The 56,691-nt window shown below is 73.6% G+C and carries 48 protein-coding genes, 1 pseudogene and 1 riboswitch (1 of these 50 running past the window's edge); of the genes and pseudogenes, 7 read left to right on the top strand and 42 right to left on the bottom strand.

Going from position 1 to position 56,691, the window contains the following annotated elements; translation table 11 throughout:
* Positions 1-1,492, bottom strand: the 5' portion of a protein-coding gene (locus ACY1JF_RS05360; protein ID WP_462703780.1) for an amidohydrolase. 113 nt of this gene lie to the left of the window's left edge; only the first 1,492 of its 1,605 coding nucleotides appear in the window; it begins with the start codon at positions 1,490-1,492; its stop codon lies beyond the left edge, outside the window.
* A gap of 47 nt (positions 1,493-1,539) precedes the next feature.
* Positions 1,540-1,980: an Lrp/AsnC family transcriptional regulator gene (locus ACY1JF_RS05355; RefSeq protein WP_462703816.1), complete on the bottom strand. Its 441-nt coding sequence runs from the start codon at positions 1,978-1,980 to the stop codon at positions 1,540-1,542.
* A 225-nt stretch (positions 1,981-2,205) separates the two neighbouring features.
* On the opposite strand from ACY1JF_RS05355, the gene ACY1JF_RS05350 reads away from it, so the two are divergent.
* Positions 2,206-2,643 carry a hypothetical protein gene (locus ACY1JF_RS05350; protein ID WP_462703779.1) on the top strand — a complete coding sequence of 146 codons (438 nt, stop codon included), beginning with the start codon at positions 2,206-2,208 and terminating at the stop codon, positions 2,641-2,643.
* Positions 2,644-3,025: 382 nt separating this feature from the next.
* Here the strand turns inward: ACY1JF_RS05350 and ACY1JF_RS05345 are convergent, their stop codons facing one another.
* The 3 genes from ACY1JF_RS05345 to ACY1JF_RS05335 all read right to left on the bottom strand — a co-directional run bounded on the left by ACY1JF_RS05345 (position 3,026) and on the right by ACY1JF_RS05335 (position 6,698).
* Positions 3,026-4,198 carry an acyl-CoA dehydrogenase family protein gene (locus ACY1JF_RS05345; protein ID WP_462703778.1) on the bottom strand — a complete coding sequence of 391 codons (1,173 nt, stop codon included), beginning with the start codon at positions 4,196-4,198 and terminating at the stop codon, positions 3,026-3,028.
* A gap of 837 nt (positions 4,199-5,035) precedes the next feature.
* Positions 5,036-5,176 (bottom strand): SCO1431 family membrane protein, encoded by a 141-nt coding sequence (locus tag ACY1JF_RS05340; protein ID WP_462703777.1) that lies wholly within the window; start codon positions 5,174-5,176, stop codon positions 5,036-5,038.
* A 145-nt stretch (positions 5,177-5,321) separates the two neighbouring features.
* The gene (locus ACY1JF_RS05335) at positions 5,322-6,698 is read right to left on the bottom strand and encodes a peptidase C39 family protein (protein ID WP_462703776.1); all 1,377 of its coding nucleotides are present in this window, start codon (positions 6,696-6,698) and stop codon (positions 5,322-5,324) included.
* Between the two features lie 164 nt (positions 6,699-6,862).
* On the opposite strand from ACY1JF_RS05335, the pseudogene ACY1JF_RS05330 reads away from it, so the two are divergent.
* Together ACY1JF_RS05330 and ACY1JF_RS05325 are read left to right on the top strand one after the other, a co-directional pair.
* Positions 6,863-7,532 (top strand): annotated as a pseudogene (locus ACY1JF_RS05330) (uridine kinase family protein); the annotation flags it as partial.
* A 438-nt stretch (positions 7,533-7,970) separates the two neighbouring features.
* Entirely contained in the window at positions 7,971-9,842 is a 1,872-nt protein-coding gene (locus ACY1JF_RS05325) for an AAA family ATPase (protein ID WP_462703815.1), read from the top strand.
* Positions 9,843-9,963: 121 nt separating this feature from the next.
* On the opposite strand, the gene ACY1JF_RS05320 is transcribed toward ACY1JF_RS05325, so the two are convergent.
* From ACY1JF_RS05320 to ACY1JF_RS05275, 10 genes are all read right to left on the bottom strand, one after another.
* On the bottom strand, positions 9,964-11,055 hold the full coding sequence (locus tag ACY1JF_RS05320; RefSeq protein WP_462703775.1) for a hemolysin family protein: 1,092 nt from the start codon (positions 11,053-11,055) through the stop codon (positions 9,964-9,966).
* Positions 11,052-12,407: a hemolysin family protein gene (locus tag ACY1JF_RS05315; RefSeq protein ID WP_462703774.1), complete on the bottom strand. Its 1,356-nt coding sequence runs from the start codon at positions 12,405-12,407 to the stop codon at positions 11,052-11,054. The genes ACY1JF_RS05320 and ACY1JF_RS05315 overlap by 4 nt, the downstream gene beginning before the upstream one ends.
* A gap of 268 nt (positions 12,408-12,675) precedes the next feature.
* A complete protein-coding gene (locus ACY1JF_RS05310; protein ID WP_462703773.1) occupies positions 12,676-13,158 on the bottom strand; it encodes a PH domain-containing protein in 483 nt (160 codons plus the stop codon).
* Between the two features lie 19 nt (positions 13,159-13,177).
* The gene (hisG, locus tag ACY1JF_RS05305) at positions 13,178-14,026 is read right to left on the bottom strand and encodes an ATP phosphoribosyltransferase (RefSeq protein WP_462703772.1); all 849 of its coding nucleotides are present in this window, start codon (positions 14,024-14,026) and stop codon (positions 13,178-13,180) included.
* A 41-nt stretch (positions 14,027-14,067) separates the two neighbouring features.
* Entirely contained in the window at positions 14,068-14,340 is a 273-nt protein-coding gene (locus tag ACY1JF_RS05300) for a phosphoribosyl-ATP diphosphatase (protein ID WP_103543716.1), read from the bottom strand.
* Positions 14,341-14,374: 34 nt separating this feature from the next.
* Positions 14,375-14,860 (bottom strand): 6,7-dimethyl-8-ribityllumazine synthase, encoded by a 486-nt coding sequence (gene ribH / locus ACY1JF_RS05295; RefSeq protein ID WP_462703771.1) that lies wholly within the window; start codon positions 14,858-14,860, stop codon positions 14,375-14,377.
* A 53-nt stretch (positions 14,861-14,913) separates the two neighbouring features.
* The gene (locus ACY1JF_RS05290; RefSeq protein WP_462703770.1) at positions 14,914-16,203 is read right to left on the bottom strand and encodes a bifunctional 3,4-dihydroxy-2-butanone-4-phosphate synthase/GTP cyclohydrolase II; all 1,290 of its coding nucleotides are present in this window, start codon (positions 16,201-16,203) and stop codon (positions 14,914-14,916) included.
* Positions 16,200-16,844, bottom strand: a complete 645-nt coding sequence (locus ACY1JF_RS05285; RefSeq protein ID WP_462703769.1) for a nicotinamide mononucleotide transporter family protein — start codon at positions 16,842-16,844, stop codon at positions 16,200-16,202. The genes ACY1JF_RS05290 and ACY1JF_RS05285 overlap by 4 nt, the downstream gene beginning before the upstream one ends.
* Entirely contained in the window at positions 16,841-17,443 is a 603-nt protein-coding gene (locus ACY1JF_RS05280) for a riboflavin synthase (RefSeq protein ID WP_462703768.1), read from the bottom strand. The genes ACY1JF_RS05285 and ACY1JF_RS05280 overlap by 4 nt, the downstream gene beginning before the upstream one ends.
* A 157-nt stretch (positions 17,444-17,600) precedes the next feature.
* A riboswitch (FMN riboswitch) is annotated at positions 17,601-17,731 on the bottom strand.
* A gap of 832 nt (positions 17,732-18,563) precedes the next feature.
* A complete protein-coding gene (locus tag ACY1JF_RS05275; RefSeq protein WP_462703767.1) occupies positions 18,564-19,799 on the bottom strand; it encodes an ROK family transcriptional regulator in 1,236 nt (411 codons plus the stop codon).
* 167 nt (positions 19,800-19,966) lie between these two features.
* Between ACY1JF_RS05275 and ACY1JF_RS05270 the strand changes: the two genes are divergently transcribed.
* Positions 19,967-21,178, top strand: coding sequence for an MFS transporter (locus tag ACY1JF_RS05270; protein ID WP_462703766.1), 1,212 nt, complete (start codon positions 19,967-19,969; stop codon positions 21,176-21,178).
* Here ACY1JF_RS05270 and ACY1JF_RS05265 read toward each other — a convergent pair.
* From ACY1JF_RS05265 to ACY1JF_RS05240, 6 genes are all read right to left on the bottom strand, one after another.
* Positions 21,138-21,602: an acyl-CoA thioesterase gene (locus ACY1JF_RS05265; protein WP_462703765.1), complete on the bottom strand. Its 465-nt coding sequence runs from the start codon at positions 21,600-21,602 to the stop codon at positions 21,138-21,140. The genes ACY1JF_RS05270 and ACY1JF_RS05265 overlap by 41 nt on opposite strands.
* Before the next feature lie 143 nt (positions 21,603-21,745).
* Positions 21,746-22,687 carry an AraC family transcriptional regulator gene (locus ACY1JF_RS05260; RefSeq protein WP_462703764.1) on the bottom strand — a complete coding sequence of 314 codons (942 nt, stop codon included), beginning with the start codon at positions 22,685-22,687 and terminating at the stop codon, positions 21,746-21,748.
* A 115-nt stretch (positions 22,688-22,802) separates the two neighbouring features.
* Positions 22,803-23,729, bottom strand: coding sequence for an MBL fold metallo-hydrolase (locus ACY1JF_RS05255; RefSeq protein ID WP_462703763.1), 927 nt, complete (start codon positions 23,727-23,729; stop codon positions 22,803-22,805).
* A 162-nt stretch (positions 23,730-23,891) separates the two neighbouring features.
* Positions 23,892-25,499 (bottom strand): alpha/beta hydrolase, encoded by a 1,608-nt coding sequence (locus ACY1JF_RS05250; protein WP_462703762.1) that lies wholly within the window; start codon positions 25,497-25,499, stop codon positions 23,892-23,894.
* 305 nt (positions 25,500-25,804) lie between these two features.
* Positions 25,805-27,199, bottom strand: a complete 1,395-nt coding sequence (locus tag ACY1JF_RS05245; RefSeq protein WP_462703761.1) for a uracil-xanthine permease family protein — start codon at positions 27,197-27,199, stop codon at positions 25,805-25,807.
* 437 nt (positions 27,200-27,636) lie between these two features.
* The gene (locus ACY1JF_RS05240; protein WP_462703814.1) at positions 27,637-28,797 is read right to left on the bottom strand and encodes a glycoside hydrolase family 6 protein; all 1,161 of its coding nucleotides are present in this window, start codon (positions 28,795-28,797) and stop codon (positions 27,637-27,639) included.
* A 174-nt stretch (positions 28,798-28,971) separates the two neighbouring features.
* Between ACY1JF_RS05240 and ACY1JF_RS05235 the strand changes: the two genes are divergently transcribed.
* On the top strand, positions 28,972-29,667 hold the full coding sequence (locus ACY1JF_RS05235) for a DUF5995 family protein (RefSeq protein WP_462703760.1): 696 nt from the start codon (positions 28,972-28,974) through the stop codon (positions 29,665-29,667).
* Positions 29,668-29,826: 159 nt separating this feature from the next.
* Here the strand turns inward: ACY1JF_RS05235 and ACY1JF_RS05230 are convergent, their stop codons facing one another.
* From ACY1JF_RS05230 to fmt, 7 genes are all read right to left on the bottom strand, one after another.
* On the bottom strand, positions 29,827-31,092 hold the full coding sequence (locus ACY1JF_RS05230; protein ID WP_462703759.1) for an MFS transporter: 1,266 nt from the start codon (positions 31,090-31,092) through the stop codon (positions 29,827-29,829).
* A gap of 488 nt (positions 31,093-31,580) precedes the next feature.
* Entirely contained in the window at positions 31,581-33,023 is a 1,443-nt protein-coding gene (locus ACY1JF_RS05225; protein ID WP_462703813.1) for a GuaB1 family IMP dehydrogenase-related protein, read from the bottom strand.
* A 132-nt stretch (positions 33,024-33,155) separates the two neighbouring features.
* Positions 33,156-33,542 (bottom strand): barstar family protein, encoded by a 387-nt coding sequence (locus ACY1JF_RS05220; protein WP_462703758.1) that lies wholly within the window; start codon positions 33,540-33,542, stop codon positions 33,156-33,158.
* Between the two features lie 47 nt (positions 33,543-33,589).
* The gene (locus tag ACY1JF_RS05215) at positions 33,590-34,633 is read right to left on the bottom strand and encodes a sugar-binding transcriptional regulator (protein WP_462703757.1); all 1,044 of its coding nucleotides are present in this window, start codon (positions 34,631-34,633) and stop codon (positions 33,590-33,592) included.
* A gap of 145 nt (positions 34,634-34,778) precedes the next feature.
* Positions 34,779-35,465, bottom strand: coding sequence for a ribulose-phosphate 3-epimerase (rpe, locus tag ACY1JF_RS05210; RefSeq protein WP_462703756.1), 687 nt, complete (start codon positions 35,463-35,465; stop codon positions 34,779-34,781).
* A 297-nt stretch (positions 35,466-35,762) separates the two neighbouring features.
* Positions 35,763-37,181 carry an RsmB/NOP family class I SAM-dependent RNA methyltransferase gene (locus tag ACY1JF_RS05205; protein ID WP_462703755.1) on the bottom strand — a complete coding sequence of 473 codons (1,419 nt, stop codon included), beginning with the start codon at positions 37,179-37,181 and terminating at the stop codon, positions 35,763-35,765.
* A 78-nt stretch (positions 37,182-37,259) separates the two neighbouring features.
* Positions 37,260-38,192 carry a methionyl-tRNA formyltransferase gene (gene fmt, locus ACY1JF_RS05200; protein WP_462703754.1) on the bottom strand — a complete coding sequence of 311 codons (933 nt, stop codon included), beginning with the start codon at positions 38,190-38,192 and terminating at the stop codon, positions 37,260-37,262.
* 307 nt (positions 38,193-38,499) lie between these two features.
* Between fmt and ACY1JF_RS05195 the strand changes: the two genes are divergently transcribed.
* A complete protein-coding gene (locus tag ACY1JF_RS05195) occupies positions 38,500-39,045 on the top strand; it encodes a hypothetical protein (RefSeq protein ID WP_462703753.1) in 546 nt (181 codons plus the stop codon).
* Between the two features lie 135 nt (positions 39,046-39,180).
* Here the strand turns inward: ACY1JF_RS05195 and ACY1JF_RS05190 are convergent, their stop codons facing one another.
* From ACY1JF_RS05190 to pyrR, 14 genes are all read right to left on the bottom strand, one after another.
* On the bottom strand, positions 39,181-41,340 hold the full coding sequence (locus ACY1JF_RS05190; protein ID WP_462703752.1) for a primosomal protein N': 2,160 nt from the start codon (positions 41,338-41,340) through the stop codon (positions 39,181-39,183).
* A gap of 154 nt (positions 41,341-41,494) precedes the next feature.
* The gene (gene metK / locus ACY1JF_RS05185) at positions 41,495-42,703 is read right to left on the bottom strand and encodes a methionine adenosyltransferase (RefSeq protein ID WP_462703751.1); all 1,209 of its coding nucleotides are present in this window, start codon (positions 42,701-42,703) and stop codon (positions 41,495-41,497) included.
* A 242-nt stretch (positions 42,704-42,945) separates the two neighbouring features.
* A complete protein-coding gene (gene coaBC, locus ACY1JF_RS05180; protein WP_462703750.1) occupies positions 42,946-44,148 on the bottom strand; it encodes a bifunctional phosphopantothenoylcysteine decarboxylase/phosphopantothenate--cysteine ligase CoaBC in 1,203 nt (400 codons plus the stop codon).
* 114 nt (positions 44,149-44,262) lie between these two features.
* Positions 44,263-44,535 carry a DNA-directed RNA polymerase subunit omega gene (gene rpoZ / locus ACY1JF_RS05175; protein ID WP_003988945.1) on the bottom strand — a complete coding sequence of 91 codons (273 nt, stop codon included), beginning with the start codon at positions 44,533-44,535 and terminating at the stop codon, positions 44,263-44,265.
* 51 nt (positions 44,536-44,586) lie between these two features.
* Entirely contained in the window at positions 44,587-45,180 is a 594-nt protein-coding gene (gene gmk, locus ACY1JF_RS05170; protein WP_462703749.1) for a guanylate kinase, read from the bottom strand.
* 37 nt (positions 45,181-45,217) lie between these two features.
* Positions 45,218-45,541, bottom strand: a complete 324-nt coding sequence (locus ACY1JF_RS05165) for an integration host factor (RefSeq protein ID WP_190206445.1) — start codon at positions 45,539-45,541, stop codon at positions 45,218-45,220.
* 285 nt (positions 45,542-45,826) lie between these two features.
* Entirely contained in the window at positions 45,827-46,675 is an 849-nt protein-coding gene (pyrF, locus tag ACY1JF_RS05160) for an orotidine-5'-phosphate decarboxylase (protein WP_462703748.1), read from the bottom strand.
* Positions 46,672-47,778, bottom strand: a complete 1,107-nt coding sequence (locus tag ACY1JF_RS05155) for a quinone-dependent dihydroorotate dehydrogenase (RefSeq protein ID WP_462703747.1) — start codon at positions 47,776-47,778, stop codon at positions 46,672-46,674. The genes pyrF and ACY1JF_RS05155 overlap by 4 nt, the downstream gene beginning before the upstream one ends.
* 51 nt (positions 47,779-47,829) lie before the next feature.
* Positions 47,830-51,138, bottom strand: a complete 3,309-nt coding sequence (gene carB, locus ACY1JF_RS05150; protein ID WP_462703746.1) for a carbamoyl-phosphate synthase large subunit — start codon at positions 51,136-51,138, stop codon at positions 47,830-47,832.
* On the bottom strand, positions 51,131-52,273 hold the full coding sequence (gene carA, locus ACY1JF_RS05145; RefSeq protein WP_462703745.1) for a glutamine-hydrolyzing carbamoyl-phosphate synthase small subunit: 1,143 nt from the start codon (positions 52,271-52,273) through the stop codon (positions 51,131-51,133). Before carA ends, carB begins: the two co-directional genes overlap by 8 nt.
* Complete coding sequence (locus tag ACY1JF_RS05140; protein WP_462703744.1) at positions 52,270-52,845, bottom strand: PH-like domain-containing protein; 576 nt, start codon at positions 52,843-52,845, stop codon at positions 52,270-52,272. Before ACY1JF_RS05140 ends, carA begins: the two co-directional genes overlap by 4 nt.
* Complete coding sequence (locus ACY1JF_RS05135) at positions 52,842-54,128, bottom strand: dihydroorotase (RefSeq protein WP_462703743.1); 1,287 nt, start codon at positions 54,126-54,128, stop codon at positions 52,842-52,844. Before ACY1JF_RS05135 ends, ACY1JF_RS05140 begins: the two co-directional genes overlap by 4 nt.
* 5 nt (positions 54,129-54,133) lie before the next feature.
* Positions 54,134-55,114, bottom strand: a complete 981-nt coding sequence (locus ACY1JF_RS05130) for an aspartate carbamoyltransferase catalytic subunit (RefSeq protein WP_462703742.1) — start codon at positions 55,112-55,114, stop codon at positions 54,134-54,136.
* 90 nt (positions 55,115-55,204) lie between these two features.
* Positions 55,205-55,780, bottom strand: a complete 576-nt coding sequence (pyrR, locus tag ACY1JF_RS05125; protein WP_462703741.1) for a bifunctional pyr operon transcriptional regulator/uracil phosphoribosyltransferase PyrR — start codon at positions 55,778-55,780, stop codon at positions 55,205-55,207.
* Positions 55,781-56,066: 286 nt separating this feature from the next.
* Here pyrR and bldD point away from each other — a divergent pair, with 286 nt between their 5' ends.
* Positions 56,067-56,570 (top strand): transcriptional regulator BldD, encoded by a 504-nt coding sequence (gene bldD, locus ACY1JF_RS05120; RefSeq protein ID WP_462703740.1) that lies wholly within the window; start codon positions 56,067-56,069, stop codon positions 56,568-56,570.
* The last annotated feature ends 121 nt before the right edge of the window (positions 56,571-56,691 follow it).

Genomic DNA, 56,691 nt, shown 5'->3' with positions numbered 1-56,691 from the left:
CGGTCGACCAGCGGGCGACCCGGTCGTCGGGGGCCTGGACCACCAGGTCACCGGTGCGCCAGACCGCGTAGTCGGCGGGTGCGCCGGGGGCCAGGACGCCCGCGTCGTCCCGGCCGACCGCCCGCCAGCCGCCGCGCGTGTGGGCAGTGAACGCGGCGCGCACCGAGACGCGGTGCTCCGGCGTGCGGTGGAAGGCGGCGGCCCGGACCGTGCCCCAGGGGTCGAGGGGGGTGACGGGGCTGTCGGAGCCGAAGGCGAGCGGGACGCCGGCGCGCAGCAGGGCCGCGAAGGGGTTGAGGGTGCGGGCCCGGTCGACGCCGAGGCGGCGGGCGTACATGCCGTCCGCGCCGCCCCACAGCGCGTCGAAGGCGGGCTGCACGGAGGCGGTCAGGCCGAGTTCGGCGAAGGCGGCGATGGTCTCGGGGGTGAGCATCTCGGCGTGCTCGACGCGGTGGCGGGCGGCGCGGACGCGGGCGAGGCCGAGCTTCTCGGCGGCGGCGCGCACGCCCTCGACGACCGCGGTGAGGGCGGCGTCGCCGATGGCGTGGAAGCCCGCCTGGATCCCGGCCTCGGTGCAGGCCACGACGTGCGAGGCGACCGCGTCGGCGTCGAGGTGGGCGAGGCCGGTGTGGCCGGCGTCGGCGTAGGGGTGGTGCAGGCAGGCGGTGTGGGAGCCGAGGGAGCCGTCGACGAAGAGGTCGCCCGCGGCGCCGGCCGCGCCCAGCTCCCTCGCCCTGTCGGCGTCCTGTTCGGCCCAGTAGCCGACCACCCGGGGGCCGTTCCCCTCGGCCGCCAGCCGCAGCAGACCGGTGAGGTCGTCCTCGGAGGAGATCTCCGGGCCTGCGCATTCGTGAACGGTTCCGATACCGAGCGAGGCGGCGTGGGCCAGGGCGGCGCGCTGGGCGTCCGTGCGCTGGGCCGGGGTGACGGCGCCCAGGGCGACGGCGCGTACGGCGTGGTGGGCGTCCCCGGTGAGGGGGGCGTCCGCGCGGCCGGGGGCGCCCGGCGTCAGGTCGAGCAGGGCGGTGGTGACGACGGCCGAGTGGACGTCGACGCGGCTGAGGTAGAGGGGACGGCCGCCGGCGGCCTCGTCCAGTTCGGCGCGGGTCGGCGGGCGGCCCTCGGGCCAGGCGGCCGAGTCCCAGCCGTGGCCGAGCAGGACGCGGTCGGCGGGGCGGGCGGCGGCGAACTCGCGCACCCGGGCCAGGGCGGCCGGCAGGGAGGGCGCGTCGGACAGGTCGAGGCCGGTGAGGGCCAGACCGGTGGTGGTCATGTGCACATGTGCGTCGGTGAACGCCGGGGTGACCAGCGCGCCGTCCAGGTCGACCACCTCGTCCACACCGTCCGCGAAGGCGTCCGCGGCCCCCTCGGAGCCGACCCACGCGACCTGGCCGCGTTCGACGACCATGGCCGTGGCGAAGGGGTCGGCGGGACTGTGGACCTCGCCGCGGCGCAGCAGGACGGTCTCGGTCGGGGCACTGGACTCACTCATGGACACCAGTCTCACCCCTCGCCGGGGCCGCCCCGCGCACAGGTCCCTCAGATCCGTGGCGGCCGCGCCTCGTACGGGGTGGACAGCACGACCGTCGTACGCGTGGACACCCCGGCCAACGAGCGCAGCCGGGCGAGGAGTTCCTCCAGCTCGTGCGGGGTGGCGACGCGCACCTTGAGGATGTAGTTCTCGTCGCCGGCCACGCTGTGGCACGCCTCGATCTCGGGGACGCCGGCCAGCCGGTCCGCGATGTCGTCGGGGGCGCTGGGGTCGAACGGTTTCACCGAGATGAAGGCGGTCATCGGCAGCCCCACGGCCTCCGGGTCGACGACCGCGGCGTACCCGCGGATGACGCCACGCTGCTCCAGCCGCCGCACCCGCTGGTGCACGGCCGACGTGGACAGGCCCGTGGCCTTGCCCAGGTCGGTGTAGCTCATCCGCCCGTCCTCGACGAGCAGCTGCACGATCTGTCGGTCCAGCTCCTCCATGGCGCAAGAACCTACAGTGCGCTTGACCTCCTGGGACACCTGGACGTCCCGGGCCACGCCCGGCGCACGGGGGCACAGGGCACCTGCGGGCGGCATGTGACGAACGCCACAGGCTTCGAACAGCCTCCGTGATGTTCCCGTGATTACCGCCGACGGGTGACGGGAAGTGCTTGCTGTGGTCGAGGCCGCAGTGCCTTCACGGCCCAGCCCGAGGGGGAGAATCCCATGCAGAGTCTTCAGCGCCCTGGTCGTACCACGTCCAAGCGGCAGCAGCCGGTGGTCGAGCCCACGCCGGAGGGTGTCGAACCCGACGCCTTCGACGAGGACGAGTTCGACGCCTACGACACCTTCGAGATGTACCGGGTGATCTGCCCGGACTGCGCGCAGCCCATCGCCCTGCTGGCGGACGAGGACGTCCTGCCGGAGCACGCGCTGTGCGCCTCGCCGTGGAACCCGTTCGGGCTCACGGTCTGCGCCGGCACCGGCCGCCGGGCGGCCGACGCCCGCCCCGCGGACGAGTCCTTCCAGCCCCAGGAGCAGGACACCGCCCTGCTGTTGACGCTCCCCCAGGGCCTGGACTGGCGGATGCAGCCCTTCTCCCACGTCGGCGGCCCGGGTTCGCGCCCGATGCGCGTGCCGGTGGTGCGGCGCGAGGCCGCCTGAGCCGCGCGCGCCCTTCGGCCGGCCCGGTGACGCGGCCGGCCGGTCTCCCCGGCCGGCCTCCGAACCGGTCGCGCCACCGCCACCGCCACCGGGGGCGCACGCCCGGACCCCGGTGGGCTCACGCGCGATTCCGCGCGCCGGTGACCTGTCCGGGGTTTCGCACGTTGCCCTGATATGACCCCCACGTTCACCGCGACCGGGCGCCGGCGGCGCGTGTTCGTCCCGGTGCCCGCCGGAGCGCTTCCGCCGGCACCCCAGCCCCCGGACCCGCCGATCTACCGCGCGCTGATGCGGACCTGGGCCGACCGCGGCCGTACCCTGCCCGGGCGCCACGACCCCGAGTGGGCCCAGCTCGCGGCGCCCCCGGACGGACCCGGCGGCCTCAGCGCTCCTCCGGTCCCACGAGATGGCGGGCGATGACCATCCGCTGGATCTGGTTGGTGCCCTCGACGATCTGCAGGACCTTCGCCTCGCGCATGTACCGCTCGGCCGGGAAGTCCGCGGTGTAGCCGTAGCCGCCGAGGATCTGCACGGCGTCGGTGGTCACCCGCATCGCCGTGTCGGTGCAGTGCAGCTTGGCCATCGCCGACTGCCGGGCGAACGGCCGTCCCGCGTCGCGCAGCCGGGCCGCCGCCAGGTACAGGGCGCGGCCCGCCTCGATCTGGGTCGCCATGTCGGCGAGCGTGAAGCGCAGCCCCTGGAAGTCGGCGATCGGCCTGCCGAACTGCCGCCGCTCGGTGGCGTAGCGCACCGCCTCGTCCAGCGCCGCCCGCGCCACCCCGATCGCGCAGGCGGCGATGCCCAGGCGTCCCGAGTCGAGCGCCGACAGGGCGATCGAGAAGCCCTGGCCCGGCTCCCCGATCCGCCGCGCGTCCGGCACGCGTACGCCGTCGAAGTGGAGCTGGGCCGTGGGCGAGCCCTTGAGCCCCATCTTCCTCTCGGGCGCCGCCGCGCTCAGCCCCTCGGCGTCCCCGGGGACCAGGAAGGCGGTGATCCCGCGCGGGCCCTCCTCGCCCGTGCGCGCCATGACGGTGCAGAAGTCGGCGACGCCTGCGTGGGTGATCCACGCCTTGGTGCCGGTGATCAGCCAGTCCTCGCCGTCGCGCACGGCACGGGTGCGCAGCGAGGCGGCGTCCGAGCCGGCGGACGGCTCGGAGAGGCAGTAGGCGCCGAGCAGACCGCCGCCGAGCATCGCGGGCAGGTGCTCGACGCGCTGCTCCTTGGTGCCGTGGGCGGCCAGCGCGTAGCAGGCGAGGGTGTGGACGCTGACGCCGAGGCCGACGGTGAGCCGGGCGGCGGCGAGTTCCTCCAGGACCTGGAGGTAGACCTCGTAGGGCTGGTCGCCGCCGCCGTGTTCGGCGTCGTAGGGCAGGCCGAGCAGGCCGGAGCCGGAGAGCAGGGTGAAGACCTCGCGCGGGAAGCGTCCGGCGTCCTCCTCCTCGGCCGCCTTCGGCGCGATCTCGCGCTGGGCGATGTCGCGGACGAGCGAGATCAGGTCCCGGGCCTCGTCCGTGGGCAGGTGACGTTCCACCGGCTGCGGGGCGCGGTCGTGCATGGCGACGCTCTCCTCCCTGTGGGGCGCACCGGCGGGCGGCGCCGTGGGTGGGCGGCCCGCCGGGTCGGTCGGCCGTGGCCAGAGCGCGCACTCCCGGGTCCCGGAAGCCGCTGACCAGCGACTGTGCGGTGAGTATGCCCGATCCGCGGCGGTCAGTCACCAGTTAACGACCGCTCACTTCAGGACATGCCGGAGACGCTCCGCGGTGATCGCGAAGCCCGAGGGCCCCGCCCTCCCGTCCGGCAAGCCGCCGCTCGGCGCCGGCTTCCGCGGGAGCGGCCGGACCGGCGTCACCCGCGGGCTCCCGGCGGCAGCGCGGCCGGGACGGCGGCGGGGACGTACGAGCAGGGCGTCGGGGACCGCGGGGCGCTGGAGGGGACCCGCCCGCCGGCCGGCACCGCGGCCAGGGCGGCGCACGCCGGGCGCGGTGACGACCGGTGGGGCCGCGGCGCCCCGGCGACCGTCGCGGGCAGGAGGACGTACAAGGACCAGGAGGGCCCGGACGGCACGTCCTTGCGGGAACCGGGCGGTGACCGGGCGGACGGCGAGCCGACCGGGGCGATCAGCCGGCCCAGGCGCCTCAGGGGCCCGTCCGCCACGGCGGGCGGGCCCCGGTGCCGGGTGCGCGGGGTCCGGTTCCCCGACGGCGCGCAGGACACCGCGAGGGTCCTCACCAGCAGGGCGCACATGGTCTCGCGGGACAGCTCCGGGCGGCCGATCCGGTCCGGGGCCGCGCCCGCCGCGCCGCACACCCGGCGCCGGCCGGTGTCCGGGACCGGCCCTGGTCCGCGGCGGGCTGCGGACCTCGGCGGTGCGGCAGCCGGGACGCGGGTCAGGTCACAGCAGGCCGAGCTGGACCACGAGCATGGCGACGACCACGACGAGGGTCCAGCCCATGACGTGCTCCAGGATCTGGGGGCCGTCCTCCTGGGGGCCGCCGGTGCGGACGCGGGTGGCAGTGGCGCTGTGTGCGGTCATGGCTTCTCGCAGAGGTCGGACTTACCGGGTGGCTTCCCCCCACCGATCCGTCCACCTTGCCACCGGAAAGCGCCGTTGTGGCGGAGAGGTCGGTCACAGGGCGGTCCCCGGCCCGCGCGGCCGGGGACCGTCGCCGGGCGCGGCCTCAGCGCACGCCCACCGCCGCGAGCGCCGCGCGCTGGCGCGGGGTCGGGCGGGCCGGGAAGAACAGGTAGCAGACGCCGCCGGTGCCGGAGGCGACGGCGCCGGAGGCGTTGTACCGCTTGGTCCTGAGCCAGATGTTCTCCCACTCGCGCCGCCGGTAGACGCGCCGTACCGCCTCGTTGCTCTCGGAGGCCGGGTCGTTGGCGATCACGTCGCCGTCGGCGGTGAAGCCGACCACCGCCATCAGGTGCCCGGCGGTGCCGTACCCGGCTCCGGTCAGCTCCTCGGCCAGGAACGACTGGGACGTGATGGCCGGGACGCCCGCCGCGATCAGCGTCTCCAGCTCGGTGAGCGTGCCGAGACGGGTGACCACGCCCTGGAGGCCGTCGAAGGTGGCCGCGTAGGCGGCGTTGAACGGCCAGTTGCCGCAGCCGGCGTACTGGTGGTCGAACGTGTACCGGGCCGCGTGGCACACCTGCGGATCGGCGTACGAGGGGTCGACCCAGGCCAGTTGCTCCCCGGTGAGCCGGCCGCCCCAGTACTCGACGACCATCTGGGAGGAGGTGGGGCTGCACCAGGCCTCGCCGCCGTTGTCGTACTCGGGGTACTGCCCCTTGTGGATCTCCTGCGAGTAGCGCGGGACGGCCAGTTCCCGGGCGGGGCCCGGCGCGGAGGCGGGGACGGTGAAGCGGTCGGGGACATCGGAGCCCATCGCGTCGAGCCGCCAGACGGTGGGGGTGGCGCGCGTCCCCGGCCGGCGCAGGAGCGTCAGCCGGAGCCGGCCGGAGACCAGGCGCAGGCCCGTCGAGGCGTCGTCGATGGAGAAGGTGTCGGTCCAGACACTGCTCCTGCCGTCGCTCTGGCCGTCCACCGAGGTGCGCCGGATGTCCTGGTCGCCCGCGGCCCAGCGGCCCATCACGTACCAGGGGGTGTCCGTACCGTCGGAGTAGGTGCCCCGCAGTTCGACCTGGAGCCAGGTGCCGTCGGGGGTGTGGGCGTTCCAGGAGACGATCGCCTCCGTGGCGGGTACGGCGAACCGGTGGACGGGCGAGGTCCAGGTCGCGTACTCCCAGTCGGCCGTGCGGCCGGTGTGCGGGTCGGTGTACGACATCGTCCCGGCCGGGCTGCCGAGCACGAGGCCCGGACGGCCGTCCGCGACGGCGCGCGCGCCCCGCGCGGTTCCGCCGCGCCAGTCGCTCCGGATGGTCCAGGAACGGTGGTCGACGCGGCGGGCGGTGCCCCCGGCACCGGTGTCCGCGTCGGCCGCGGGGCCGGCGGGGGGCGGGGCCGCCGCGGCCGGGGAGGCTCCCCCCGTCACCGCGGCGGCGACCGCGGCGGCCAGGATGTTTCTGCGGGACGGCTGTTCGGCTCTGCTCATGGGCGGAAGACCCCCAGGTGTCCGAGTCGGGGCAGGCCTTGCACGGCTGTGCGCCCACTATGGCCGCCACCGCCCGCCGTGGCCAGCGATCGCGCCCGTGCCGCGCCCGTGATCACCACTCCCGGCCACGGGCGCCCCACGGGTGCGGGACGGACGCGGTTAGAGTGCTGCGCGACCGACCGCCGCCCGCACCCCCAGGACCCGCCATCCACGAGCTAGCCTCCCGCCTTCGCCGGCTGCCCCCGTCCTGCGGCCCGGTCCGTCTGATCGGTGTCGACGGGCACGCGGGCTCCGGGAAGTCCACCTTCGCCGGGCGGCTGGCGCGGGCGCTCGGCGGCGTGCCGGTGCTGCACCTGGACGACATCGCCAGCCACGAGGAACTGTTCGACTGGACCGGCCGGCTCCTGGAGCAGGTGATCGAACCGCTCAGCCGGGGCGGGACCGCCCGCTACACCCCCTACGACTGGCGCACCCGGCGCTTCGGCCCGCCCCGCGCGCTGCCGCCGGCCCCGGTGGTCCTCGTGGAAGGAGTGGGCGCGGGACGCCGGGCGCTGCGCCCCTGGCTGGCCGCGCTGCTGTGGCTGGAGCTGCCGTCCGAGGAGGCGTGGGCGAGGGGGCGGGCCCGCGACGGCGAGGAACAGCGGGAGTTCTGGGACGGGTGGGTCCCGGCCGAGCGCGCACACTTCCTCCGTGACCCATCGCGCCCCCATGCCGACCTCCTGGTGCGTCCGGGACGAAAGGAGCAAGAGGGGTACGAGGTGCTTCCCGGGCCCGCCGGGACGGGACCGCAGGGGCCGGACCTTCACGCGCGGTGACCGGCCGCCGCCGTTGTGTCGAACTCGTGAAGACGCCCACCCGGCAACTCCCCGGGAAGCCCCAACTCGGCTTGACCCAGGGGCCGTACAGGTCTTACGTTCTCAATGTGCGGCCTTTCGGGGTCGCGGCAGACACGAAGCCCCCGGTTGTTCCCCCGTGATCGGGGGCTTCGTTCTGTCCACATCACCCCTTTTCGGAGTCCCCGGCGACGCCTGCCGCTTACCCTCGGTTACCGCGCTCCCCTGCGCCCCCGCCTGCTCCCGCCCCGCGCGACGGCCTGCCACGGCCCTCTTCGGAGGGAAGACCCCCGCAGGTACGATGCCCTCGGTGCGGCCCGCGGACGACTGCCCCGGGCACCTGGCGACTCCGTTCCGGGGCACAGCGGTTCAGCGGTCGGAGCAAGGCGGGCCACGGCCCGGTGGCATACCGACGGGGGCACGGTTTGTGGGGGACGTGATGGACTTCGGCACGCAGGGCCCGCCGGCCCCGGCCGACCTCGCCTGGCTGCGAGGCGTGGACGCCTACACGATGGGCGCCTATCCGCAGGCGGAGGAGGAGTTCCGGGCCGCGGTGCGGATCGACCCGGGCATGGCCGACGGATGGCTCGGACTGCACGCGCTGCGCGTCGACACGACGGCCGCGCTGCTCAGGATGTTCCGGCACCGGGACCGTTTCGGCGAACAGCGCGCCCGTCACGGCCGTACGCTCAACTCCTGGTACTGGCTGGGCTGGTGGGTGCAGCCCGTGCTGGAGAGCCCGCGCGATCTGCTGCTCGCGCACGCCTCGCACTGGCTGGACGGCCGCCACGTCCCGGAGCTGGACCGGGCGCTGGCCGGGCTGCCGCCGGTGGACACCGATCCCCACGTCCGCTTCCTGCACGCCTGCCGGGCCTATCTCGTCAAGGACTGGGAGCAGCTCGTCCGGCACACCGACCCGCTGCTCGGCGACCCGCTGCTGGGCATCGAGGCGGGACTGTTCGGCGGCATGGCCCGGGTCCGCCTGGAGATGTACGGGCAGGCCGAACCGCTGCTGGCCGGGGCGCTGATGCGGTGCCGCAGCGAGCAGCCGCAGCGCAAGGAGCTGCGCTACTGGCTGGCCCGCTCCCGCGAGGGCACCGGCCGCAGCGCCGCCGCCCTGCCGCTGTACCGGGCGGTGCACCGGGTCGACCCCGGGTTCATGGACACCTCGGCGCGGCTGGCGGCGATCGCCGAGGGCGACGAGTACGAGGACGCGGCGGACCTGGCGGCGCTGACCCTGTCCGGCGCCGGACAGGACTCCGTGGACGGCGCCGAGGGCCCCGACGGCCTGGACCCGCTCTTCGGCACCGAGGAACGGGATCTGAAACTGTCCGCCTTCGGGCCGCCCGCCCCTCCCCCGCCCGCGGCGGCCGACCCCTCGGTGCGGCAGAGGACCGCGGCGCCGGACCCGTCCCTGCCCACCGGTCCCACCGATCCGCGTTTACTGGAGGAGGCGCTCGCCGAGCTGGAGCGGATGGTGGGCCTGGAACCGGTGAAGCGGCAGGTCAAGGCGTTGTCGGCGCAGCTGAACATGGCCCGGCTGCGGGCCCGTCAGGGGCTTCCGGTCCAGCCGCCGAAACGGCACTTCGTCTTCTCCGGCCCCTCCGGCACCGGCAAGACCACCGTGGCCCGCATCCTGGGCCGCGTCTTCTACGCCCTCGGGCTGCTCGGCGGCGACCACCTGGTGGAGGCGCAGCGCGCCGACCTGGTCGGCGAGTACCTCGGGCAGACCGCCGTGAAGGCCAACGAGCTGATCGACTCCGCGCTCGGCGGCGTCCTCTTCGTCGACGAGGCGTACGCCCTGTCCAACTCCGGCTACGGCAAGGGCGACGCCTACGGCGACGAGGCCCTCCAGGTGCTGCTGAAGCGGGCCGAGGACAACCGCGACCACCTCGTGGTGATCCTGGCCGGCTACCCGGAGGGCATGGACCGCCTGCTCGCCGCCAACCCGGGGCTCTCCTCGCGTTTCACCACCCGTGTGGACTTCCCGTCGTACCGCCCCTCGGAGCTGACCGCGATCGGCGAGGTGCTGGCCGCCGAGAACGGTGACCTGTGGGACGAGGAGGCCCTGGACGAGCTGCGCTCGATCGCCGGGCACGTCGTCGAGCAGGGGTGGATCGACGAACTGGGCAACGGGCGGTTCCTGCGGACGCTGTACGAGAAGAGCTGCGCGTACCGGGACCTGCGGCTGTCCGCCTACCCCGGCGCGCTCACCCGCGAGGACCTGGCGACACTGCGGCTGCCGGACCTGATGCAGGCGTACGGGGAGGTGCTCTCCGGGCGCGGGCCGCAGGACCCGTCGGCGCTGTGACGCGCGCGGCCTGCGGCCCGTCGTCACCTTCCCGTCGTCCGCCCCGGGGCGGGCCCCGCGGCGTCGGGCGCGTGCCGCGGTGCTCCCCGCGGGGGAGCGTGCGGGAAGGTGACGACAGGCCTTAAGCGGGCACCTCCTCGGGGGACCCGCTGGTGCGCGGCCCGGTCACCGTCGCCCCGGCCGTCCCGGCCGCCTCCCGGTGCGCCGGGTCCCGCACCTCGCCGACCAGCAGCTCCAGTACGTCCTCCAGGGCGACGAGGCCGAGCGTCCGGCCGCCGGTGTCGACCACCTGGGCGAGGTGGGTGGCCGCCCGGCGCATCACGGTGAGCGCGTCGTCGAGCGGCAGTTCGGGCCGCAGCGTGGTCATGGGGCGCCAGACCCGCTGGGGCACGGCCCGGTCGGGGTCCTCCAGGTCCAGGACGTCCTTGACGTGCAGGTAGCCCATGAAGGCGCCGTTCTCGGCGGCGACCGGGAAGCGGGAGTACCCGGTGCGCGCGGTCAGCTCGACGATCCGGCCCGGGGTGACCGACGGGCTGACCGTCACCCAGGACTCGCCCTTGAGGAGCACGTCCGTCACCGGGCGGGAGCCCAGCTCCAGGGCGTCCTCCAGGCGTTCCTGCTCCTCGGGGTCGAGGAGACCCGCCTGGCCCGCGTCCCCGACCAGCCGGTTGAGCTGCTCGCTGGTGAAGACGGCCTCCACCTCGTCCTTGGGCTCGACCCGGAACAGCCTGAGGACGCCCTGGGCGCAGGCGCCGAGGGCGGCCGTGACCGGCCGGCAGAGGCGGGCGAAGGCGACCAGGCCGGGGCCGAGCCACAGCGCGGCCTTCTCGGGCGCGGCCATCGCCAGGTTCTTCGGGACCATCTCGCCGATGACCAGGTGGCAGAAGACCACCAGGGCCAGCGCGATGACGTATCCGAGCGGGTGGATCACGCCGTGCGGCAGGTGGATCCAGGTGAAGACCGGCTCCAGCAGGTGGGCGACGGTCGGTTCGGCGACCGCGCCGAGGGTGAGCGAGCAGACGGTGATGCCGAACTGGGCGGCGGCCATCATCTGCGGCAGGTGCTCCAGACCGTGCAGCACCCGGCGGGCGCGGGCGGTGCCGAGCGGTTCGATCTGGCTGCGGCGCACCGAGACCAGCGCGAACTCGGCGCCCACGAAGAAGCCGTTGGCGAGCACCAGCAGGGCGGCCAGCAGGAGCTGGAGGACGCTCATCGCACGGCCTCCGCGGTCTTTGCCGTCTCCGCGGCCGGTACGGCGACGGGTGCCGTGCGCACGAGCCGTACCCGCTCGGCGCGGTAGTGCCCGACCCGGCGCACGGACAGCCGCCAGCCGGGCAGCTCCGCGCGGTCACCGACGGCGGGGATGCGGCCCAGCAGGTCCGCGACGAGTCCGGCGACGGTCTCGTACGGCCCCTCGGGCGCCTCCAGGCCGACGCGGCGCAGGGCGTCGACGCGGCAACTGCCGTCGGCGTCCCAGGCGGGGCGGCCGTCCTCGGACGGGGCGGCGGCGAGTTCGGGCAGGTCGTGCCCGTCGTGCTCGTCGCGGACCTCGCCGACGATCTCCTCGACGATGTCCTCCAGGGTGACGACGCCGGCCGTGCCGCCGTACTCGTCGACGACGACCGCGATGGGCTGCTCGCTGCGCAGCCGGGCCAGCAGTGGCCGCACGGGCAGGGTCTCGGGGACCAGCAGCGCCGGGCGGGCGATGCCCGCGACCGGGGTGCGCAGCCGCTCGTGGGCCCGCACCGCGAGGGCGTCCTTGAGGTGGACCATGCCGACGACCTCGTCGATCCGCCGCCGGTAGACGGGGAAGCGGGACAGTCCGGTGGCGCGGGTCAGGTTGACCACGTCCTCGGCGGTGGCCGAGGAGTGCAGGGCGCTGACCTTCACCCGCGGGGTCATGACGTGCTGCGCGGTCAGCTCGCCCAGGGACAGGGTGCGGACGAACAGGTCGGCGGTGTCCTGTTCCAGGGCGCCGGCCCGCGCCGAGTGGCGGGCCAGGGAGACCAGTTCGCCGGGGGTGCGGGCGGAGGCCAGTTCCTCGGCCGGTTCGACGCCGAGGGTGCGCACCAGCCGGTTGGCCACGGTGTTCAGCGCGGCGATCACCGGGCGGAACAGCCGGGCGAAGGCGTGCTGCGGGCCGGCCACGAAGCGGGCGACCTGCAACGGCCGGGACACCGCCCAGTTCTTGGGCACCAGCTCGCCGATCACCATCTGCACGGCCGAGGCGAGCAGCATGCCGACCGCGACGGCCACGCCGGGCACCACGCCCCCGGGTACGCCGAGCGCGGTGAACGGGCCGTCCAGGAGCCGGGCGAGGGCCGGTTCGGCGAGCATGCCGACGACGAGCGAGGTGATGGTGATGCCGAGCTGGGTGCCGGAGAGCTGGAAGGACAGCTCCTTCAGGGACTCGACGACGCGCTGGGCCCGCCGGTCGCCGTCGGCGGCGGCCCGCTCGGCGTCCGCGCGCTCGACGGTCACCAGGCCGAACTCGGCCGCCACGAAGAAGCCGTTGGCGAGGATCAGCAGGAGAGCGGCTGCCAGGAGCAGCAGGGGGATGGTCATGATGCCGCCGCCTGTGTCGTGTCACGACCGGGGGCGGCGCAGGTACTGCAGGACGATCCGTCCATCGCCGGAGGGAGTCACTCCTCGGGTAGCAGGAAGCCCTGTGCACCGGGCGGAGCGACAGGGGCGGAGGCGCACCTGTCGCGCCTCCGCCCTCCAGATTAATCACGAACGGGGCGGGTGCGGCAGGGCGGACGACCCCGGTCGGGCCCCGGTCCGCCCCGAAACGCTCCGGAGCGCACCTCGGGGGCGCCCCGGAGCCGGTGGCTCACGCCTCCGGGTCGCCGGCCGAGCGGGCCTCGGCCAGTGCCCGCAGGGTGCGCGCGTCGGCGACCGCCCGCTGCTTGGCGATGCCGGGCTGGATGCCGAGCACGGGCAGGCTGGTGCCGTCGCTCAGGTCGAGGAAGACCCAGGGGTCGCCGGAGCGCAGGTTGACCCGGACGATCTCCGCCCAGTCCAGCCGGCGCCGGCGGGTGAGGTTGACGACGGTGACGCCGGACTCGTCGGCGACGGCCTTGGGCCGGGCGAGGATCAGCAGCACGGCGTCCAGGAGCAGCGCGGTCAGCACGAAGCTGGCGCGCTCGCCCGGCCCGAGGCCCTTCAGCAGCATCGCGACGGTCGTGATGACCACGAACAGCACGACGGCGGCGGACAGCAGGACGGCGCGGGTGCGGCCCGGCCTGAAGGTGACGGGCAGGGCGGGCAGCGCCGGCTGCCCGTCGGCGGTCCGCCCGGGGGTGGCGTCCGGCATGAGGTCGCTCCGGGGGTGGTCAGAGGCGGCAGGCGTGGATGGCCGTGGTGAGGATGGCCCGGGCGCCGATCTCGTACAGGTCGTCCATGATCCGCTGGGCGTCCCGGGCGGGGACCATCGCGCGGACGGCGACCCAGCCCTCGTTGTGCAGCGGGGAGATGGTCGGGGACTCCAGGCCCGGGGTGAGCGCGACGGCCCTCTCCAGCTGCTCGACCCGGCAGTCGTAGTCCATCATCACGTACGTCCGGGCCACCAGGACGCCCTGCAGGCGGCGCAGGAACTGCTGGGCCTTGGCGTCCTCGGTGTCGGCGCCGGTGCGCCGGACGACGACCGCCTCGGACTTCATGATCGGCTCGCCGAAGACCTCCAGGCCGGCGTTGCGCAGCGAGGTGCCGGTCTCGACGACGTCGGCGATGACCTCGGCGACGCCCAGCTCGATGGCGGTCTCGACGGCGCCGTCGAGGTGGACGACGGAGGCGTCGACGCCGTGGTCGGCCAGGTGCCGGGCGACGATGCCCTCGTAGGAGGTGGCGACCGTCTTGCCCTTGAGGTCCTCGACGCCGGTCGCCGCGCCCGGCTTGCCGGCGTAGCGGAAGGTGGAGCGGGCGAAGCCGAGGGGGAGGATCTCCTCGGCTTCGGCGCCGGAGTCGACCAGCAGGTCACGGCCGGTGATGCCGATGTCGAGCCGGCCGGAGGAGACGTAGATCGCGATGTCGCGGGGGCGGAGGTAGAAGAACTCGACCTCGTTGCCCGGGTCGACGATGCGCAGTTCCTTGGACTCGCGGCGCTGCCGGTAGCCGGCCTCATGGAGCATGTCCGCCGCAGGGCCGGAGAGGGAACCCTTGTTGGGGACGGCGATGCGCAGCATGAGGTCGGCTTCCTTTGCTCAACGGGGGGTGGTGGGGCGGTTCACAGGTGGGCGTAGACGTCGTCCAGGGAGATGCCGCGGGCGACCATCATCACCTGGACGTGGTACAGCAGCTGGGAGATCTCCTCGGCGGCCGCTTCCCTGCCCTCGTACTCGGCGGCCATCCAGACCTCGGCGGCCTCCTCGACGACCTTCTTGCCGATGGCATGGACGCCCTTGTCGACCAGCTCGGCGGTGCGGGAGGTGGCGGGGTCGCCGTGGGCGGCCTTGTGCTGGAGCTCGGTGAACAGCTCCTCGAACGTCTTCTTGGACATGGTGGCGCCCACTCTACGCGGTGTACCGGTCCGGCTAACGCCAGGGCTCGGATACGGAACGCAGCGTAGCGGCGGTGGCCACGGCCGCCGTGACGGCCTCGTGGCCCTTGTCCTCGCTGGAGCCGTCGATACCGGCACGGTCCAGGGCCTGTTCCTCGGTGTCGCAGGTCAGGACGCCGAAGCCGACGGGGACGCCGGTGTCGACGGAGACCTGGGTGAGGCCCTGGGTGACGCCCTGGCAGACGTAGTCGAAGTGGGGGGTGCCGCCGCGGATGACGACGCCGAGGGCGACGATCGCGTCGTAGCCGCGCCCGGCGAGGACCTTGGCGACCACCGGCAGTTCCCAGCTGCCGGGGACCCTGAGCAGGGTCGGCTCGCTGATGCCCAGGTCGTGCAGGGCGCGCAGCGCGCCGTCCACCAGGCCGTCCATCACCTTCTCGTGCCACTGCGCCGCGATGACGGCGACCCGCAGGTCACCCACATCGCGTACGGACAGTTCCGGTGCGCCCTTGCCGCTCACGTCACTCCTCGGTGTCTGTGGTGCTTCTTCGTGTTTCTTGTGCTCGGTCGTGCTTACTGGTTGCCGCAGGTGGAGACGGTGGTGGTGTCCAGCCAGGGCAGGTCGTGTCCCATCCGGTCCCGCTTGGTGCGCAGGTAGCGGAGGTTGTGCTCGCCCGCCTGGACGGGCATCGGTTCGCGGCCGGTGACGGTGAGGCCGTGCCGGACCAGCGCGTCGCCCTTGGCGGGGTTGTTGGTCAGCAGGCGGACGCCGCGCACCCCGAGGTCCTTGAGGATCTGGGCGCCGGCGCCGTAGTCCCGGGCGTCGGCGGGCAGGCCGAGTTCCAGGTTGGCGTCCAGGGTGTCGCGGCCGCGCTCCTGGAGCTCGTAGGCGCGCAGTTTGGACATCAGGCCGATGCCGCGGCCCTCGTGGCCGCGCAGGTAGACGACCACGCCGCGGCCCTCGGCCTGGATGCGGGCCAGCGAGGCGTCCAGCTGGGGGCCGCAGTCGCAGCGCTGGGAGCCGAAGACGTCGCCGGTCAGGCACTCGGAGTGGACGCGGACGACGACGTCGGTGCCGTCGCCGAGGTCGCCGTGGACCAGGGCGACGTGCTCGACGCCGTCGACGGTGGAGCGGTAGCCGTACGCGGTGAAGACGCCGTGGGCGGTGGGCAGGCGGACCTCGGCCTCGCGGCGGACGGTGGGCTCGGCGCTGCGGCGGTAGGCGATCAGGTCCTCGATGGAGATGATCGTCAGGCCGTGCTTGCGGGCGAACGGGATCAGCTCGGGCAGCCGGAGCATCCGGCCGTCCTCGCCGGCGATCTCGACGATGGCGCCGACCGGACGCAGGCCGGCCAGGCGGGCGAGGTCGACGGCGGCCTCGGTGTGGCCGTCGCGGACCAGGACGCCGCCGGGGCGGGCGCGCAGCGGGAAGACGTGGCCGGGGCGGACCAGGTCGGTGGGCTCGGCGGCGCCGCCGGCCAGCAGGCGGAGCGTGGTGGCGCGGTCGGCGGCGGAGATGCCGGTGGTGACGCCGTGGGCGGCGGTCGCGTCCACGGAGACCGTGAACGCGGTCCTCATCGACTCGGTGTTGTCCTCGACCATCTGCGGGAGGCGGAGCCGGTCCAGTTCGTCGCCCTCCATGGGGGCGCAGATCAGGCCGCGGCACTCGCTCATCATGAAGGCGACGGCCTCCTCGGTCACCTTCTCGGCGGCCATGACGAGGTCGCCCTCGTTCTCCCGGTCGGCGTCGTCGACGACCACGACCGGGCGGCCGGCGGCGATGTCGGCGATGGCCTGCTCGACGGGGTCGAGGACCAGGTCCTCGGGGCCGTCGGCGCTGTGGAGGACAGGTACCGCGCTCATGCGGGCGCTCCTTCCATCAGGGGCCGCGGACCCTTGCGGGAGCGCAGCCACCAGTCGCGCAGGCCCCACAGGACGAGCGCGCCGTAGATGACGTAGACGAAGCCGGAGAAGGCGAAGCCGTTGGCGAAGTTCAGCGGGACGCCGACCAGGTCGACCAGGAGCCAGGCGAACCAGAACTCGACCATGCCGCGCGCCTGCGCGTACATGGCGACGATGGTGCCGACGAAGACGTAGGCGTCCGGCCAGGGGTCCCAGGACAGGCTCGGGTAGGCGGTGAACAGGCCGCCGACCGCGAGGGTGCCGGCCACGGCGGCGGCGAGCAGCACGGCGCGTTCGCGCCAGGTGGCGAAGCGGACGGCGATGGTCCCGTCCTGGGCCTGCCGCCGTCCCCGGTTCCACTGCCAGTAGCCGTACGCGGCGACCACCATGACGACGATCTGCTTGCCGGCGCTGCCGGAGAGGTGGGCGGTGGCGAAGGCGGCGAAGAGGATGAGGCCGGAGAGGAACTGCACCGGCCAGGTCCACAGGGAACGGCGCCAGCCGAGGGCGAGGCCGAGCAGACCGATCACGTTGCCGGTCATGTCCGACCACTTGATGTGCTGGCCGAACAGGACGAACGCCTCGGAGTTGAGCCAGTTCACTTCGCGGCCTCCTGGGTGGTGAGCAGTCGCTCGACGTACTTGGCGATGACGTCCGCCTCGAGGTTGACCGGGTCGCCGGGCCGCTTCACGCCGAGCGTGGTCAGGGCGAGGGTGGTCGGGATGAGGCTGACGGTGAAGAAGTCGGGGCCCGCGTCGACGACGGTGAGGCTGACACCGTCGACGGTGATGGAGCCCTTCTCGACGACGTAGCGGGCGAGCCGCGCGGGGAGGGAGATCTTGACGATCTCCCAGTGCTCGGAGGGCGTGCGCTCGATGATCTCGCCGGTGCCGTCGACGTGGCCCTGCACGATGTGGCCGCCGAGGCGGACGCCGACGGCGGTGGGGCGCTCCAGGTTGACGCGGGAGCCGACGGTCAGGGCGCCGAGGCTGGAGCGGTGCAGGGTCTCGGCCATCACGTCGGCGGTGAACTCGTCGCCCTCGTGGTCGACGACCGTGAGGCAGACGCCGTTGACGGCGATGGAGTCACCGTGCCGCGCGCCCTCGGTGACGACGGGGCCGCGCAGCCGGAAGCGACAGGCGTCGTCGAGGGTCTCGACGGCGGTGATCTCGCCCAGCTCTTCGACGATTCCGGTGAACACTTCCCGGGTCCTCCTGCCTCTTGGGCACGGACTCCGGGGCATCTGTCGACAGCCGACAGGACGTACGGACGACGGCACCGGTACGGCGCCCTCCGGTCGGACCTGTGCCCTGAGGACGGGTCCGAAACAGTCGGCGACGCGCACACGTGCTCGTCCGCCGCGCACTGCCTCCCATCCGGACTTTAACCGTCGGTCCAGGAATTTCACCTGGTCAACCGGTCGCTGGAGGCGACCGGGTCGCGGACTGTAACCGCCGGTTCGGACTTTCACCGACCCCGGAGTGCGCTGCTTCTGGTACAGGGTCAGTGTGCCACGCCTGGTCGCCGTCCAGACGGGCGGGGGGTGTGGGGTGACTCACACCCCCGGTCTCCTCGCCCGTGACGGGACCGTGCCTGTCGACGCTCTGGTCCCGTCCTCCCCGGTGTCCGCGCGCCCTCCCCTGGTGACCGGTCCGGCGGCGGTGGCGACGGCCCTTGCCCGCCGTCGGGCCACCCCGTGCGCGGTGAAGGCGGACCAGGACGGGGAAGGCTCACCACCGTGCGGTGGACGATCGGACGGGACGGGCTGGTGCGGGCGGGGCTCGGGGTGCTCGCCGGCACCCAACTGGCGCTCGGCCTGTGGGCGCTGCTGCTGCCGGGGCTTTTCTGGGAGTGGCCCTGGGTGTCGCATCTGCCGCCGTACAACGAACATCTGCTGCGGGACTTCGGCGGGGCCGGTCTCGCGCTCGCCGTGGTGCTGTGCGCGGCGGTGGCGACGATGGACCGGCGGCTGGTCCTGACCGCGCTGGTGGCCTACCTGGCCTTCTCGGTGCCGCATCTGGTCTTCCACGCCCGGCACCTGGCGCCCCTGCCGGCGGCGAGCGGCGCGGGGTTCACGGCGCTGCTGGGCACGGCGGTGGTGCTGCCGGCCGTGCTGCTGCGGCTGGCGGTTTCACGGGGGGGACGCCGTGCGCGCGGGAAGCGCGGGCGATGGAGGAAACGCGGGCAGTGGGGGAAACGCGGGGGCAACGGACAACGGGGGAAGCGCGGGGACAGCGGGCACCGGGGAGAGTGCGCGGGACCCGGGGGACGCCGCGAACGCGGGCGGCCCGGAAGCCCCCTGACTGTCCGGCGCGCGCGGCTCAGCCTCCCGGCGGTGCGAACAGTTCGTCCTGCGCGCGCTCACGGGCCGTCAGCAGCGCCCCGCGCAGCACCGCCTCGCCGCCCAGCAGGCCGGCCCGTACCTCCGTGGGCAACGGGGAGATCCTGGCCAGGCGGCGGTGGACGCGGCCGGCCAGCGCGTCCCCGCCCGCGCGGCCGACCTCCCCGGCCAGCACCACGCAGCCGGGGTCGAGGACGCAGACCACGGCGGCGACGCCGAGGGCGACGCGGTCGGCGAGGGTGTCGAGGAACCGCCCGGCGGCCGGGTCCGTACCGCGCGCCGCGTCACGGACCAGGGCGGGGGCGTCCGCGCCGGCGCCCCGTACCGCCTCCGCCGCCCGCGTCGGGGCGAGCGGCACCGCCCGGCCGCCGGCCGGCACCGTCAGGCCGTGTTCCGCCGCGAGGGCGACGATCGCCGACGCCGAGGCCAGGGAGTGGAAGCCGCCGTCGCAGCCGGTGGCCGACGGCAGGCCGGCCGTGCCGGGCACCGGCAGGAAGCCGACCTCGCCGGCGCCCCCGGAGGCGCCCCGCCGCAGCGTCCCGTCCAGGACGAGCGCGGCGCCGATGCCGAGGTCCAGCCAGAGCAGCACGAACGTGTCCCGGTCCCGGGCGGCGCCGGCGCGCTGTTCGGCCAGGGCGGCGAGGTTGGTCTCGTTCTCGACGCTGACCCGGGACTCCGGGAACCGCTCCTGCACGGCGGCCACCAGGCGGCGGTGCCAGGCGGGCAGGCCGCCCGAGTCGCGCAGTTCACCGCTGGGCGGGTCGATCAGGCCGGGGGCGCCGATGCCCACCGTGTGCAGCCGGTCCGCCCCGGCCTCCTTGGCGGCCCGTTCGACCAGCGCGACCGCCTGCTCCACCGCCGGTCCGGTCCCGGCGTCGTCACGGATCGGCGCGGACGCCTCGGCCAGCACCCCGCCGACCAGGTCGGAGACGAGTACGGAGACGCTCTCGGTGCGCACGTCGAGGGCGGCCAGGTGGGCGAGCCCGGCGACGATCCCGTACAGCTTGGCGTTGGGGCCCCGGCGCTGCTCCCCCGCCTCGCCGACCACCTCGATCAGACCGGCCGCGGTGAGCCGTTCGACGAGGTCGGCCACGGACGGCCGGGACAGGCCGGTGAACTGCTTCAGCTGCGCGGCCGTCAACGGGCCCTCCCGCTGGAACAGGCGGAGGGCGAGCCGGTCGTTGAGGGCCCGGGCGGTCCTCGGAGTGGCGGGCATGCCGGGATCCTTCCAGATGGGCGGGCGGGACGGCCCGCTGAGGATACCCACTATCTATAAGGAAACCTTCCTGATAGTTTACGCCTCGCGGTCGGCCCGTGGCACGGCCGCGCACGCTCGCCGCCGCGCACCCGGCGCGGGGGCGGACACGACGGAGGGGCCCGAGAATGAGTGCGGTGGTCTACCAACTGCGTGAGGTACGGCGTGCCCGCTACGCCGTGGCGGCCGTCTTCGCGGTGCACGGCTCGGTCACCGGCTCGTTCGCGACCCGGGTGCCCTGGATCCAGGACCACGCCGGGGTCAGCGCGGGCCAGCTGGGACTGGCCCTGGCCTTCCCCGCGCTCGGCGCCTCCCTGGCCATGCCGCTGGCCGGGCGGATCAGTCACCGCTTCGGCGCCCGCACCGCCCTGCGCGGCCTGCTGGCCCTGTGGACGCTGTCCCTGGTCCTGCCCTCACTGGCTCCGAACCTCGCCACCCTCTGCCTCGCCCTGTTCGTCTACGGGGCCACCTCGGGCATGTCCGACGTCGCGATGAACGCGCTCGGCGTCGAGGTGGAGAACCGGCTCGACAAGTCGATCATGTCGGGGCTGCACGGCATGTGGAGCGCGGGCGCCCTGATCGGCTCGGCGGGCGGCACGCTCGCCGCCCACCTCGGCGCGGACGCCCGGCTGCACCATCTGCTGGCCGCCGCCGTCCTGACGGTGCTCGGCCTGGTCATGTGCACCTGGGTGCTGGACCTCCAGCCCGCCGAGGACGAGGAGGCCCCGCCGAGGTTCGCGCTGCCGCCCAGGTCGGCGGTGCTGATCGGCGCGGTCGGGTTCTGCGCGGTCTTCGCGGAGGGCGCGAGCCTGGACTGGTCGGCGGTCTACCTGCGGGACCAGCTGGACACCTCGGCGGGGCTCGCGGCGGCGTGCACCACCGGGTTCACGCTGACCATGGCCCTGTCCCGGTTCGCCGGTGACCGGGTCGTGGACCGGTTCGGCGCGGTGCGCACGGTCCGGGTGGGCGGCGTGCTGGCCGCGCTCGGCGGCCTGCTGGTGGTCGTCGGCGGCCACCCGGCGGTGGCGATGACCGGCTTCGCGCTGCTGGGCCTGGGCATCGCCGTGGTCGTCCCGCTCTGCTTCGCGGCGGCGGGCCGCAGCGGCGGCAACCCGTCCCTCGCCATCGCGGGCGTCGCCACCATCACGTACACCTCCGGGCTGGTCGCGCCCAGCGCGATCGGCGGGCTGGCCGAGGCCACCAGCCTGGTGGTGTCGTTCGGGCTGGTGACCGTGCTGGCCTGCGGTCTGGTGGCGTTCGCGGGCGTGCTGCGCGCCGGGGACCGCACCCCGGTGAAGGTCAGTCCGCAGGACGCAGCAGTTCCCGGCCGACGGCCCTGAACTCCTCACTCCACGGCGCCGGCCGCATCGTCGCCGCGTCCAGCCGGACCAGGACCCGGGTGCCGTGGGCGTAGGTGGTGGCCCCGTCCGCCGAGCAGAACCGGAAGCCGTACGTCAGCCCGGTCCGGCCCAGCCGCTCCAGCCACAGGTGGACGGCGTACCCGCCGGGCCGGGTGACCGGCGCCTCGTAGCTGATCCGCAGTTCCCGCACCGCGTGGCAGGCGTCGCCGGCCGCCGCCCAGTCGCCCGCGTACCGGTGGCCGTGTCCCTCCCACAGCTCGCCCCAGGCCCGCTCGACCAGCACCGGGTAGCGGGCGTTGTGCAGCAGGCCGAGGGCGTCCAGGTCGTCGAAGTGGACGGTGACGGGGACGAGCCGGCCGTACGGGAGGGCGGGTATGGGCGCGGCGGGGGCTTCGGCGGTCATGGGTGGTGCTCCTGGGGACGTACGGGATGATCGCCGCCGTCGAACCGCCAGCGGCCCCACTCATCCTAAGCAGGCGCTCACCGGGCGAACCGCCGGCGGCCGCCCGTGCACCACGCGGCGTTCCCGCTCACCGGGAGGCGCGGTCAGCCGGCGCTGCCGTCGGCGGTCGGCGAGCGGTTCGCCGTCGTGGTCCGGTACCGCCCCGGCGTGGTACCGAATTGCCTCTCGAAGGCGTGTGACAGCGCGTACGGAGTGCCGTAACCGACGCGGTCCGCGATGGCTGACACGGTTTCCGAGGTGTCCCGGAGGAGGGTGGCGGCGAGGGTCAGGCGCCACCAGGTGAGGTAGGCCATCGGAGGCCGGCCGACCAGAGTGGTGAACCGGCGTGCCAGGGTGGGGCGGGAGACTCGCGCTGTCGCCGCCAGGCTCTCATTGGTCCACGGCGCGGCGGGCTCCGAGTGCAACGCTCGCAGGGCGGTGGCCGTCACCGGGTCGCTCAGCGCCCGGGGCCATGCTCCGTTGGTGTCCTCGGCCATCCAGGAGCGGATCATGTAGACGAAGAGCAGGTCGAGCAGGCCCGGGAGGGCGACGCCGGAGCCGGGCCGTGTCTGATCCAGCTCGCCGGCGAGGAGGTCGATCGCGGCACGTAGTTCGAGGTGGCTGCCCATTCGACTGACAAGGCGGACGACCTGCGGGAGTTCCTCCATGAGCGGATGCCGGCTGCTGTTGTCCAGGCGGTAGCTCCCGCAGAGCAACTCCGTGTCGTCGTCGGGCCGGACCGGCCGGTCCGTCTCCGCCAGCCACTGCTCCAGCGACACCGCCTTCCGCGTCGCGGCCACCGGGTCGACGGGAGAGTCGGTGATCAGGTAGCCCGTACCGTGGGGCAGCATCACCGCGTCACCGGCACCGAGGTGTACCGGGGTGCCGTCGTCGGGCAGCAGCCAGCAGCCGCCCTTCATCACGACGCCCACGCCCGCGCCGTGGTACGGGTCCAGCCGCACGCACCAGCTGCCCCGCATCCCCACCCGGCGGAACGAGGGGTGCCCGAGACGCACCGCGGAGATCGCGTCGCTCACCACATCCACCGGGAGAGGATAGGTTGCGTGTGCGCGCCATCGCGCGGGCACAGGGTCCGGGGTGCCCTTGGACGGCGGCCGCCGCGACGGCCCGTCGGCTGTTGCGCGAACCCTCATCGACGCCCTACTTCGTCTGGGCGAACGCGGCCCATGGGCCGAGGGCGAACCCGCCGCCCTCTCGACGGACCTCAAGGGCTCCCGCGCCGCCGAAGTGCGCGGGGATGAGCAGCTCCCGTTCGTCGGCGGCCCGTTCGAGGATCCTGCGGCGGCTGGCCACCGCCCGCGCCGGGTCGAGGCAAGAGCCGCTGTTGCAGCAGGGGTCGAGGATCTGCACCGGGCTGTGCAGAACGTCTCCGGCGAAGACCGCCCGGTCGGTACCGGAGGCCAGGCGCACCACGGACGCGCCGGGAGTGTGGCCGGGCGCGGACTCCAGAGTGAGATGTGCGTCGATGTGGTGCAGGCCGTCCCACAGAACGGCCTGTCCGGCTTGATGGACGGGCGCGATGCTGTCGTCGTAGATCATGCGGTCGACTTCCGGCAGCTCCTGCCTCCGCGCGTTGTCCGGACCGTAGTAGGCGTCGTCGGCGCCCGGAATGAGGTACTGGGCGTTGGGGAAGGTGGGCACCCACTGTCCGCCCACGTCGGTGGTGTTCCAGCCCACGTGATCGACGTGAAGGTGAGTGTTGACGACGACATCGACATCTCCCGGGCGTACACCGGCGCTCGCCAGCACGTCGAGGAAATCACTCGGGCGCCGATGGAAGTACGGCGCCATGCCCGGCCGCTCGCGATCACTGCCCGCCCCGGTGTCGATCAGTACGGTCCGCCCGCCGCTGCGCAGCACCCACGACTGCAGTGCGACCACCGTCCTGCCGCTGTCCGGCTCGAAGTGGTCCGGTGCCAGCCAGTCCTTGTTCCCGGCCCATGTGTCGGCGCCGGCCTCGGGCAGGAACACGGAAGCGGGCAGGAACGGTTCGTGCCACTCGACCACCCGGATGATCTCGACATCGCCCAGCATCATGGTTTGCACGCGGTTGTCGTCGTTCGTCATACGCCAGACCTTAAGAAGGCCGGAACGATCGTCTCAATGCTCGGATTGCTCAGGAAAATAACCGAGCGTCTCATGTACCTGCTGTTTTCAGGCTGGGCAGGTCATCGGGGCGGCCTGTGCGGCGTCGGCGGGCCGGGCAGGGAGGCACCGCCTTCCGCCAGGTCACTTCTGGGTGACGTCGGTGCAGTAGACGTCCTTGTCCGGCAGGTGGCCGGTGGCCAGGAAGCCGGCGGTGGCCTTGTCGGCGCAGGCGGAGCCCTCGCCGTAGACGTAGTGCCCGCCGTTGTCGACGCCGACGAGGGCGGAGCCGGCGCCGAGGGACTCGCGCAGTCCGACGGCGCCTTCCCACGGGGTGGCGTTGTCCCGGCGGTTCTGCAGGATCAGGGTGTTGCGCGGGCCGCCCTTCACCACCTTGACAGTCGTCTCGGCCGGCTTGTCCCAGTAGGCGCACGCCCAGATGTTGGCGGGCATGCCCGCGGTGAGCGGCCACTTCTCGCGGTCGGCGGCGGTACGGGCGGCGTAGCCGTCGACGTCGTGCGGCCATTCGGCGTCGCCGCAGGTGAGAGCCATGAACATGGTGGCCTGGTTGTCCGCCGGGACGCCCGGGGACGTCGGTGTGTCGGCGAACACCTCCTTGAGAACCGCGAGGTCAGCGGCCGTGGTGCTGCCGTCGGACAGGTTGTCGGCGGCCTTCCAGAACTGGGTGAGCACGGTAAGGCTGTCGTTGTGCAGAAGCAGGGCGTAGGTCATGTTCCGCAGCAGCGCCCCGTCCAGCGGCACCGGTGCGCCGGGAATCGCCGCGGGCGTGCGGTCGAGCCGGTCGGCGAGGGCGAGGTAGGTGCGGGTCACCTGCTCGACGTCCGTGCCCAGCTCGAGGGTGCCCGCCTGGGCGGCGGCGACGCGGGCGGCGTCGGGGAACCGGTCGGCCATGCCCTTGCCCCAGGTGTCCGCCACCTGGTCGGCCCATACCTTGGTGGGGTCGACGTTGCCCTCCAGGACCATCCGGTCGGTGTGGTCCTGGAAGAGGGAGCGGTAGACGGTGCCGAGGTAGGTGCCGTAGGACTGGCCCCAGTAGGAGATCTTCTTCTCACCGAGCGCCTGACGGACGCGGTCCATGTCGCGGGCGGTGTTGGCGGTGCTGTAGTGCCGCAGGTTCTTGCCCACCGTGTCGGCGCACTGCTCGGCGGCGGCTTTGGCGAGGGTCACGTTCTTGGTGATCGAGCCGTCCGCTGCGGGATAGGGGAAGAGCCCGGACACGCTGGGGTCCTGCAGACCGCAGCTCTGCGGGGTGCTGTGTGCGACGCCGCGCGGGTCGAAACCGATCAGGTCGTAGCGGTCCAGCACGGACTTCGGCAGTGTGGACGCCATGGTCGCGGGCATGTCCAGACCGCCCAGGGCCGGCCCGCCGGGGTTCAGCAGCAGAACGCCACGTCGCTTCCCGGGCTGCGCGGTGGACAGCCGGGAGACCGCCACGTCGATCTTCGTGCCGCCCGGTTTCCGGTAGTCGAGCGGCACCTTCAACGTCCCACAGGCCAGTCGGGGGTCACGGGTCTGCCCCTCGGCCAGGGCCGGGCACTTGCCCCAAGTGATCCCGGTGGCGCCCGTGGTCTCGCCGACGCTCTTGCCGACGACCTCGGTCGGTCGCGCGTCCCCGGCGTCGGCACCGCACGCGACCAGCGTGGTTCCTGCCAGCGTGGAGACCAGCAGAGCTGCGGCGATCCGGCGGGCCCTGCGGAGATCGTGCCGCGCGGAACTGCGTGTCGTGGCCATGGTGGTGTCCTTAGCTGCTGGGGTGGTCGGCCTCGCCGGGCCGTTGTGCTGACGGTCCGAGTCAACAAGAGACCACCGGAGGCGCGCTTCACCCCGGAGAGGACAAGCAGGTAGCTCGCTCGGGGGACCGCGGGGGGCCGTCCACCCCGTGACGCCCTCGTCGAGATCGCGCTGACGCCACGTCAGGGGCGGCGCGTCCTCCTCGGTACGGTCCCGGGACGGCGCACCCGACGCGTCGCGCCCGGAGACGGCAACGGGCGCGGGAGCGGCCGAAGGCCCCTCCCGCGCCCGGTGCGTCCGTCCCGTCAGTTCGCTTTCCCGCCGCCCTGCCCCGAGTCGTCGTAGCTCGTCGTCCCCGCGTCCAGGAGCCCGCCCTGCGAGGTGCCCGCGGCCTTCGAGAGCCAGCGCAGCGCGTGGTAGCCGGTCAGCACCACGAGGGTGCCGAGGGCGATGCCGTTGAGTTCGAAGTTGTCGGTGATCTCCAGCGTCACGCCGCCGATGCCGACGATGACGCCGGCGGCGGCCGGGATCAGGTTGAGCGGCTGGCTGAAGTCGACCTTGTTGCGCACCCAGATCTGGGCGCCGAGCAGGCCGATCATGCCGTAGAGGATGACGGTGATGCCGCCGAGCACTCCGCCCGGGATCGCGGCGACGAACGCGCCGAACTTCGGGCACAGGCCGAACAGCAGGGCGACGATCGCGGCGCACATGTAGGCGGCGGTCGAGTACACGCGCGTGGCGGCCATGACGCCGATGTTCTCGGCGTACGTGGTGGTGGCGGGGCCGCCGGCGACCGTGGAGACCATGGTGGCCGCGCCGTCCGCCGCGATGGCGGTGCCGAGCTTGTCGTCGAGGGGGTCGCCGGTCATCTCGCCGACCGCCTTGACGTGACCCGCGTTCTCGGCGACCAGGGCGACCAGCACCGGGAGGGCCACGACGACCGCCGAGGCGCTGAACGAGGGCGCGTGCGTGTCGGGGAAGCCGACCCAGGCGGCCTCCTTGACAGAGGTGAGGTCCAGACGCCAGTGGTCGACGACCTTGCCGCTGCCGTCGATGGAGTGGATCCTGCCCAGGGCGAGGTCGAGGATCCAGGAGAGCAGATAGCCGAAGACCAGGCCGAGGAAGATGGCGACGCGGGACCAGAAACCGCGCAGGACGACCAGGGCGAGGCCGGTGAAGAGCATGGTGGCGAGCGCCGTCCACTGGTCCTGCGGCCAGTAGCTGGAGGCGGCCACCGGGGCCAGGTTGAAGCCGATCAGCATGACGACGGCGCCCGTCACCGCCGGCGGCAGCACCGCGTGGATGACCCTGGCGCCCAGACGCTGGACCACGAGGCCGACCACGGCCAGGGCCAGTCCCACGACGAACAAGGCGCCGGTGAGCTCCGCCGGCCCACCGCCCTGACTGCCGATGACCGCGGCGACACCGACGAAGGAGAGCGACGAACCCAGGTAGCTGGGGACCCGCCCGCGCGTGAGGACGAGGAACAACAGGGTCGCGACACCCGAGGCCATCAGCCCGAGGCTCGGATCGAGACCCATGAGCACCGGGGCGACGAAACAGGCGCCGATCATCGAGACGACGTGCTGCGCCCCCAGCCCGATCGTCCGGGTCCAGGTGAGCCGCTCGTCCGGCCGGACGACTTCACCTGGACCCAGGGTTTTGCCGTCTCCATGCAGCTTCCATCCGAAACCGGACATTCGTCATTCTCCGTTCTGTACTTACCGAACGGAAAAGTACAAGATGGGCGGTCAGTCGTTCACATCGACCCGAGGGCGGACGCCGCTCCGATCGCTGTCCATGTGACCTGGCGCTCTCTTCGCAGAACCCCTCGGGCCACGTCCAGGATCGTACGCGGGTTCGTTCGCAGCCGGGTTCAGCGATCCGCCCTGCCGTTCGGCGTCCGCCCGGGTCCGGCGCGGCCGTCGCCGCCGTCCTGGGCGGCGTCCTCGGCGGCACCGCGCCCGGCCCCCTCGTCCTCGTCACCGGCCGCCCCACGCTGCGCGCCTTCGCGCCCGCCCGCCTCAGGACGCGCCGCCCGCCTCAAGACACGGGAGCCGCAGCTCGACGCGGGCACGCCGGGCTACGGCAAGGACGAGGGCGAGAACGAGGGCGAGGACGAGGGATACGAGGATGGCTACGAGGAAGGCCCCCCGCGCGCCAAGTCGTAGGCGTAGGAGGGGCTGAACGTCCCGGGGCTGCCCTTGCAGCCGTCCGACTCCCCCGGCAGCTTGACCCACAGGTAGGCGTCGATCCGGTCCTCGCCGGTGGCCAGCGTCGGGGCGTGGCCGATGCGGCGCCCCGCCGGGTCGCACCAGGCGCCGTCGGCCGGGGCGCCGTTGCCGTTGCGGCTGGTGTCGACGACGGCGCCCAGGTGCGCCGGTCCGCCGAGGGCGTCCAGCACCGCGCGGTCGTAGGCGGTCTCGTCGGCGGTGGTGTGGAAGTTGGAGACGTTGCTGAAGACGCCGTCGGAGGAGGCGGCCGAGGCGGCGCCCGCCTGCCTGAGCAGGCCGGCCTGCTTGCCGGGCGCGTGCCAGCCGGAGTGGCCGGCGTCGTAGTAGACCCGGGTCCGGGGGCCGGCCTCCTTGAGGACCCGGCCGGCGCGGGCGAGGGAGGCGAAGCGGTCGGCGCGCTCCGCGGCGGACAGGCAGTCGGCCTGGGCGACCGAGTCGGGCTCCAGGATCACGATGACCTCTGCCCGGCCCAGCCCGGCGGCGAAGCGGTCGATCCAGTCGTCGTAGGCGTCGAGGTCGGGTGCCCCGCCCTGGGAGTGGCCGCCGCAGTCGCGGTCGGGGATCGCGTACGGCACCAGGACCGGGACCCGGCCCTGGGCCGCTCCGCCCGAGGTGACGGCGCGGACCCGGGCGGTGATGGTGTCCGGCGTGAAGTCGGCGAACCAGACGGCGGCGGGCTGCCCGGCTATCCGGTCGGCGATGACGGCGTGCCGCGGGTCGTCGGGGTGGGCGGCCACCCAGTCGAGCACCTGGGAGCCGGGATGGCGGTAGAGCCGGGCGGCCGGGCGCGGCTCCCCGGTGGTCCTCGCCGGTGTGGGCGCCGGGTCGGCCTCCGGCGCGGAGGACGCGGAGGACGCGGAGGAGGCCGCCGGGGACGGGGACGCGGAGCGCGAGCCCGGCGGTGCGGGCGAGGGCGGGGCGGGTTCGTGGACGGGCCGGAACGGCCGGGTCACCGGCGGCCGGGCGGCGGCCGCACGGCCGCCGCCGGCGTCGGCGTCCTCCAGCGCGGACAGCGTTCCGGCGACCGCGCCGGTCACGGTCACGACGGCGGCCACGGCGACCATGAGGCCACGGCGGGCGGCACGCCGGCGCGCGGCCCTGCGCGCGGCCAGCCGCCTGGTACGAAGGCCGGACACGATACGGATCCCCTCCCCCACGCGGCGGGCGCGTTACCCCGTTCCGGGGAAGAGACGCGCCCGCCGTTCCTTCCGTTCCCCTGAAGCTGCGACCCTGCCCCCATGGCGCACTGTCGACACGTCTTCGCGTCCATCGACTCGATGGACACCGTCCTCGCCCGGATGCGCGCCCTTGACGCGACGCTACCCGCCCGGGACGGGGTGGCGGTCTTCAACCGGGTCTACCTGACCGTCACCGAAGCCGTCGACCGGGACATCGACAACGGCCGGTTCCCCGACCCCCGGGCCGCGAGCACACTGGACGTACGGTTCGCCGAGCGCTACCTCGGCGCCGTCGACGCGGCGGACGACGGACGCCGGCCGCCCGCCTGCTGGCGGCCCCTGTTCCAGTTCCGCCGTCATCCCCAGGTACGTCCGCCGCAGTTCGCGCTCGCGGGCATCAACGCGCACATCGGGCACGACCTGGCGCTCGCCGTCGTGGACACCTGTCGTACGCTCGGCTGCGAACCCGGGGATCTGGAGGATGAGTTCGACCGGGTGGGCGAGATCCTCGTGTCGCTGGAGGAGCGCGTCCGCGAAGATCTGATGCCGGGCCCCGATCTCCTCCAGATCGCCGACCCGCTGACCCATCTGCTCAACTCCTGGTGCCTGGAGCGCGCCCGCGACGCCGCCTGGGTCGCGGCCCGCACCCTGTGGACGGTGCGCCGGCTGCCCGACATGGCCGGGGAGATCACCGAGCGGCTGGACGAGGCGGTCGGCTTCGCGGGCCGCATGCTGCTCACGCCGCTGCCGGGCTGACTCCCGCCCCGGTCCTGGTGGGCCCCAGTCCTCCGGCAGCTTCGCGGGAGCGATGGCGCCGTAGAGGTCACCGGGACGGGGGACGCCGGGGGCGGTCGTCGCGCCGAAGCGGCTCGCGGTGACTCGTCGCGTACGACGCTTCCGGGGCGCGGGGCCGCGTCACTCACCCTGCTCCACCGCCTCCCCGGCCGCCCTCCGCGCGCGCTCCCGGGGCCCCGGCCGCCGCCCGCTCCGGACCGTGGCCGCCAGCACCACCGCCGTCAGCAGGTACGGCACCGCCGCCCAGGCGAAGGCGCCGTCGTTCCCGGCAACCGACGCGGTGGCCGCGTAGGCGCCGTACACCGCGACGGTGCCCAGCTCCGTGCCGAGCCCCGCGACCGAGGTCAGGGTCGCCCGGCCGGTCGCGTCGATACGGCGCTGGAGGCGGGCGTCGGCGAGCACGGTCGCCAGCTGGAAGCCGCCGAAGGCGAGGCCGATCAGGGCGATCCCGGCCGGGCCGCCGGTCAGCGCGCCCACGGCCAGCGCGCCGGCGGCGCCGGTGAGCAGCGCGGCGAGCCCGGTGGTGCCGAGGCGGCGCTCGGCGACGCCCGCCAGCAGGCCGCCGGCCGTGGCACCGGACCAGACGACCAGCAGCAGCCAGGGGACGGTCGCCTCGGCCGCGCCGGTGTCGCGGACCAGCAGCGGCGTGTACTCGTCCAGCGCGCCCCATACGGCGGTGACGGCCGGGACCAGCAGCAGCGCGCCGCGCACGGACCGGTCGGCGCGGGCCCCGGCGAGTCCGGCGCGCAGGGCCGCCGTCCGGCCGGCGTCCCCGGCGGACGGCTCGTGGTGTTCGGGGAGCCGGGCCGCCGTGGCCGACGCCAGCAGACAGGCGAGGACACCGGCCGCGCCGACGGCCTGGTACCCGCCCCAGGCGAAGACCGGTCCGGCCAGGGCCATCGAGGCGGCGGTGGCCGCCGGGCCCACCGCGCGGACCCGGCCCATGACCCGGGCGTACCGGTCGGCCGCGCCCAGCCGCTCCAGTTCGTCGTGGGCCAGCGCCTCCAGGGCACCGGAGCCGAGGGCTTCCCCGGCACCCCACAGCACGAAACCGAGGGCGAAGGCCGGGTACGAGGGCGCGAGCACCCACAGGGTGAAGCCGGCTGCCGTGAGCAGCGGGCCGAGCCACAGCAGCAGCCGCCGCGAGACGGCGTCCGCCCAGGCGCCCGAGGGCACCTCCAGGGCCACGCCGGTGACCGACCACAGGACGAAGAGGGAGGAGATCTGTCCGAGGGAGAGTCCGGCGTCGCTGAAGAGCAGCGCGTACACCGGGTACAGGAGGATGAGGTCGGCGCAGAACGCGTGGGCGCAGAGGGTGGCCGACAGGCGCCGCACACCGCCGGGGGCGGGGGCGGGCACGCGCACGGGCGGGGGTGGAGGTGTCATGGGGCCTTCCCGGGGAGCCGCTTCGGACGTCGCGGGTACGGCGTCCGAGGCGGTCCGCGGGAGGCGCGGCCGGTGGGTCAATGTCGGCGGGTCATGGCACCGAGGGTAGTAGCCCGCGCCACGACGCGGACACCCTTGGCGCGAACACCCGCGAGGCGGACACCTGCGGCGCGGACATCCGTGGCGTGGACATCCGTGGCGTGGACAGTGACGGCCGTGCGGCGGGACCCAGCGAGGCGGGACTCCACGAAGCGGGTCTCGGCAAGGCGAGGGCGGCGGCAGCGCCCGGACGGCCGCCCCGGTGGCGGCCCCGCCGACACGCGGCCGGTCCGCACGCCGTCGCACGGCGGGCGCGGAGGGGCCGGCCGGCTGACCGCCCGCCGCGGAGCAGCGGCGGGCGTCCCCGGTGAGCCGGGAGCGAAGGCGCTGAGCACCCGGAACGCGAACGGGGACCCCCGCGGGGGTCCCCGTCGCGCTGCCGCGTCCGCTCAGCTCCAGCTCGCGTGCAGCGGCTTGCCCTCGGCGTAGCCCGCCGCGCTCTGGATGCCGACGACCGCCCGCTCCGCGAACTCCTCCAGGGAGCCGGCACCGGCGTAGGTGCAGGAGGAGCGGACGCCCGCGATGATCGAGTCGATGAGGTCCTCGACGCCGGGGCGGGCCGGGTCGAGGAACATCCGGGAGGTCGAGATGCCCTCCTCGAACAGTCCCTTGCGGGCCCGGTCGTACGCCGACTCCTCCGAGGTGCGGTTGCGCACCGCGCGGGCGGAGGCCATGCCGAAGGACTCCTTGTAGGCCCGGCCGTCCGCGTCGTGCTGGAGGTCGCCCGGGGACTCGTACGTGCCCGCGAACCAGGAGCCGATCATCACGTTGGACGCGCCGGCGGCGAGCGCCATCGCCACGTCACGGGGGTGGCGGACACCGCCGTCGGCCCACACGTGCTTCCCGTACTTCTTCGCCTCGGCGGCGCACTCCAGGACCGCGGAGAACTGCGGACGGCCGACGCCGGTCATCATGCGCGTGGTGCACATGGCGCCGGGTCCGACCCCGACCTTGACGATGTCCGCGCCGGCCTCGATCAGGTCGCGCACGCCCTCCGCGGAGACGATGTTGCCCGCGACGATCGGCACCTTCGGGTCCAGGTCGCGGACCAGCTTGACGGCGCTGATCATCGACTCCTGGTGGCCGTGGGCGGTGTCGATGACGAGGGTGTCCACGCCCGCGTCGAGGAGCTGCTGGGCCTTGCCCGCCACGTCGCCGTTGATGCCGACGGCGGCGGCCACGCGCAGCTTGCCGTCCGCGTCGAGGGCCGGGGTGTAGAGCGTGGCGCGCAGGGCGCCCTTGCGGGTGAGGATGCCGGCCAGCCTGCCGTCCTCGCCGACGGCGGGGGCGAAGCGCCGGTTGGCGGCGTCGAGGGTGTTGAACGCCTCGCGCGGGTCCATGGCCGCGTCGAGCAGCAGCAGGTCCTTGGACATGACCTCTTCGAGCCGGGTGAAGCGGTCCACACCGCTCAGGTCGCTGTCGGTGACCACGCCGACGGGCCTGCCCTCCTCGTCCACGACGACCCCGGCGTCGTGCGCCCGCTTGGGCAGCAGGGAGAGCGCGTCGGCGACCGTCTGGTGCGGGGCCAGCACGATCGGGGTGTCCAGGACGTGGTGCCGGCTCTTGACCCAGGAGACGACGTCGGTGACGACCTCGATCGGGATGTCCTGCGGGATGACCACGAGGCCGCCGCGCCGGGCCACCGTCTCGGCCATGCGGCGCCCCGCGATGGCGGTCATGTTGGCGACGACCAGCGGGATGGTGGTGCCCGTGCCGTCCGGGGAGCGGAGGTCCACGCCCTGCCGCGAGCCGACGGCCGAGCGGCTCGGCACCATGAAGACGTCGTCGTACGTCAGGTCGTACGAGGGCTGGATGTCGTTGAGGAAACGCACGTGCTGCACATCCCAGTCGATCGGAGGCGGCCCCCGGACAGGTCAGCCAGGGGGAAAGAGCACGTACTTCATTCTTTCACGACGGGTCGGCGCCCCGCTCCGGGCAGAACGTCCAGGCTGTCCGGGGGGCCGTTAGGAGGAACCTCCGAACCCCGGGGGGCCTCCGGGCGCGGGAGGCCCCCCGGGGCCCAGGGTGACGAAGAGTCCGGGGCCCCGGTCGGTGGCCTCGGCGAACACCTCCTCGGCGATCTGCCACTCCTCGGGCCGCGCCTCGGCGTAGCCCCGCCAGTTCTCCACGACCAGGAGCAGCCCCCGCTCCCCTGCGTCCTCGGGCCAGACGCGGGGGTCGGCCAGGGAGTCGGCGAGGGCGTCCCAGTTGCGGCCGAACCACTCGGGCAGGCCGAGCGACCGGGCGCAGCGCTCCATCAGGCCCGCCTTGTCGGTGACCCCGGCCAGGTCCAGCGTGACCACGATCCGGCCCGCCGGGTCCCGCACCGCCCCCGCACCGTCCTGCGTCATACGCGCTCCCCAGGTCGTCGGTACACCGTCAGGTCCCTGATGCCCCGTCACACGCCGTCCGGATCGGACCGGTTGAGCGCGGCCTTGGGCGCCGGGCCCGCCGCCATCAGGTAGTCCGCGGCGGAGGTGTCCGTCACCAGGCTGGTGACCAGGCCCGAGCGCAGTACCGCGTCGATGGCCGCCGCCTTGCGCTGCCCACCGGCGATCGCCACCACCTCGGGGATACGGCGGAGCTGGTCGGCCTTGACCGTGATGCACCGCTCGCCCAGGTCCCGGCCGACCCGGCGCCCCTGGGCGTCGAAGAGGTGCGCGGACATCTCGGCGGCGACGCCGAGCGAGGCGTAGTGGCCGCGCTCCTCGTCGCTGAGCATGTCGTGCACCGTGGAGATGCCGGGCTCCCAGGAGCCGATGGAGACACAGGCGACGGTGACCTTGTCGAAGTACTCGAAAGCCCGCGCGATGCCGGGCTGGTGGCGCAGCGCCTCGGCGGTCGCCGCGTCGGGCAGCAGCATCGGCGCGTAGATGGGGTGGGCGTCGCCGCCGGAGACCTGGGCGGCGCGGCGCACGGCCTCCACCGAGCCGCGCTCGGCGGTCCCGGCGTCGTACACGCCGGTCAGCTGCACCACCGTGCACGGCGGCAGCCGGTCCAGCGCCGCCGCCATGTGGATGGTGGAGCGGCCCCAGGCCAGGCCCAGTACGTCGCCCTCGTCGACCAGCTCGCCGAGCAGGTCGGCGGCGACCTCTCCCAGGTTCTCGGGGTCGGGGGTCTCCTCGGCGTCGGCCGGGGATTCCACGACGACCGCGTTGCGCAGGCCGTAGCGGGCGCGGAGCGCGTCGGAGCGCTCGGCGTCCAGCTCGGCCGGCACCCGGATCTCGATGCGTACGAGGTCCCGTTCGAGGGCGGTCTCCAGGACCCGGGCCACCTTGAAGCGGCTGACGCCGAACTCCTCCGCGATCTGGATCTTGGACTTGCCCTCGAGGTAGAAACGGCGGGCCATGGCCGCCGCCTGGACCAGCTCAGCGGGTCCCATCCGCATGGCTGCGCGGCCCGCCGACATACCCGACACGGCGCTCTCCTCACTGCTGTTCACACTCTGGATTCGCCGTTCATCCTCGCAGATACGGCGCACTCGATCAGCCCTGACGGGAGCCGTTCACGTTCTCGTTCTTCAGTGGTCGTCGGCGGCGGTCCCCCGTCGTCGTCCGCCGTCACTCCCGGTCGCCGCCCGGCGTTCTTCAGTGATCGCACGCCCAGGACGCGGCGGCGGTCGCCGACTCCGCCCGCTCCCGCAGGGCACGCACCGCCTCGGCCGGGTCCGACGCACCGTACACGGCCGAGCCCGCGACGAAGACGTCGGCGCCCGCCTCCGCGCACCGCTCGATGGTCGAGGCGGAGACCCCGCCGTCCACCTGCAGCCACAGCTCCAGGCCGTGCTTGGCGATCAGTTCCCGGGTACGCCTGATCTTCGGCAGCATGATGTCGAGGAACGCCTGTCCCCCGAACCCCGGCTCCACCGTCATGACCAGCAGCATGTCCAGCTCGGGGAGCAGGTCCTCGTACGGTTCGACGGGCGTCGCCGGCTTGAGCGCCATGGCGGCGCGGGCGCCCTTGGCCCGGATCTCGCGGGCGAGGCGCACCGGGGCCGCGGCGGCCTCGGCGTGGAAGGTGACGGAGCCGGCTCCCGCCTCGACGTACTGGGGCGCCCACCGGTCGGGCGCCTCGATCATCAGGTGGCAGTCCAGCGGGGTGTCCGTCGCACGGGCGAGGGACTCGACGACCGGCACACCGAGCGTGAGGTTGGGGACGAAATGGTTGTCCATGACGTCGACGTGGAGCCAGTCGGCTCCTCGCACCGCCTTCGCCTCGTCCGCGAGGCGGGAGAAGTCGGCGGACAGGATGCTGGGGTTGATCTGCGCGGCCATGGTCCAAGCCTGCCATGTCCGGCCCCGGCGGGTCTCTCCGGTACGGGCCCGGTCCCGTACCCGCGGCCCCCGGGTGTTCCGGCGGGTCCCGGACCAGGGGGCCGACGGCACCGCTCGCGCGGCGGCTCACCGGCCTCCGGGGCAGCGGCGGGCGGGGCGGCGGCCTCCGAGACACCGACGACCGGAACCACCACCCCCGGAGACACCGACGACCGGGACGACGGCCTTCGGGGCACCGACGACCGGGACGGCGGTCCGGGGCCGTGGCCTCCCCGGCGAGACCTGCGTGACCGCCGGTCAGGCGGTCCGGCGGATGAGCGCCAGGTACATGGCGTCGGTCCCGTGCAGATGCGGCCACAGCTGCACGTCCGGTCCCTCGCCCAGCCCCGGCACGCCGGGCAGCAGCGGCCGGGCGTCGACCGGTTCGGCGCCGGGGACCTGCTTGAGCACGTCACCGACGACGGCCCGGGTCTCCGCCAGATGCGGCGAGCAGGTCGCGTAGCCGACGATCCCGCCGACGCGGACCGCCTCCAGCGCACCGCGCAGCAGCCCGCGCTGGAGCGGCGCGAACCCGTCCAGGTCCTCGGGCCGGCGCCGCCAGCGCGCCTCCGGCCGGCGCCGCAGGGCGCCCAGCCCGGTGCACGGCACGTCGACGAGCACCCGGTCGAAGCTCCCCGGCCGCCACGCGGGCCGCGTCCCGTCGGCGGCGATCACCTGGTACGGCCCCGGATTGCCGGCCAGTGCCCTGGCCACCAGCCCGGCGCGGTGCGGCTGCTTCTCCGAGGCCAGCAGGAAGGCGCCCCGCTCGGCGGCGAGCGCGGCGAGCAGCGCGGCCTTGCCGCCGGGTCCGGCACACCCGTCCAGCCACCGCCGGTCGGGCCCCTCGAGCGGCGCGTTGGCGACCGCGAGCGCGACGAGCTGGCTGCCCTCGTCCTGCACCCCGGCCCGGCCCTCCCGCACCGCCTCGACGGCCCCGGGCTCCCCGCCCTCGGTCAGCCGCACGGCGTACGGCGACCAGCGCCCCGCCGCGGCGGCCTCCTCGCCGAGCAGTTCCTCCACCGTGGCCCGGCCCGGCCGGGCGACCAGCGTCACCTCGGGCCGCTCGTTGTCGGCGGCCAGCAGTTCCTCGATGCCGGCCCGGGGGCCGCCGAGCGAGTCCCACAGCGCGGAGACGACCCACCGCGGGTGCGAGTGCACGACGGCGAGGTGGTCCTCGGGGTCCTCGTCATAGGGCGGCGCGACCTTCCCGAGCCACCCGTCGAGATCGTCCCGCGCGACCTTCCGCAGCACGGCGTTGACGAACTTGGCCCGCCCGTCCCCGAGCACGACCCGCGCCAGCTCCACGGAGGCGGACACGGCCGCGTGGCTCGGGATCCGCGTCCCGAGCAGCTGGTGCACGCCCAGGCTCAGCACGTCCAGCACCGGCGGGTCGACCTCGCGCAACGGCCGGTCGACGCACTCGGCGATGATCGCATCGTACGTCCCCTGCCGCCGCAGCGTCCCGTAGACCAGCTCGGTGGCGAGCGCCGCGTCCCGCGCCTCGAAGCCGTCCTCCTCCCGCGCCTTGCGCAGCAGCGGCGGGAGGACGAGGTTGGCGTACGCGTCCCGCTCGTCGACGGCGCGCAGCGCCTCGAAGGCGAGGACGCGGACGGGGTCCTTCCGGGGCCGCCGGTAGGGCTTGCCGGGCTTGCGGGGACGACGAGGCTGATCGCTCACGAAAAGGTGCTCCGGGTGTGGGAAGAGGTGCACCCACCAGCCTACGTCGGCCCGGGCGCGGCCCCTGTCGAGGCCGGTTCAGCCGCCCAGCCGCTCGCCGTCGGCGATCCGCGCCCCGCGCGCCCAGTCCGCCGCCCGCATCGGCTTCTTGCCCTGCGCCTGCACCCAGAGCAGTTCGACGGCGTACGAGCCGGTGCCCACGTGCACGCTGTTCCTGCCGACGGCCAGCTGCCCGGGGGCGAGGTCCGTCCGGTCGGCCGCGGGCGCCGCCTGCACCAGCTTGAGCCGCTCACCGCGGAAGGTGGTCCAGGCACCGGGCGCCGGGGTGCAGCCGCGCACCACCCGGTCCACGCGCAGCGCCGGGGCGGTCCAGTCGACCCGGGCGTCCTCGACGGTGATCTTCGGGGCCAGGCTGACCCCCTCCGCGGGCTGCGGTACGGCCTTCAGAGTGCCGTCCTCGATGCCGTCCATGGTCGCGGCGAGCAGGCCGGCGCCCGCCAGGGCGAGCCGGGTCAGCAGGTCGCCGCTGGTGTCGGTGGGCCGGACGGTCTCGGTGAGCGTCCCGTAGACCGGCCCGGAGTCCAGCCCCTCCTCGATGAGGAAGGTGGAGGCGCCGGTGATCTCGTCACCCGCCATCACGGCGTGCTGCACGGGCGCGGCCCCGCGCCAGGCGGGCAGCAGCGAGAAGTGCAGGTTGACCCAGCCGTGCGCCGGGACGTCGAGCGCGGCCCGGGGCAGCAGGGCGCCGTAGGCGACGACGGGACAGCAGTCCGGCCCGATCTCCCGCAGCCGCTCCAGGAACTCCGGATCGCGCGGCCTGGCGGGCTTGAGCACCTCGATCCCGGCCTCCTCGGCCCGTTCGGCCACGGGCGAGGCGACCAGCCGGCGCCCGCGCCCGGCCGGCGCGTCGGGCCGCGTGACGACGGCGGCCACCTGGTGCCGCTCGGAGGCGATCAGGGCGTCCAGGGCGGGGACGGCGACCTCGGGGGTACCGGCGAAGACCAGCTTCATGGGTGGGACGGGCCTCTCGGGCGGGAACGGTGGGCGGGCGGCGCACCAGTCTACGAGGCCGGCCCCCGGCAGCCGCCGACGGCGCCCGGCCCCCGGCCGCGGCGCCCACCTCCCGTCCGGCCGGAAAACGGGCGCCGCGCGGGTGGGGGAACACCCGAGGACCGAAGGCCGAGGGGGCGCGCACGACAACCCCCCACGCCCCACACCGTGACCCGCGGAGCGATCCGGCGTTGGTCAAGAAAGAGTTGACCACAGGGGCCGTCCGCGCGGCCCGATTCCTTTCAACGCCGGTTCGAGAGGCTTGTTCATGGCCGACCACGCAACTCACGACGCCCAGGCTCGGGCCAGCCTGCACCTGCTGGTGCGGGACATCGAGCGGGTCCGCCGGCAGGTGGACGCGCTGCGCACGCTCACCGCCCAGTTGGGCAACGTCTACCGCCCGCGCCGCTCCGGCCCCTCCACGGGCTTCGTCGTCTACGGGCGCGCGCCCGCGCCGACGGTCCGTCTCGCCCAGGAGCTGCGGGACAGCGTCGAGACCCTGGTCACGGCCGCCGTGGACTTCGACCGCTCGCTCGGCTTCTCGTGGGACGCGGTGGGTTCCGCCCTCGGGGTCACCAAGCAGGCGGTGCACCGCCGCTACGGCGCCCGTCGCGCCACCGCCCAGACCGCCCCGGCACAGCCCGAGCACGCCCCGGAGACACCCGGCTCCCGCACGGTGACCGTGGGCACGGGCATCCCCCCCGTGCCCACGGTCCCCGCCGCCCGCTCCATGCCGACCCAGCCGACGGCGGGCAGCCCCGTGCTGCGCGAGGAGCCCAGGCCCACCGCCTTCCCCAGTCCGCGCAACGGCTGACCGGCGTACCTCACCGCGCTCTGCCCTCCCGTCTTCCTCCCGGGAGGGCAGCGGTGTCTCTCCCCCCCTCCTCCGGCACGCGACGTCCCTCCTCCGGCACGCGACGCCCCTCACCCGGTGCCGGCGCGACGCCTCTCACCCGATGTCGGGCGGATCGACCCGCACCCGTACCCGCACCGCGCCGTTGCCGCCCCCGCGCGCCATCCGCGCGGCCTGCGCGGCCTTCAGCGCCGAGGCCAGCGCCGCTCCGCGACCGGGCGGAACCCGCACCAAGGCCCGGTCCCACCGCTCCCCGGGCGGCGGCGCCCCCGGCCGCCGCGCCCCGCCCACGGCGGTGACCGGCAGCGGGACGGGGCCCAGTACCTCCGCCTCGCCCGGCAGTTCCACCGCGCCGAGGAACTCCGCCACTGCCTCGGCCGGCCCGGAGACGGCGGCCATCCGCGACACCGGCGGAAAGCCCAGTTCGGCCCGCTCGCCCAGCTCCCGCACGGCGTGGCCGACGGGGTCCCAGCGCACCAGCGCCTGCACCGGCCTGAGCGTCGGCTCGGCGACGACGACCACGGTGCCGCCCGCCGACTGCGGCCGGACCAGCGCGGCGGCGGCGATCCAGCGGCGCAGCGCGTCCTCACCGGCCCGCAGGTCGGGCCGGCCGAGCATGGCCCAGCCGTCGAGCAGCAGCGCCGCCGCGTACCCGCCCTCGGCGACGGGCTCGGCGCCCGGCGTGCTGACGACCAGGGCGGGCGCCCCGGGCACGGTGTCCAGCACGTGCTCCCGCCCCGAGGTCCGCACGGGTACGGCGGGAAAGGCCCGCCCCAGTTCCTCGGCGGTGCGCCGCGCCCCCACCACCTGCGCACGCAGCCGGAACGACCCGCACTCCGGGCAGTGCCACCCGGCCTCGTCCCGTCCGCACCACCCGCAGCGCAACGCCGCCCCGGCCTCCTGCCCCTCCAGCGGCCCGGAGCAGTGCCGGCACCGCGCCGGTTCCCGGCAGACGGCACACGCCATCCTCGGTACGTAGCCCCGCCGGGGCACCTGCACCAGTACCGGCCCGTGCCGCAGCCCGTCCCGGACGGTCTGCCAGGCGAGGGTCGGCAGCCGGGCGGCCCGGGCGGCCTCGTCCCGGGCCAGGTCCTGGTCCCCGACGGTCCGCACCAGCGGAGCGGCGGCCCGCAGGTGCTCCCGGCCGGCGACCAGCGGCTTCGCCCAGCCGCTCTCCACGAGCTGGGCGGCCTCCACGGTGCAGCTCCAGCCGCCCAGCAGGAAGGCGCACCTGTCCTGGGCCGCCCGCAGCAGCAGCACCTCCCGCGCGTGCGGCTGCGGGGCGTGCCGCTCGCTGTGGCTGTCGTCGCCGTCGTCCCACAGGGCGACCAGCCCCGGATCCCGGACCGGGGCGAACATGGCCGCGCGGGTCCCGATCACCGCCCGTACGGAGCCCCGCCGCACCGCCAGCCACTGCCCGTACCGCTTCTCGGGCCCGGCGTCGGCGGTGAGGACCGCGTGCCGTCCCTTTCCCAGTACGTCGGTCAGCGCGGCGTCGAGCCGGGCGACCGCCCGCCCGTCCGGCAGGACGACGAGCGCCCCGCGCCCGGAGGCCAGGGCCGCCGCCACCGCCCGCGCCAGTTCCTCGGCCCACCCGGGTCCCGGCAGCGCGTTCCACACGGCGCGCGGTGTGCCGCCCGAGGCCAGTGACTCCAGGAAGGCGGGCCCGTGCGCGTACCGCTCCCAGGAGCCCGCCGCCGGGGCGGGCGGCGGTGGCAGCGGGGCGGGCGAGGCCCGCCGCTCGGCCCGCGCGTTGCGCGGCGGCACGGCCAGCTGGAGCACGTCGGCGAGGCTGCCCGCGTACCGGTCGGCGACGGCCCGCGCGAGCCCGAGCAGTTCCGCCCCGAGCACCGGCTCGGGCGAGACGACCTGGGCCAGCGCGGCCAGCGGCCCCGCGTAGTCGGACTCGGCCCGTCGCTCGACGAGGAAGCCGTCGATGAGCCCGCCGCCCTCACGCCGCCCGTCCCTGACCCGCCCGCGCCCGGCGCCGAACCGCACCCGCACCCGCACCCCCGGCTGCGCGTCGGCGTCCAGCTCCTCGGGCACGGCGTAGTCGAAGTACCGGTCCAGGTGGAGCACGCCCTTGTCGACCAGCACCCGCGCGACCGGCAGCTCGGGGGCGAGCGCCGCTCCGCGCCAGGTCCGCGGCTTGGCCCGGGGCACGCCGGCCTTGCGCACACTCTCCCGGATGAGCGCGAGCTGCTCGGGCGGCGCACCCTGCGCGCCGCCGCCCGTCCGCCCGTTCTCGCTGCTCACACCTGCATTCTTACCAAAGCCCACTGACAGCCGAGGGCGGCCGGTCGCCGGCCCGGGGGACGCCGGGGCCCGGCGTCCCGGCGGACTCGCCGGGCGCCGTGCGGGACGGTGGGACCGTGAGTCCGCGTTCCCGGAGGTGCGGCCCCGTGGGTGGCTACAGCCCCGCTGCCTTGCGGAGCGCCTCCACGCGGTCCGTGCGCTCCCAGGTGAAGTCGTCCAGCTCGCGGCCGAAGTGGCCGTAGGCCGCGGTCTGCGAGTAGATCGGGCGGAGCAGGTCGAGGTCGCGGATGATGGCGGCCGGACGGAGGTCGAAGACCTCGTCGATCGCCTTCTCGATCTTCTCGTGGTCGACCTTGGCGGTGCCGAAGGTCTCCACGAACAGGCCGACCGGCTCGGCCTTGCCGATCGCGTAGGCGACCTGGACCTCGCAGCGGGAGGCCAGGCCCGCGGCGACCACGTTCTTGGCGACCCAGCGCATCGCGTACGCGGCGGAGCGGTCGACCTTGGAGGGGTCCTTGCCGGAGAAGGCGCCGCCGCCGTGGCGGGCCATGCCGCCGTAGGTGTCAATGATGATCTTGCGGCCGGTCAGGCCGGCGTCGCCCATCGGGCCGCCGATCTCGAAGCGGCCGGTGGGGTTGACCAGCAGGCGGTAGTTCTCGGTGTCGAGCTTGATGCCCTCCTCCAGCAGCGCCTTCAGCTCCGGCTCCACGACGAACTCGCGGATGTCGGGGGCGAGCAGCGACTCCAGGTCGATGTCGGAGGCGTGCTGCGAGGAGACCACGACCGTGTCGAGGCGGACGGCCTTGTCGCCGTCGTACTCGATGGTGACCTGCGTCTTGCCGTCGGGGCGCAGGTAGGGGATCGTGCCGTTCTTGCGCACGTCGGACAGACGCTTGGACAGCCGGTGGGCCAGGAAGATCGGCAGCGGCATCAGCGTCGGCGTCTCGTCGGAGGCGTAGCCGAACATCAGGCCCTGGTCGCCGGCGCCCTGCCGGTCCAGCTCGTCCTCGTCGCCCTCGACCCGGTTCTCATAAGCCGTGTCCACGCCCTGCGCGATGTCCGGGGACTGGGCCCCGATCGACACCGACACGCCGCAGGAGGCGCCGTCGAAGCCCTTCTTGGAGGAGTCGTAGCCGATCTCCAGGATCTTGCCGCGGACCAGGGTGGCGATGTCGGCGTAGGCCTTGGTGGTGACCTCGCCGGCCACGTGCACCAGGCCGGTGGTGATCAGGGTTTCGACGGCGACCCGGGAGGTCGGGTCCTCGCGCAGAAGCGCGTCGAGAATGGTGTCGCTGATCTGGTCAGCGATCTTGTCGGGGTGGCCCTCGGTCACGGACTCCGAGGTGAACAGGCGACGGGACACAACGCTCCCTGGGGTTGCAGCGGCTGCTGGCTGATCATGGTCGGACGGCACGGGGAGCTGCACCCGGCGACGTCCGTGAACAGTTTATCGGTCGCACTCGGCCGCGGGCCCACCCGTCTCGACTCTCAAGAAGGCTGTGACCTGCGGCACGCGCATTGTGCCCAATGAGCCGCGCCCTTGACCAGGGCCGCCACGGACGAAAGCGCGAGGTGCGGGTGTGCCGGGGAGGGCGGACGGAACGGTCACGCGAGCCGCCCGGCCACCAGGTCCCACACGGTGTCGGCCAGGGCTTCCTTCGGCCCGTGCGGTACGGGGGTCTCGGTGCCGTCGGCGCCGAGCACCACGGCCTCGTTCTCCTCGGCGCCGAACGTCTTGCGCTCCCCCACCTCGTTGACCACCAGCAGGTCGCACCCCTTGCGCTTGAGCTTGGCACGCCCGTTGGCCAGGACGTCGTCGGTCTCGGCCGCGAAGCCGACGATCACCTGTCCGGGGCGGGGGCGGCTCTGGGAGATCTCCGCGAGGACGTCGGGGTTGCGCACCAGGGCGAGGGGCTCGGGCTCCCGGCCGTCCCGCTTCTTGATCTTCCCGGTCGCGTAGGCCGCGGGGCGGAAGTCCGCGACCGCCGCCGCCATCACCACCGCGTCGGCGTCCGGCAGGGCGGCCAGCACCGCCTCGCGCAGTTCCACGGCGGTCCCGACCGGGACCACGTCCACGCCGGCCGGGTCGGGCAGCGCGGTGTTCGCCGCGACCAGCGTCACCCGGGCGCCCCGGGCGGCGGCCGTGCGCGCGAGGGCGTAGCCCTGCTTGCCGGAGGAGCGGTTGCCGAGGAAGCGGACCGGGTCGAGGGGCTCGCGGGTGCCGCCGGCGCTGACCACGACGTGCCGGCCGGCCAGGTCCGGCGCGCTCACCCCCCGGGCCAGCACGCGGCGGCACGCCTCGAAGATCTCGGCCGGGTCGGGGAACCGGCCCTTGCCGGTGTCGGCGCCGGTGAGGCGGCCGACGGCGGGTTCGACGACGACGGCACCGCGGCGGCGCAGCGTCGCCGCGTTCTCCTGGGTGGCCGGGTGCTCCCACATCTCGGTGTGCATGGCGGGGGCGAAGACGACGGGACAGCGGGCGGTGAGCAGCGTGTTGGTGAGGAGGTCGTCGGCGAGGCCGTGGGCGGCCCTGGCGAGCAGGTCCGCGGTGGCCGGGGCGACCACGACCAGATCGGCGTGCTGGCCGATGCGGACGTGCGGCACCTCGTGGACGTCGTCCCACACCTCGGTGGAGACCGGGTGGCCGGACAGGGCGGACCAGGTGGCGGCCCCGACGAAGTTCAGCGCGGAGGCGGTGGGGACGACCCGGACGTCGTGCCCCGACTCCGTGAACCTGCGCAGCAGCTCGCAGGCCTTGTACGCGGCGATGCCGCCGCTGACCCCGAGCACGACCTTGGGCTTGTCCACCGTCTCTCCCGACCTTGAAGAACGTATGTCCCCATCACACACCACAGGCCCGGCAGCCGTGCTGCCGGGCCTGTGGATAAGTCAGCGTGAAGCTGAAAATACTACTGCCTGCTGTTACTGCGCCGGGCCCTCGACGGCCTCGGACGTCAGCAGCCCCGCGTTGATCTCGCGCAGCGCGATCGAGAGCGGCTTCTCGTGGACGTGCGTGTCGACGAGGGGACCGACGTACTCGAGGAGGCCCTCGCCGAGCTGCGAGTAGTACGCGTTGATCTGGCGGGCCCGCTTGGCCGCGTAGATCACGAGGCTGTACTTCGAGTCCGTGGCCTCGAGGAGCTCGTCGATCGGCGGGTTGATGATGCCCTCGGGCGCGGAGATGGAAGAGGACACGCTCTACCTTCCGATGGATGGGAAAGATTCAGTCAGTGTGACCAGTAACGATCAGACGACGTTCGTCAAGGCTAGCAGCTCGCGCGCCACGTCCTCGACGGAGGTGTTGACCAGGGTGCTGTCGAACTCCGGCTCGGCCGCCAGCTCGACCTTGGCCGCCGCGAGACGGCGTTCGATCACCTCGGGCGGCTCCGTGCCCCGGCCGGTGAGCCGGCGCACCAGCTCCTCCCAGGAGGGCGGGGCGAGGAACACCAGGCGGGCCTCCGGCATCGACTCGCGGACCTGCCGGGCGCCCTGGAGGTCGATCTCCAGCAGGACCGGTTCCCCGGCCCCCAGCCGCTCCAGCACGGCCGCGCGCGGCGTGCCGTAGCGGTTGCCCGCGAACTCGGCCCACTCCAGCAGCTCCCCGTTGGCGATCAGCTTGTCCATCTCCTCGTCGGTGACGAAGAAGTAGTGGACTCCGTGCTGCTCGCCGGGGCGCGGCCGGCGGGTCGTCGCCGACACCGAGAGCCAGACCTCGGGGTGCTCCTTGCGCATATGGGCGACGACCGTGCTCTTGCCGACCCCCGAGGGGCCGGAGAGCACGGTCAGCCGCGGACGTGATTCCGGGGGTACGGGGGTCGTCCCCCGGGGTGTTGCAGCCATGCGGCGATTATTCCAGCAATACCGGGGTGGTCCGGACTCAGTTGCCGGTGCTGCCGAACTCGCGCTCCAGGGAGGCGATCTGGTTGGAACCGAGGCCACGGACGCGACGACTCTCGGAGATGCCCAGTCGCTCCATGATCTGCTTGGCGCGGACCTTGCCCACGCCCGGCAGGGACTCGAGGAGGGCGGAGACCTTCATCTTGCCGATGACGTCGTTCTCCTGGCCCTGCTTGATGACCTCGTGGAGGGAGGCGCCGGAGTGCTTGAGTCGATTCTTGACCTCGGCCCGCTCCCGGCGAGCCGCGGCGGCCTTTTCGAGCGCGGCTGCGCGCTGTTCAGGGGTAAGGGGCGGAAGAGCCACGCCTACGTCACCTCGGATGTCGAACTGTCGGATACGGACCGGTGAGGAACCTAGTCGCCCCACACCAGGGGAGCTACGAGCAACACGCTTGCCCGTTGACTCTTCCCGGAGACTAGCGGTCAAGTCCCCAAGAGTCAGCGAGAACAGCGGAAAAGTCCTGGTCAGCCTCTGCGAGGACGGACATTTACCACATACTGCCTCGGATTTGAGGATGTATCCAGGCTCAGGCGGTCCTGGGCCCCGTCCGACGCGGCCACTCGGTGAGCACCAGGAATGCGGCGCACATCACACCGCGGCCACCGCGGCCCGGATCTCCTCGGCGAACCGGTCCGCGGACGCGCGCAGCGCGCCGATGTCCGGGCCGTGACGGAGGACACCCCGGCTGACGTTCGGCACCACATGGCGCACCGCCGCCCCGAAGACCTCGGGGAGATCGGCCGGCGCGGCCCCCTGGGCGCCGATGCCGGGCGCGAGCAGCGGACCGTTGACGTCCAGGTCGTACGAGGAGAGGTCGCCGAGCGTGGCGCCGACCACCGCGCCGAAGGAGCCCAGGGGCTCCGCCCCCGCGTTCTCGGCCGCGAGGTGGGCCAGCACCGTCGCGCCGACGCTCCGTCCGTCGCCGCGGACCGCGTGCTGGACCTCGGCGCCCTCCGGGTTGGAGGTCAGCGCCAGCACGAACAGGCCCGCGCCGTGCTCGCGCGCCATGTCGACGGCCGGCTTCAGCGAGCCGTAGCCCAGGTACGGCGAGACCGTCAGCGCGTCCGAGGACAGCGGGGCGTCCCGGTGCAGGAAGGACTCGGCGTACGCGGCCATGGTGGAGCCGATGTCGCCGCGCTTGGCGTCCATGACGACCAGCGCGCCGGCCGCCCGGGCCTGCTCGACGGACTTCTCCAGGACGGCGACGCCGCGCGAGCCGAACCGCTCGAAGAAGGCGCTCTGGGGCTTGAGGACGGCGACCCGGTCGGCCACCGCCTCCACCACCGTGCGGCTGAACCGCTCCAGGCCGGCGACGTCGTCGTCCAGGCCCCACTCGGCGAGCAGGGAGGCGTGCGGGTCGATGCCCACGCACAGGGGGCCGCGTTCGTCCATGGCACGGCGCAGCCGCGCGCCGAAGGGCTCCGTCGTGCGGGTCATCGGGGCTTCCTCACATCGGCGCCGACCGCGTCGGCGAGGGTGGCGTAGGGGCTCTGGCGCAGGCGCGCGGCGAGTCCCTTGTGGATCGCCCGGCTCCAGAACGGGCCCCGGTAGACGAAGGCGCTGTAGCCCTGCACCAGCGTGGCGCCGGCCAGGACGCGCTCCCAGGCGTCCTCGGCGGTCTCGACGCCGCCGACCCCGACCAGGGTGATCCGGTCGCCCACGCGCGCGTACAGGCGGCGCAGGACCTCCAGGGAGCGTGCCTTGAGCGGGGCGCCGGACAGACCGCCGGTCTCCTCGACGACGGAGGGCGGGGACGTCAGGCCGAGGTCCTCGCGGGCGATGGTGGTGTTGGTGGCGATGACGCCGTCCAGCCCCAGTTCCACGGCGAGGTCGGCCACCGCGTCGACGTCCTCGTCGGCGAGGTCGGGTGCGATCTTCACCAGGAGCGGCACCCGGCGGGTGGTGACCGCGCGGTCGGCCGCCTCGCGGACGGCGGTCAGCAGGGGGCGCAGCGCCTCGGTCGCCTGGAGGTCGCGCAGGCCGGGCGTGTTGGGCGAGGACACGTTGACGACCAGGTAGTCGGCGTACGGCGCGAGGCGCTCGGCGGACTTCACGTAGTCGCCGACGGCCTCCTCCTCGGGGACGGCCTTGGTCTTGCCGATGTTGACGCCGACGACCGTCCTGAAGACGGGCGTACGGGAGGCCAGGCGGGCGGCGACGGCCCGGGAGCCGTCGTTGTTGAAGCCCATGCGGTTGATCAGCGCCCGGTCGGGGACGAGGCGGAACAGCCGCTTCTTCGGGTTGCCGGGCTGCGGCTCCCCGGTGACGGTGCCGATCTCGACGTGGTCGAAGCCGAGCATCGCCATGCCGTCGATCGCGACGGCGTTCTTGTCGAAGCCGGCGGCGAGGCCGAAGGGGCCGTGCATGCGCAGGCCCAGGGCCTCGGTGCGCAGTTCCTTGTAGCGGGGCGCGAGCACGGCGGCGACGAAGGTGCGCAGGACGGGGACGCGGGCGGCCAGCCGGATCCAGCGGAAGGCGAGGTGGTGGGCGCGCTCCGCGTCCATCCGGGTGAAGACGAGGGAGAAGAAGGTCTGGTACATGGTGTCCTCATGAAGAGGGGGACACCGTTTCCGGTGTCCCCCTCGGGGCTGCTAGTCGCGGGCCGCGGTCAGGAATTCCGCGTGTTCCTGGAGCGATCGGACGCCCACGCCGCCGTGGTTGAGGGCGTCGATGCCCTGGACCGCCGCCGCGAGCGCCTGGACCGTCGTCAGGCACGGCACGGAACGGGCCACGGCCGCCGTACGGATGTCGTAGCCGTCGAGGCGGCCGCCGGTGCCGTACGGGGTGTTGACGATGAGGTCGACCTCGCCGTCGTGGATGAGCTGGACGATGGTCTTCTCGCCGTTCGGACCGGTGCCCTCGGACTGCTTGCGGACCACCGTGGCCTGGATGCCGTTGCGCCGCAGGACCTCGGCGGTGCCGGAGGTGGCGAGCAGCTCGAAGCCGTGGGCGACCAGCTCGCGGGCCGGGAAGATCATCGAGCGCTTGTCGCGGTTGGCGACCGAGATGAAGGCGCGGCCCTTGGTGGGCAGCGGCCCGTACGCGCCCGCCTGGGACTTGGCGTACGCCGTGCCGAAGACGGAGTCGATGCCCATGACCTCGCCGGTGGAGCGCATCTCCGGGCCGAGGACGGTGTCGACGCCGCGGCCGTGGATGTCCCGGAAGCGGGACCAGGGCATCACGGCCTCCTTGACGGAGATCGGCGCGTCCAGCGGCAGCTCGCCGCCGTCGCCGGTGGCCGGGAGCAGGCCTTCGGCGCGCAGCTCGGCGATGGTGGCGCCCAGCGAGATGCGGGCGGCGGCCTTGGCGAGCGGCACCGCGGTCGCCTTCGAGGTGAAGGGCACGGTGCGCGAGGCGCGCGGGTTGGCCTCCAGGACGTAGAGGATGTCCCCGGCCAGCGCGAACTGGATGTTGATCAGGCCGCGCACGCCGACGCCCGCGGCGATGCCCTCGGTGGAGGCGCGCAGCCGCTTGATGTCGAAGCCGCCCAGGGTGATCGGGGGCAGGGCGCACGCCGAGTCGCCGGAGTGGATGCCGGCCTCCTCGATGTGCTCCATGACACCGCCGAGGTACAGCTCCTCGCCGTCGTACAGGGCGTCGACGTCGATCTCGATCGCGTCGTCCAGGAAGCGGTCGACCAGGACCGGGCGGGACGGGCTGATCTCGGTCGACTCGGCGATGTAGGACTCCAGCCGGGTCTCGTCGTAGACGATCTCCATGCCGCGTCCGCCGAGGACGTAGGAGGGGCGGACCAGGACCGGGTAGCCGATCTCGTCGGCGATGGCCTTGGCGCCGGCGAAGGTGGTGGCGGTGCCGTGCTTGGGGGCGGGCAGGCCGGCCTCGGCGAGGACGCGGCCGAAGGCGCCGCGGTCCTCGGCGGCGTGGATCGCCTCGGGCGGGGTGCCGACGATCGGCACGCCGTTGTCCTTGAGCGCCTGGGACAGGCCCAGCGGGGTCTGGCCGCCGAGCTGGACGATGACGCCGGCGACCGGTCCGGCCTGCTGCTCGGCGTGGACGATCTCCAGGACGTCCTCCAGGGTGAGCGGCTCGAAGTAGAGCCGGTCGGAGGTGTCGTAGTCGGTGGAGACGGTCTCCGGGTTGCAGTTGACCATCACGGTCTCGTACCCGGCGTCGCCGAGCGCGAAGGAGGCGTGGACGCAGGAGTAGTCGAACTCGATGCCCTGGCCGATGCGGTTCGGGCCGGAGCCCAGGATGATGACGGCGGGCTTCTCGCGCGGCGCGACCTCGGTCTCCTCGTCGTAGGAGGAGTAGAAGTACGGCGTCTTCGCGGCGAACTCGGCGGCGCAGGTGTCGACCGTCTTGTAGACCGGGCGGATGCCGAGCGCGTGCCGCACCTCGCGGACGACGTCCTCGCGCAGGCCGCGGATCTCGGCGATCTGCTGGTCGGAGAAGCCGTGCCGCTTGGCCTCGGCGAGCAGGCCGGCGGTCAGCTCGGGGGCGGCGCCGATCTCGTCGGCGGTCTCCTTGATGAGGAAGAGCTGGTCGACGAACCAGGGGTCGATCCTCGTGTGGTCGAAGACCTCCTGGGGGGTGGCGCCCGCGCGGATGGCCTGCATGACGGTGTTGATCCGGCCGTCGGTGGGCCGCACCGACGCCTCCAGCAGTTCCCGCTTGTCGCCGGGCTCGCCGGTGAAGGTGAACTGGCTGCCCTTCTTCTCCAGGGAGCGCAGCGCCTTCTGGAACGCCTCGGTGAAGTTGCGGCCGATGGCCATGGCCTCGCCGACCGACTTCATGGTCGTGGTCAGCGTCGAGTCGGCGCTCGGGAACTTCTCGAAGGCGAACCGCGGTGCCTTGACGACCACGTAGTCCAGGGTCGGCTCGAAGGAGGCCGGGGTCTCCTGGGTGATGTCGTTGGGGATCTCGTCCAGCGTGTAGCCGACGGCCAGCTTGGCGGCGATCTTGGCGATCGGGAAGCCGGTCGCCTTGGAGGCGAGCGCGGAGGAGCGCGACACGCGCGGGTTCATCTCGATGACGATGACCCGGCCGTCCTCGGGGTTGACCGCGAACTGGATGTTGCAGCCGCCGGTGTCGACGCCGACCTCGCGGATGATCGCGATGCCGACGTCGCGCAGCACCTGGTACTCGCGGTCGGTGAGCGTCATGGCGGGCGCGACGGTGATGGAGTCGCCGGTGTGCACACCCATGGGGTCGAAGTTCTCGATGGAGCAGACGACCACCACGTTGTCGTGCTTGTCGCGCATCAGCTCCAGCTCGTACTCCTTCCAGCCGAGGATGGACTCCTCCAGGAGCACCTCGGTGGTCGGGGAGAGCGTGAGGCCCTGGCCGGCGATGCGGCGCAGCTCCTCCTCGTCGTGGGCGAAGCCGGAGCCGGCGCCGCCCATGGTGAAGGAGGGGCGGACGACGACCGGGTAGCCGCCGAGCGCCTCGACGCCGGCGAGGACGTCCTCCATGGAGTGGCAGATGTAGGAGCGGGCGGACTCACCGTGGCCGGTCTTCTTGCGGACCTCCTCGACGACGCCCTTGAACAGGTCGCGGTCCTCGCCCTTGTGGATCGCCTCGACGTTGGCGCCGATCAGCTCGACGCCGTACTTCTCCAGGACCCCCTGCTCGTGCATGGAGATCGCGGTGTTCAGGGCCGTCTGGCCGCCCAGGGTGGGCAGCAGGGCGTCGGGGCGCTCCTTGGCGATGATCTTCTCGACGAACTCGGGGGTGATCGGCTCGACGTAGGTGGCGTCGGCGATCTCCGGGTCGGTCATGATCGTCGCCGGGTTGGAGTTCACCAGGACGACGCGCAGGCCCTCGGCCTTGAGCACGCGGCACGCCTGGGTGCCGGAGTAGTCGAACTCGGCGGCCTGGCCGATGACGATCGGGCCGGAGCCGATGACCAGGACGGACTGGATATCGGAGCGCTTAGGCACGCTGGCCCTCCATCAGGGAAACGAAGCGGTCGAACAGGTAGGCGGCGTCGTGGGGACCCGCGGCCGCTTCCGGGTGGTACTGGACGCTGAAGGCCGGCCGGTCGAGGAGCTGGAGCCCCTCCACCACGTTGTCGTTGAGGCAGACGTGGGAGACCTCGGCGCGGCCGTAGGGGGTGTCGGAGACCTTGTCGAGCGGGGCGTCGACGGCGAAGCCGTGGTTGTGCGCGGTGACCTCGACCTTGCCGGTCGTACGGTCCTGCACCGGCTGGTTGATGCCGCGGTGGCCGTACTTCAGCTTGAAGGTGCCGAAGCCGAGCGCGCGGCCCAGGATCTGGTTGCCGAAGCAGATGCCGAACAGCGGGGTGCCGCGCTCCAGGACGCCCTGCATGAGGGCGACGGGGTGGTCGGCGGCGGCGGGGTCGCCGGGGCCGTTGGAGAAGAACACGCCGTCCGGCTGGGCCGCGTAGATGTCCTCGACGGTCGCGGTGGCCGGCAGGACGTGCACCTCGATGCCGCGCTGGGCCATGCGGTGCGGGGTCATGCCCTTGATGCCGAGGTCGACGGCGGCGACGGTGAACTTCTTCTCACCGATCGCGGGGACGACGTACGCCTCCTGGGTGGCGACCTCCTCGAAGAGGCTGGCGCCCTTCATCTGCGGCTGCTCCCGCACGCGCGCGAGGAGCGCGGCGTCGTCGGCGAGGGCGTCGCCGGAGAAGACGCCGGCCCGCATGGAGCCGCGCTCGCGCAGGTGGCGGGTGAGGGCGCGGGTGTCGATGCCGGAGATGCCGACGATCCCCTGGCGGGTCAGCTCGTCGTCCAGGGAGCGCCTCGAGCGCCAGTTGGACGGCACGCGCGCGGGGTCGCGCACGACGTAGCCGGAGACCCAGATGCGCCGGGACTCGTCGTCCTCGTCGTTCCAGCCGGTGTTGCCGATCTGCGGGGCGGTCGCCACGACGATCTGCCGGGCGTACGACGGGTCGGTCAGGGTCTCCTGGTAGCCGGTCATGCCGGTGGAGAAGACGGCCTCGCCGAAAGTCTCCCCCACGGACCCGTAGGCGCGGCCGCGGAAGACCCGGCCGTCCTCCAGGACGAGTACTGCGGGAGTCTTGCCGGCTCCCCTTGTGGAGGTCGTCATCGCGCGCCTTCCGTTTCCCTCTTGTTGATCATGTCGTTCAGGGTGTCGACCCACTCGTTGTGCTCGGCCGCGTGGTCGGAGCGGAAGCCGGAGTCGATCATTTTGCCGCCGTGTTCCCAGGTCAGGACCAGCAGTCCGCCCTCGGTGAGGACCTTGCCGGCGATGCCCTTGTCGAGCCGGGCCCCGCGCAGGGCGGCGGCCGGGACGAAGAAGTCGGTGGCGCCGGGGCGTACGACGTCGACTCCCGCGTCCGTCAGCGTCAGCTCGGCCCGGCTACGGGTGCCCAGGCCGCGGGCGACGATGCGGTCCAGCCACTGGCCGGCGGTGGTGGAGCCGTGGTAGCGGCCGCTCATCGACAGCACAGCCAGTCCCGCCGGGCCGGGGTCCTCCGGCGCGGCGGGCAGCTCGGGCAGGTCGCCCTGGAGGGTGCCGCGCCACTTCCAGCCCTCGCGCATCAGCCAGTAGACGAGCGCGACGAACAGGGCCAGGCCGACGACCCAGCCGATGCGGGCGGCCCAGTCGGTCACTTCCGCCGATTGCCTCTCGGCGGCCAGCAGGTTTACAGGTGTCACGTGAGCTTCCCGTCGACGAGCGTGGCCTTGCCCCGCAGCCACGTGTGCGTCACACGGCCCGGCAGCTCGCGCCCCTCGTAGGGGGTGTTGCGGCTGCGTGAGGCGAAGCCCGCGGGGTCCACCCGGCCACGGTATTCCGTGTCGACGAGGGTGAGGTTGGCGGGCTCACCTGCCGAGACGGGACGGCCCTGGCCGGCTGCCTGTCCGATCTGCGCGGGCTTGACGGACATCCGGTCGGCGACGCCGGCCCAGTCCAGCAGACCCGTGTCCACCATGGTCTCCTGGACCACTGACAACGCGGTCTCCAGGCCGACCATGCCCATGGCGGCGGCGGCCCACTCGCAGTCCTTGTCCTCGTGCGGGTGGGGGGCGTGGTCGGTGGCGACGATGTCGATCGTGCCGTCGGCGAGCGCCTCGCGCAGCGCCATGACGTCACGCTCGGTGCGCAGCGGCGGGTTCACCTTGTAGACCGGGTTGTAGGACCGGACCAGCTCGTCGGTGAGGAGCAGGTGGTGCGGGGTGACCTCGGCGGTGACCCGGATGCCGCGGGACTTGGCCCAGCGGACGATCTCGACGGACCCGGCGGTCGACAGGTGGCAGATGTGGACGCGGGAGCCGACGTGCTCGGCGAGCAGGACGTCCCGGGCGATGATCGCCTCCTCGGCCACCGCGGGCCAGCCGCCGAGCCCCAGCTCGGCGGAGACGACTCCCTCGTTCATCTGGGCGCCCTCGGTCAGCCGCGGCTCCTGCGCGTGCTGGGCGACGACCCCGTCGAACGCCTTCACGTACTCCAGGGCGCGTCGCATGATCACCGCGTCGTGGACGCACTTGCCGTCGTCGGAGAAGACGGTGACGCCGGCCGCGGACTCGTGCATGGCGCCCAGTTCCGCGAGCTTTTCGCCCTCCAGGCCGACGGTGACGGCGCCGACGGGCCGTACGTCGCAGTAGCCGGACTCGGCGCCGAGCCGCCAGACCTGCTCCACCACGCCCGCCGTGTCGGCGACCGGGAAGGTGTTGGCCATGGCGAACACGGTGGTGTAGCCGCCGGACGCCGCCGCGCGGGTGCCGGTCAGGACCGTCTCGGAGTCCTCGCGGCCGGGCTCGCGCAGGTGGGTGTGGAGGTCGACCAGGCCGGGCAGCAGCACCTTCCCGGCCGCCTCCACGACCTCGGCGCCCTCGGCGGCCAGGTCCCGGCCGACCGCCTCGACGGTCTCGCCGTCGATCAGCACGTCCCGCTGCTCGCCGCCGAGCACCTTCGCACCACGGATCAGGATCTTGCTCATGGGTCTTACTTCTCCTCGGTGCGGATCGGGGCGGTCTGGGCGGGCTCGTTGCCGCCGAGCAGCAGGTACAGCACGGCCATGCGGATGGAGACGCCGTTGGCGACCTGCTCGACGACGGTGCAGCGGTCGGAGTCGGCGACCTCGGCGGTGATCTCCATGCCGCGGACCATCGGGCCGGGGTGCATCACGACGGCGTGTCCGGGCATCTTCGCCATGCGGTCGCCGTCCAGGCCGTAGCGGCGGGAGTACTCGCGCTCGGTGGGGAAGAACGCGGCGTTCATCCGCTCGCGCTGCACGCGCAGCATCATCACGGCGTCGGACTCGGTGAGCGTGGAGTCGAGGTCGTAGGAGACCTCGCAGGGCCAGGTGTCGACGCCGACCGGCAGCAGGGTGGGCGGGGCCACGAGGGTGACGTGGGCGCCGAGGGTGTGCAGCAGGTCGACGTTGGAGCGGGCGACGCGGCTGTGCAGGACGTCGCCGACGATCGTGACCCGCCGCCCGTCGAGGTCCTTGCCGAGTCCGGCGTCCCGGCCGACCAGCCGGCGCCGCATGGTGAAGGCGTCCAGCAGGGCCTGGGTGGGGTGCTGGTGGGTGCCGTCCCCGGCGTTGATCACATGGGCGTCGATCCAGCCGGAGGTGGCCAGCCGGTACGGGGCCCCGGAGGCGCCGTGCCGGATGACGACCGCGTCGACGCCCATGGCCTCCAGGGTCTGGGCGGTGTCCTTCAGGGACTCGCCCTTGGAGACGCTGGAGCCCTTGGCGGTGAAGTTGATGACGTCCGCGGACAGCCGCTTCTCGGCCGCCTCGAAGGAGATGCGGGTCCGGGTGGAGTCCTCGAAGAAGAGGTTGACGACGGTACGGCCGCGCAGGGTGGGCAGTTTCTTGATCGGCCGGTCGGCGACCCGGGCCATCTCCTCGGCGGTGTCGAGGATCAGGACGGCGTCGTCGCGGGTGAGGTCGGCGGCCGAGATGAGATGACGCTGCATCTGTCAGGCTCCGTAGGGAAGTTCATTCGGGAGGTTTCGGGCAGCTCGGCGCATGCGTGGGCACGCCGGAGCGGCCCGGCGCCCGAGGTGCTACCGGTCCGTCTTGGCGCCGAGCAGCACGGTGTCGCGACCGTCCTCCTCGGCGAGCAGGACCTTGACCGTCTCCCGCAGCGACGTGGGGAGGTTCTTGCCGACGTAGTCGGCGCGGATGGGCAGTTCGCGGTGGCCGCGGTCGACGAGGACGGCGAGCTGGACCGCGCGGGGCCTGCCGATGTCGTTCAGGGCGTCGAGGGCGGCGCGGATGGTGCGGCCGGAGAAGAGGACGTCGTCGACGAGGACGACGAGGCGGCCGTCGAGGCCGTCACCGGGGATCTCCGTACGGGCCAGCGCGCGCGGCGGGTGCATGCGCAGGTCGTCGCGGTACATCGTGATGTCGAGCGAGCCGCGGGGGACCTCGCGCTCGGTGATCTGCTCCAGCTTCGCGGCGAGCCTGCGGGCGAGGAAGACGCCTCGGGTCGGGATGCCGAGGAGCACCACGTCGTCGGCGCCCTTGGCGCGTTCGACGATCTCGTGGGCGATACGGGTCAGTACGCGCGCGATGTCGGGGCCTTCGAGCACGGGCCGCGCGACGGACGGTGAACCGGGCTGGCTGTCCTGCTTGTCCATGGGAAACGGACCTCCTTCTCCGCCTCACGGGACGGACCTTAAAGGACGTCGGATTTGCGCCATCCACGGTAGCAGGTGCCGATCGCCACTCCGCCCGCGCCTCCGTCACCCCATCGGGGGGCCTGCGTCACTCGTATGGCCTAACGTGTCGCCATCGGCCCGGAAGAGCCGGTGCGGACCGTTCGGCTTGACGCAGCAGAGTAACGCTGCGTAACCTCACAGTGAGTTACCAGCCGCGCGGCAGGAAACCGAGCCCGTCGCGTCGACACAGTGTCCGGGGAGCCATATGTCCAGCGAATACGCCAAACAGCTCGGGGCCAAGCTCCGCGCCATCCGCACCCAGCAGGGCCTTTCCCTCCACGGTGTCGAGGAGAAGTCCCAGGGCCGCTGGAAGGCCGTCGTGGTCGGTTCGTACGAGCGCGGCGACCGTGCCGTGACCGTGCAGCGTCTCGCCGAGCTGGCGGACTTCTACGGCGTTCCGGTGCAGGAGCTGCTCCCGGGCACCACGCCCGGCGGTGCCGCCGAGCCGCCGCCGAAGCTGGTCCTGGACCTGGAGCGGCTGGCCACGGTGCCGACCGAGAAGGCGGGTCCCCTCCAGCGCTACGCGGCGACGATCCAGTCGCAGCGCGGCGACTACAACGGCAAGGTGCTCTCGATCCGCCAGGACGACCTGCGCACACTCGCCGTGATCTACGACCAGTCGCCCTCGGTCCTCACCGAGCAGCTGATCAGCTGGGGCGTCCTGGACGCGGACGCGCGCCGCGCGGTGGCGTCCCACGAGGAGGTCTGAGCCCCCACCGGGTATCAGCAAAAACGTGCCGTGGGGGGGGGGGGGGGCGCGGGGGGGGGGGGGCCGGGGCCGGTTCCGGTTCGGGAGTCGGTTCCGGTTCCGGGCTGGCCGTTGCCTCGGG

The organism is Streptomyces sp. SYSU D01066-1, assembly GCF_054956795.1.
Note: the sequence above shows the minus strand (reverse complement) of the source record. Positions and strands in the feature narration are given on the sequence as shown.

What these genes read in the sequence shown, in the direction of transcription:
- pyrR (WP_462703741.1), bottom strand. Translation starts at nt 55,780, where the DNA reads ATGGACAAGCAGGACAGCCAGCCCGGTTCACCGTCCGTCGCGCGGCCC.
- ACY1JF_RS05300 (WP_103543716.1), bottom strand. Translation starts at nt 14,340, where the DNA reads ATGTCCAAGAAGACGTTCGAGGAGCTGTTCACCGAGCTCCAGCACAAG.
- ACY1JF_RS05195 (WP_462703753.1), top strand. Translation starts at nt 38,500, where the DNA reads ATGGCCGACCACGCAACTCACGACGCCCAGGCTCGGGCCAGCCTGCAC.
- ACY1JF_RS05235 (WP_462703760.1), top strand. Translation starts at nt 28,972, where the DNA reads ATGGCGCACTGTCGACACGTCTTCGCGTCCATCGACTCGATGGACACC.
- ACY1JF_RS05135 (WP_462703743.1), bottom strand. Translation starts at nt 54,128, where the DNA reads ATGAGCAAGATCCTGATCCGTGGTGCGAAGGTGCTCGGCGGCGAGCAG.
- ACY1JF_RS05340 (WP_462703777.1), bottom strand. Translation starts at nt 5,176, where the DNA reads ATGACCGCACACAGCGCCACTGCCACCCGCGTCCGCACCGGCGGCCCC.
- hisG (WP_462703772.1), bottom strand. Translation starts at nt 14,026, where the DNA reads ATGCTGCGCATCGCCGTCCCCAACAAGGGTTCCCTCTCCGGCCCTGCG.
- ACY1JF_RS05265 (WP_462703765.1), bottom strand. Translation starts at nt 21,602, where the DNA reads ATGACCGCCGAAGCCCCCGCCGCGCCCATACCCGCCCTCCCGTACGGC.
- ACY1JF_RS05315 (WP_462703774.1), bottom strand. Translation starts at nt 12,407, where the DNA reads ATGACCATCCCCCTGCTGCTCCTGGCAGCCGCTCTCCTGCTGATCCTC.
- carA (WP_462703745.1), bottom strand. Translation starts at nt 52,273, where the DNA reads ATGACGACCTCCACAAGGGGAGCCGGCAAGACTCCCGCAGTACTCGTC.
- rpe (WP_462703756.1), bottom strand. Translation starts at nt 35,465, where the DNA reads ATGGCCGCGCAGATCAACCCCAGCATCCTGTCCGCCGACTTCTCCCGC.
- ACY1JF_RS05245 (WP_462703761.1), bottom strand. Translation starts at nt 27,199, where the DNA reads ATGTCCGGTTTCGGATGGAAGCTGCATGGAGACGGCAAAACCCTGGGT.
- ACY1JF_RS05345 (WP_462703778.1), bottom strand. Translation starts at nt 4,198, where the DNA reads ATGCACGACCGCGCCCCGCAGCCGGTGGAACGTCACCTGCCCACGGAC.
- ACY1JF_RS05255 (WP_462703763.1), bottom strand. Translation starts at nt 23,729, where the DNA reads ATGACGAACGACGACAACCGCGTGCAAACCATGATGCTGGGCGATGTC.
- ACY1JF_RS05350 (WP_462703779.1), top strand. Translation starts at nt 2,206, where the DNA reads ATGCAGAGTCTTCAGCGCCCTGGTCGTACCACGTCCAAGCGGCAGCAG.
- ACY1JF_RS05355 (WP_462703816.1), bottom strand. Translation starts at nt 1,980, where the DNA reads ATGGAGGAGCTGGACCGACAGATCGTGCAGCTGCTCGTCGAGGACGGG.
- ACY1JF_RS05130 (WP_462703742.1), bottom strand. Translation starts at nt 55,114, where the DNA reads ATGCAGCGTCATCTCATCTCGGCCGCCGACCTCACCCGCGACGACGCC.
- ACY1JF_RS05325 (WP_462703815.1), top strand. Translation starts at nt 7,971, where the DNA reads ATGGACTTCGGCACGCAGGGCCCGCCGGCCCCGGCCGACCTCGCCTGG.
- ACY1JF_RS05310 (WP_462703773.1), bottom strand. Translation starts at nt 13,158, where the DNA reads ATGCCGGACGCCACCCCCGGGCGGACCGCCGACGGGCAGCCGGCGCTG.
- ACY1JF_RS05320 (WP_462703775.1), bottom strand. Translation starts at nt 11,055, where the DNA reads ATGAGCGTCCTCCAGCTCCTGCTGGCCGCCCTGCTGGTGCTCGCCAAC.
- ACY1JF_RS05335 (WP_462703776.1), bottom strand. Translation starts at nt 6,698, where the DNA reads ATGAGCAGAGCCGAACAGCCGTCCCGCAGAAACATCCTGGCCGCCGCG.
- ACY1JF_RS05220 (WP_462703758.1), bottom strand. Translation starts at nt 33,542, where the DNA reads ATGACGCAGGACGGTGCGGGGGCGGTGCGGGACCCGGCGGGCCGGATC.
- ACY1JF_RS05270 (WP_462703766.1), top strand. Translation starts at nt 19,967, where the DNA reads ATGAGTGCGGTGGTCTACCAACTGCGTGAGGTACGGCGTGCCCGCTAC.
- bldD (WP_462703740.1), top strand. Translation starts at nt 56,067, where the DNA reads ATGTCCAGCGAATACGCCAAACAGCTCGGGGCCAAGCTCCGCGCCATC.
- fmt (WP_462703754.1), bottom strand. Translation starts at nt 38,192, where the DNA reads ATGAAGCTGGTCTTCGCCGGTACCCCCGAGGTCGCCGTCCCCGCCCTG.
- pyrF (WP_462703748.1), bottom strand. Translation starts at nt 46,675, where the DNA reads ATGACCCGCACGACGGAGCCCTTCGGCGCGCGGCTGCGCCGTGCCATG.
- ACY1JF_RS05240 (WP_462703814.1), bottom strand. Translation starts at nt 28,797, where the DNA reads ATGGTCGCCGTGGCCGCCGTCGTGACCGTGACCGGCGCGGTCGCCGGA.
- ACY1JF_RS05250 (WP_462703762.1), bottom strand. Translation starts at nt 25,499, where the DNA reads ATGGCCACGACACGCAGTTCCGCGCGGCACGATCTCCGCAGGGCCCGC.
- ACY1JF_RS05155 (WP_462703747.1), bottom strand. Translation starts at nt 47,778, where the DNA reads ATGTACCAGACCTTCTTCTCCCTCGTCTTCACCCGGATGGACGCGGAG.
- ACY1JF_RS05275 (WP_462703767.1), bottom strand. Translation starts at nt 19,799, where the DNA reads ATGCCCGCCACTCCGAGGACCGCCCGGGCCCTCAACGACCGGCTCGCC.
- ACY1JF_RS05230 (WP_462703759.1), bottom strand. Translation starts at nt 31,092, where the DNA reads ATGACACCTCCACCCCCGCCCGTGCGCGTGCCCGCCCCCGCCCCCGGC.
- gmk (WP_462703749.1), bottom strand. Translation starts at nt 45,180, where the DNA reads ATGGCTGCAACACCCCGGGGGACGACCCCCGTACCCCCGGAATCACGT.
- ACY1JF_RS05290 (WP_462703770.1), bottom strand. Translation starts at nt 16,203, where the DNA reads ATGAGCGCGGTACCTGTCCTCCACAGCGCCGACGGCCCCGAGGACCTG.